The sequence below is a fragment of the Streptomyces sp. NPDC087787 genome (genome assembly GCF_044743035.1).
Taxonomy (GTDB): domain Bacteria; phylum Actinomycetota; class Actinomycetes; order Streptomycetales; family Streptomycetaceae; genus Streptomyces.
The window spans coordinates 734,862-790,973 of sequence record NZ_JBIUVQ010000001.1 but is presented as its reverse complement, the minus strand read 5'-3'; the positions used below and the strand labels follow the sequence as shown (position 1 = coordinate 790,973).

General features: G+C 70.3%; 52 protein-coding genes and 3 pseudogenes (2 of these 55 running past the window's edge). 26 read left to right on the top strand and 29 right to left on the bottom strand.

Translation table 11 applies throughout. The features are described from left to right. The 3 genes in view from cobO to cobI are tightly spaced (each overlapping or abutting the next) and all read left to right on the top strand, a layout consistent with a single transcriptional unit that may run on beyond the window. Window positions 1-554 carry the 3' portion of a cob(I)yrinic acid a,c-diamide adenosyltransferase gene (cobO, locus tag ACIOWN_RS03660; RefSeq protein ID WP_326801924.1) on the top strand. It extends 55 nt beyond the left edge of the window, so the window shows 554 of its 609 coding nt (coding positions 56-609); its start codon lies off the left edge, out of view; its stop codon occupies window positions 552-554. After that, window positions 548-1,933, top strand: a complete 1,386-nt coding sequence (locus tag ACIOWN_RS03655; RefSeq protein WP_401980114.1) for a cobyrinate a,c-diamide synthase — start codon at window positions 548-550, stop codon at window positions 1,931-1,933. The genes cobO and ACIOWN_RS03655 overlap by 7 nt, the downstream gene beginning before the upstream one ends. Beyond that, on the top strand, window positions 1,930-2,679 hold the full coding sequence (gene cobI / locus ACIOWN_RS03650) for a precorrin-2 C(20)-methyltransferase (RefSeq protein ID WP_362354970.1): 750 nt from the start codon (window positions 1,930-1,932) through the stop codon (window positions 2,677-2,679). The genes ACIOWN_RS03655 and cobI overlap by 4 nt, the downstream gene beginning before the upstream one ends. Window positions 2,680-2,705: 26 nt before the next feature. On the opposite strand, the gene ACIOWN_RS03645 is transcribed toward cobI, so the two are convergent. Continuing rightward, window positions 2,706-3,437 (bottom strand): ZIP family metal transporter, encoded by a 732-nt coding sequence (locus ACIOWN_RS03645; RefSeq protein WP_362354967.1) that lies wholly within the window; start codon window positions 3,435-3,437, stop codon window positions 2,706-2,708. Window positions 3,438-3,532: 95 nt separating this feature from the next. On the opposite strand from ACIOWN_RS03645, the gene cobM reads away from it, so the two are divergent. From cobM to cobC, 6 genes are read left to right on the top strand one after another with little or no spacing between them, the layout of a single operon-like run. Continuing rightward, window positions 3,533-4,351 (top strand): precorrin-4 C(11)-methyltransferase, encoded by an 819-nt coding sequence (gene cobM, locus ACIOWN_RS03640; RefSeq protein ID WP_401980110.1) that lies wholly within the window; start codon window positions 3,533-3,535, stop codon window positions 4,349-4,351. Beyond that, entirely contained in the window at window positions 4,348-5,586 is a 1,239-nt protein-coding gene (gene cbiE, locus ACIOWN_RS03635; protein WP_401980107.1) for a precorrin-6y C5,15-methyltransferase (decarboxylating) subunit CbiE, read from the top strand. Before cobM ends, cbiE begins: the two co-directional genes overlap by 4 nt. Continuing rightward, entirely contained in the window at window positions 5,583-7,283 is a 1,701-nt protein-coding gene (cobJ, locus tag ACIOWN_RS03630; RefSeq protein WP_401980105.1) for a precorrin-3B C(17)-methyltransferase, read from the top strand. The genes cbiE and cobJ overlap by 4 nt, the downstream gene beginning before the upstream one ends. Beyond that, a complete protein-coding gene (locus ACIOWN_RS03625; protein WP_401980102.1) occupies window positions 7,280-7,921 on the top strand; it encodes a precorrin-8X methylmutase in 642 nt (213 codons plus the stop codon). The genes cobJ and ACIOWN_RS03625 overlap by 4 nt, the downstream gene beginning before the upstream one ends. Beyond that, window positions 7,918-8,832, top strand: a complete 915-nt coding sequence (locus ACIOWN_RS03620) for a sirohydrochlorin chelatase (RefSeq protein ID WP_362354952.1) — start codon at window positions 7,918-7,920, stop codon at window positions 8,830-8,832. The genes ACIOWN_RS03625 and ACIOWN_RS03620 overlap by 4 nt, the downstream gene beginning before the upstream one ends. Further along, window positions 8,789-9,901, top strand: a complete 1,113-nt coding sequence (gene cobC / locus ACIOWN_RS03615) for an Rv2231c family pyridoxal phosphate-dependent protein CobC (RefSeq protein WP_401980099.1) — start codon at window positions 8,789-8,791, stop codon at window positions 9,899-9,901. The genes ACIOWN_RS03620 and cobC overlap by 44 nt, the downstream gene beginning before the upstream one ends. Window positions 9,902-9,964: 63 nt before the next feature. On the opposite strand, the gene ACIOWN_RS03610 is transcribed toward cobC, so the two are convergent. From ACIOWN_RS03610 to ACIOWN_RS03575, 8 genes and pseudogenes are all read right to left on the bottom strand, one after another. Then, the gene (locus tag ACIOWN_RS03610) at window positions 9,965-10,969 is read right to left on the bottom strand and encodes an SCO1860 family LAETG-anchored protein (RefSeq protein ID WP_401980097.1); all 1,005 of its coding nucleotides are present in this window, start codon (window positions 10,967-10,969) and stop codon (window positions 9,965-9,967) included. Window positions 10,970-11,137: 168 nt separating this feature from the next. Continuing rightward, complete coding sequence (locus tag ACIOWN_RS03605; RefSeq protein WP_362354946.1) at window positions 11,138-11,353, bottom strand: DUF397 domain-containing protein; 216 nt, start codon at window positions 11,351-11,353, stop codon at window positions 11,138-11,140. Further along, window positions 11,350-12,203, bottom strand: a pseudogene (locus ACIOWN_RS03600) (helix-turn-helix domain-containing protein). The gene ACIOWN_RS03605 and the pseudogene ACIOWN_RS03600 overlap by 4 nt, the downstream one beginning before the upstream one ends. A 184-nt stretch (window positions 12,204-12,387) precedes the next feature. Continuing rightward, entirely contained in the window at window positions 12,388-13,143 is a 756-nt protein-coding gene (locus tag ACIOWN_RS03595) for a hypothetical protein (protein ID WP_401980094.1), read from the bottom strand. An 81-nt stretch (window positions 13,144-13,224) separates the two neighbouring features. Beyond that, window positions 13,225-13,524: a hypothetical protein gene (locus ACIOWN_RS03590; protein ID WP_401980092.1), complete on the bottom strand. Its 300-nt coding sequence runs from the start codon at window positions 13,522-13,524 to the stop codon at window positions 13,225-13,227. A gap of 208 nt (window positions 13,525-13,732) precedes the next feature. Then, window positions 13,733-13,981: a hypothetical protein gene (locus ACIOWN_RS03585; protein WP_401980089.1), complete on the bottom strand. Its 249-nt coding sequence runs from the start codon at window positions 13,979-13,981 to the stop codon at window positions 13,733-13,735. A gap of 236 nt (window positions 13,982-14,217) precedes the next feature. Next, a complete protein-coding gene (locus ACIOWN_RS03580; protein ID WP_401980087.1) occupies window positions 14,218-14,523 on the bottom strand; it encodes a hypothetical protein in 306 nt (101 codons plus the stop codon). A 618-nt stretch (window positions 14,524-15,141) separates the two neighbouring features. Continuing rightward, window positions 15,142-15,624 carry a hypothetical protein gene (locus tag ACIOWN_RS03575; protein ID WP_401980085.1) on the bottom strand — a complete coding sequence of 161 codons (483 nt, stop codon included), beginning with the start codon at window positions 15,622-15,624 and terminating at the stop codon, window positions 15,142-15,144. 37 nt (window positions 15,625-15,661) lie between these two features. On the opposite strand from ACIOWN_RS03575, the pseudogene ACIOWN_RS03570 reads away from it, so the two are divergent. After that, window positions 15,662-16,232: pseudogene (locus tag ACIOWN_RS03570) on the top strand (MBL fold metallo-hydrolase); the annotation flags it as partial. A 49-nt stretch (window positions 16,233-16,281) separates the two neighbouring features. On the opposite strand, the gene ACIOWN_RS03565 reads toward ACIOWN_RS03570, so the two are convergent. After that, window positions 16,282-17,379, bottom strand: a complete 1,098-nt coding sequence (locus ACIOWN_RS03565; RefSeq protein ID WP_401980083.1) for an amidohydrolase family protein — start codon at window positions 17,377-17,379, stop codon at window positions 16,282-16,284. Between the two features lie 127 nt (window positions 17,380-17,506). On the opposite strand from ACIOWN_RS03565, the gene ACIOWN_RS03560 reads away from it, so the two are divergent. The 5 genes from ACIOWN_RS03560 to thpD all read left to right on the top strand — a co-directional run bounded on the left by ACIOWN_RS03560 (window position 17,507) and on the right by thpD (window position 22,282). Beyond that, complete coding sequence (locus ACIOWN_RS03560; protein ID WP_362354925.1) at window positions 17,507-18,610, top strand: aminotransferase class V-fold PLP-dependent enzyme; 1,104 nt, start codon at window positions 17,507-17,509, stop codon at window positions 18,608-18,610. Between the two features lie 372 nt (window positions 18,611-18,982). Next, window positions 18,983-19,522: a diaminobutyrate acetyltransferase gene (ectA, locus tag ACIOWN_RS03555; RefSeq protein WP_362354922.1), complete on the top strand. Its 540-nt coding sequence runs from the start codon at window positions 18,983-18,985 to the stop codon at window positions 19,520-19,522. Window positions 19,523-19,638: 116 nt separating this feature from the next. Further along, complete coding sequence (ectB, locus tag ACIOWN_RS03550; protein ID WP_362354919.1) at window positions 19,639-20,910, top strand: diaminobutyrate--2-oxoglutarate transaminase; 1,272 nt, start codon at window positions 19,639-19,641, stop codon at window positions 20,908-20,910. Between the two features lie 54 nt (window positions 20,911-20,964). Next, the gene (locus ACIOWN_RS03545) at window positions 20,965-21,372 is read left to right on the top strand and encodes an ectoine synthase (protein ID WP_362354916.1); all 408 of its coding nucleotides are present in this window, start codon (window positions 20,965-20,967) and stop codon (window positions 21,370-21,372) included. A gap of 7 nt (window positions 21,373-21,379) precedes the next feature. Then, complete coding sequence (thpD, locus tag ACIOWN_RS03540) at window positions 21,380-22,282, top strand: ectoine hydroxylase (protein ID WP_362354913.1); 903 nt, start codon at window positions 21,380-21,382, stop codon at window positions 22,280-22,282. A 73-nt stretch (window positions 22,283-22,355) separates the two neighbouring features. Here the strand turns inward: thpD and ACIOWN_RS03535 are convergent, their stop codons facing one another. Continuing rightward, the gene (locus ACIOWN_RS03535; protein ID WP_362354910.1) at window positions 22,356-23,405 is read right to left on the bottom strand and encodes an aminotransferase class V-fold PLP-dependent enzyme; all 1,050 of its coding nucleotides are present in this window, start codon (window positions 23,403-23,405) and stop codon (window positions 22,356-22,358) included. Between the two features lie 107 nt (window positions 23,406-23,512). Next, window positions 23,513-24,226, bottom strand: coding sequence for a DsbA family oxidoreductase (locus ACIOWN_RS03530; protein ID WP_401980078.1), 714 nt, complete (start codon window positions 24,224-24,226; stop codon window positions 23,513-23,515). Between the two features lie 116 nt (window positions 24,227-24,342). On the opposite strand from ACIOWN_RS03530, the gene ACIOWN_RS03525 reads away from it, so the two are divergent. The 8 genes from ACIOWN_RS03525 to ACIOWN_RS03490 all read left to right on the top strand — a co-directional run bounded on the left by ACIOWN_RS03525 (window position 24,343) and on the right by ACIOWN_RS03490 (window position 32,897). Continuing rightward, a complete protein-coding gene (locus tag ACIOWN_RS03525; protein ID WP_401980075.1) occupies window positions 24,343-26,034 on the top strand; it encodes a recombinase family protein in 1,692 nt (563 codons plus the stop codon). A 629-nt stretch (window positions 26,035-26,663) separates the two neighbouring features. Further along, complete coding sequence (locus tag ACIOWN_RS03520) at window positions 26,664-26,795, top strand: hypothetical protein (protein WP_401980072.1); 132 nt, start codon at window positions 26,664-26,666, stop codon at window positions 26,793-26,795. A 42-nt stretch (window positions 26,796-26,837) separates the two neighbouring features. Continuing rightward, a complete protein-coding gene (locus tag ACIOWN_RS03515; RefSeq protein WP_376606332.1) occupies window positions 26,838-27,098 on the top strand; it encodes a hypothetical protein in 261 nt (86 codons plus the stop codon). Then, complete coding sequence (locus ACIOWN_RS03510) at window positions 27,095-28,732, top strand: phage/plasmid primase, P4 family (protein WP_401980069.1); 1,638 nt, start codon at window positions 27,095-27,097, stop codon at window positions 28,730-28,732. Before ACIOWN_RS03515 ends, ACIOWN_RS03510 begins: the two co-directional genes overlap by 4 nt. Window positions 28,733-29,339: 607 nt before the next feature. Then, the gene (locus ACIOWN_RS03505) at window positions 29,340-29,510 is read left to right on the top strand and encodes a hypothetical protein (protein ID WP_401980066.1); all 171 of its coding nucleotides are present in this window, start codon (window positions 29,340-29,342) and stop codon (window positions 29,508-29,510) included. Further along, window positions 29,503-29,745 carry a hypothetical protein gene (locus tag ACIOWN_RS03500; RefSeq protein ID WP_401980064.1) on the top strand — a complete coding sequence of 81 codons (243 nt, stop codon included), beginning with the start codon at window positions 29,503-29,505 and terminating at the stop codon, window positions 29,743-29,745. Before ACIOWN_RS03505 ends, ACIOWN_RS03500 begins: the two co-directional genes overlap by 8 nt. Before the next feature lie 15 nt (window positions 29,746-29,760). After that, the gene (locus ACIOWN_RS03495) at window positions 29,761-30,660 is read left to right on the top strand and encodes a hypothetical protein (protein ID WP_401980063.1); all 900 of its coding nucleotides are present in this window, start codon (window positions 29,761-29,763) and stop codon (window positions 30,658-30,660) included. 1,586 nt (window positions 30,661-32,246) lie between these two features. After that, the gene (locus ACIOWN_RS03490) at window positions 32,247-32,897 is read left to right on the top strand and encodes a hypothetical protein (RefSeq protein ID WP_401980061.1); all 651 of its coding nucleotides are present in this window, start codon (window positions 32,247-32,249) and stop codon (window positions 32,895-32,897) included. Window positions 32,898-32,982: 85 nt separating this feature from the next. On the opposite strand, the gene ACIOWN_RS03485 is transcribed toward ACIOWN_RS03490, so the two are convergent. The 3 genes from ACIOWN_RS03485 to ACIOWN_RS03475 all read right to left on the bottom strand — a co-directional run bounded on the left by ACIOWN_RS03485 (window position 32,983) and on the right by ACIOWN_RS03475 (window position 36,993). Continuing rightward, window positions 32,983-34,194 (bottom strand): helix-turn-helix transcriptional regulator, encoded by a 1,212-nt coding sequence (locus tag ACIOWN_RS03485; protein WP_401980059.1) that lies wholly within the window; start codon window positions 34,192-34,194, stop codon window positions 32,983-32,985. A gap of 720 nt (window positions 34,195-34,914) precedes the next feature. Further along, window positions 34,915-35,418 (bottom strand): GNAT family N-acetyltransferase, encoded by a 504-nt coding sequence (locus tag ACIOWN_RS03480; protein ID WP_362354904.1) that lies wholly within the window; start codon window positions 35,416-35,418, stop codon window positions 34,915-34,917. 48 nt (window positions 35,419-35,466) lie between these two features. Continuing rightward, window positions 35,467-36,993, bottom strand: a complete 1,527-nt coding sequence (locus ACIOWN_RS03475) for an aldehyde dehydrogenase (NADP(+)) (protein ID WP_362354901.1) — start codon at window positions 36,991-36,993, stop codon at window positions 35,467-35,469. Between the two features lie 167 nt (window positions 36,994-37,160). Between ACIOWN_RS03475 and ACIOWN_RS03470 the strand changes: the two genes are divergently transcribed. Both ACIOWN_RS03470 and ACIOWN_RS03465 read left to right on the top strand, forming a co-directional pair. Then, on the top strand, window positions 37,161-37,934 hold the full coding sequence (locus ACIOWN_RS03470) for an IclR family transcriptional regulator (RefSeq protein WP_362354898.1): 774 nt from the start codon (window positions 37,161-37,163) through the stop codon (window positions 37,932-37,934). Between the two features lie 3 nt (window positions 37,935-37,937). After that, window positions 37,938-38,417: a GNAT family N-acetyltransferase gene (locus ACIOWN_RS03465; protein WP_326801946.1), complete on the top strand. Its 480-nt coding sequence runs from the start codon at window positions 37,938-37,940 to the stop codon at window positions 38,415-38,417. A 227-nt stretch (window positions 38,418-38,644) separates the two neighbouring features. Here ACIOWN_RS03465 and ACIOWN_RS03460 read toward each other — a convergent pair whose 3' ends face one another. The 13 genes and pseudogenes from ACIOWN_RS03460 to ACIOWN_RS03400 all read right to left on the bottom strand — a co-directional run bounded on the left by ACIOWN_RS03460 (window position 38,645) and on the right by ACIOWN_RS03400 (window position 54,074). Beyond that, window positions 38,645-39,442, bottom strand: a complete 798-nt coding sequence (locus tag ACIOWN_RS03460; RefSeq protein ID WP_362355419.1) for an HAD family acid phosphatase — start codon at window positions 39,440-39,442, stop codon at window positions 38,645-38,647. Between the two features lie 153 nt (window positions 39,443-39,595). Beyond that, window positions 39,596-40,747, bottom strand: a complete 1,152-nt coding sequence (locus tag ACIOWN_RS03455; protein WP_362355422.1) for a pectinesterase family protein — start codon at window positions 40,745-40,747, stop codon at window positions 39,596-39,598. 93 nt (window positions 40,748-40,840) lie between these two features. Further along, complete coding sequence (locus ACIOWN_RS03450; protein WP_362355425.1) at window positions 40,841-42,130, bottom strand: polysaccharide lyase family 1 protein; 1,290 nt, start codon at window positions 42,128-42,130, stop codon at window positions 40,841-40,843. A gap of 162 nt (window positions 42,131-42,292) precedes the next feature. Then, on the bottom strand, window positions 42,293-43,633 hold the full coding sequence (locus ACIOWN_RS03445) for a sugar ABC transporter substrate-binding protein (protein WP_362355428.1): 1,341 nt from the start codon (window positions 43,631-43,633) through the stop codon (window positions 42,293-42,295). A gap of 136 nt (window positions 43,634-43,769) precedes the next feature. After that, entirely contained in the window at window positions 43,770-44,630 is an 861-nt protein-coding gene (locus tag ACIOWN_RS03440; protein ID WP_362355431.1) for a PmoA family protein, read from the bottom strand. Beyond that, complete coding sequence (locus ACIOWN_RS03435; RefSeq protein WP_362355434.1) at window positions 44,627-45,856, bottom strand: Gfo/Idh/MocA family oxidoreductase; 1,230 nt, start codon at window positions 45,854-45,856, stop codon at window positions 44,627-44,629. The genes ACIOWN_RS03440 and ACIOWN_RS03435 overlap by 4 nt, the downstream gene beginning before the upstream one ends. Beyond that, the gene (locus tag ACIOWN_RS03430) at window positions 45,853-46,737 is read right to left on the bottom strand and encodes a carbohydrate ABC transporter permease (RefSeq protein WP_401980053.1); all 885 of its coding nucleotides are present in this window, start codon (window positions 46,735-46,737) and stop codon (window positions 45,853-45,855) included. The genes ACIOWN_RS03435 and ACIOWN_RS03430 overlap by 4 nt, the downstream gene beginning before the upstream one ends. Further along, complete coding sequence (locus tag ACIOWN_RS03425; protein WP_362355437.1) at window positions 46,734-47,666, bottom strand: sugar ABC transporter permease; 933 nt, start codon at window positions 47,664-47,666, stop codon at window positions 46,734-46,736. Before ACIOWN_RS03425 ends, ACIOWN_RS03430 begins: the two co-directional genes overlap by 4 nt. Window positions 47,667-47,798: 132 nt before the next feature. Further along, window positions 47,799-49,538 (bottom strand): L-arabinonate dehydratase, encoded by a 1,740-nt coding sequence (gene araD, locus ACIOWN_RS03420; protein WP_362355440.1) that lies wholly within the window; start codon window positions 49,536-49,538, stop codon window positions 47,799-47,801. Next, window positions 49,535-50,443, bottom strand: coding sequence for a dihydrodipicolinate synthase family protein (locus ACIOWN_RS03415; protein ID WP_362355443.1), 909 nt, complete (start codon window positions 50,441-50,443; stop codon window positions 49,535-49,537). Before ACIOWN_RS03415 ends, araD begins: the two co-directional genes overlap by 4 nt. Continuing rightward, window positions 50,440-51,108, bottom strand: coding sequence for a GntR family transcriptional regulator (locus ACIOWN_RS03410; RefSeq protein WP_362355446.1), 669 nt, complete (start codon window positions 51,106-51,108; stop codon window positions 50,440-50,442). The genes ACIOWN_RS03415 and ACIOWN_RS03410 overlap by 4 nt, the downstream gene beginning before the upstream one ends. A gap of 273 nt (window positions 51,109-51,381) precedes the next feature. Continuing rightward, entirely contained in the window at window positions 51,382-51,969 is a 588-nt protein-coding gene (locus ACIOWN_RS03405) for a TIGR03086 family metal-binding protein (RefSeq protein WP_401980049.1), read from the bottom strand. Between the two features lie 480 nt (window positions 51,970-52,449). Then, window positions 52,450-54,074: pseudogene (locus ACIOWN_RS03400) on the bottom strand (IS200/IS605 family accessory protein TnpB-related protein). 287 nt (window positions 54,075-54,361) lie between these two features. Here ACIOWN_RS03400 and ACIOWN_RS03395 point away from each other — a divergent pair. Then, window positions 54,362-55,594 carry an MFS transporter gene (locus ACIOWN_RS03395; protein WP_362355452.1) on the top strand — a complete coding sequence of 411 codons (1,233 nt, stop codon included), beginning with the start codon at window positions 54,362-54,364 and terminating at the stop codon, window positions 55,592-55,594. On the opposite strand, the gene ACIOWN_RS03390 is transcribed toward ACIOWN_RS03395, so the two are convergent. Next, window positions 55,531-56,112 carry the final stretch of a hypothetical protein gene (locus ACIOWN_RS03390; protein WP_362355455.1) on the bottom strand. Its footprint extends 618 nt past the window's final position, so the window shows 582 of its 1,200 coding nt (coding positions 619-1,200); its start codon lies beyond the right edge, outside the window — the gene reads right to left on this strand; its stop codon occupies window positions 55,531-55,533. The genes ACIOWN_RS03395 and ACIOWN_RS03390 overlap by 64 nt on opposite strands.

The following is a 56,112-nucleotide window of genomic DNA, read 5'->3' as shown; positions in this document are numbered from 1 at the left end:
GGCGCAACCGTCCGCTGGTCGTGGTGCACACCGGGATCGGCAAGGGCAAGTCCACCGCCGCCTTCGGGCTTGCGCTGCGCGCCTGGAACCAGGGCTGGCCGATCGGGGTGTTCCAGTTCGTCAAGTCGGCCAAGTGGAAGGTCGGCGAGGAGAACGCGCTGCGGGTGCTGGGGGCTTCGGAGCAGGGCGGCACCGTCGACTGGCACAAGATGGGCGAGGGCTGGTCCTGGGTGCAGCGGGACACGCAGGGTGACAACGCGACCAACGAGCAGAAGGCGCGTGAGGGCTGGGAGCAGGTCAAGCGGGACCTGGCCGCCGAGACGTACCGGCTGTACGTGCTCGACGAGTTCGCGTATCCGATGCACTGGGGCTGGGTCGACACCGCCGAGGTCGTGGAGGTGCTGCGGAACCGGCCCGGGACCCAGCATGTGGTGATCACCGGCCGGAACGCGCCCGGCGAGCTGGTGGACTTCGCCGACCTCGTCACCGACATGTCCAAGGTCAAGCACCCGATGGACGCCGGGCAGAAGGGGCAGAGGGGCATCGAGTGGTGACGTCCCCGTCCGTGCCCCGGCTGGTCGTCGCGGCGCCCTCGTCGGGCAGCGGCAAGACCACCGTCGCCACGGGGTTGATGGCCGCGCTGGCCCGGCGGGGGCTGACGGTGTCCCCGCACAAGGTCGGCCCGGACTACATCGACCCCGGGTATCACGCGCTCGCCACCGGGCGCGTGGGGCGGAACCTGGACGCGTACCTGTGCGGTCCGGAGCTGATCGGCCCGCTGTTCCTGCACGGGGCGCGCGGGTGCGACATCGCCGTCGTCGAGGGTGTGATGGGGCTGTACGACGGGGCCGCCAGGGAGGGCGAACTGGCCTCCACCGCGCAGGTGGCGAAGCTGTTGCGGGCGCCGGTGGTGCTGGTCGTCGACGCGTCGTCGCAGTCCCGGTCGGTGGCGGCGCTGGTGCACGGGTTCGTGACCTGGGATCCCGAGGTGCGGATCGGGGGCGTGATCCTCAACAAGGTGGCCTCCGACCGGCACGAGGCGCTGCTGCGCGAGGCGCTGGACTCGGTCGGGGTGCCCGTGCTGGGGGTTCTGCGCCGGGTCGAGCAGGTGGAGACGCCGTCTCGTCATCTCGGCCTGGTGCCGGTCGCCGAGCGGCGGGCGGCGGCCGTGGACGCGGTGGCGGCGATGGCGGCGCAGGTCCTTGCCGGATGCGATCTGGAGGCGCTGGTCGCGCTGGCGCGCGGCGCGGGGGCTCTGTCGTGCGAGGCCTGGGACGCGGCCGCGGTCCTGCCCTCCCCCGGCGGCGGGGACCACCGGGAGAGGCCTAGGGTCGCCGTCGCCGGCGGATCCGCCTTCACCTTCTCCTACGCGGAGCACGCCGAGCTGCTGCGTGCCGCCGGGGCGGAGGTCGTGCCCTTCGACCCGCTGCGGGACGAGCGGCTGCCCGAGGGGACCCGCGGGCTGGTCGTCGGGGGCGGGTTTCCCGAGGTGTACGCGGCGGAGCTGTCCGCCAACGAGCCGTTGCGCGCGGCGGTCGCGGGGCTGGCGCTCGGCGGTGCTCCCGTCGCCGCCGAGTGCGCCGGGCTGCTGTATCTGTGCCGGGAGCTGGACGGGCGGCCCATGTGCGGGGTGCTGGACGCCTCCGCGCGGATGACCGGGCGCCTCACGCTCGGCTACCGGGACGCGGTGGCCCTGAGCGACAGCGTGCTCGCCGGGGCCGGGGAGCGGATGCGGGGGCACGAGTTCCACCGGACCGCCGTCGAGCCCGGCTCGGGCACGGGAACGGCGGCCCCCGCCTGGGGCGTGCGCGTCCCCGAGCGGCGGGTCGAGGGCTTCGTACAGCGGAACGTGCACGCGAGTTATCTGCACACGCACTGGGCGGCCGCGCCCGGTTTCGCCCGTCGGTTCGTCGAGAGGTGCCGGACGTCATGAGCAGCAGGCTGATCGGAGTCGGGGTGGGCCCCGGCGATCCGGAGCTGGTGACCGTCAAGGGCGTCAACGCCCTGCGCACCGCGGACGTCGTCGTCGTGCCCGTCATGGGCGCTGTCGACGGAACGGACGGCGGGGAGCGCGGGCGTGCGGAGGCGACCGTGCTGCACTACGTGCCCGCGGAGAAGGTCGTCCGGGTGGTGTTCGCGCTGAACGAGCGGTCGGACCGGGCGCGGCGCGAGGCCGCGTGGGACGCGGCCGGGCAGCGGGTCGCCGGGCTGCTCGAAAGCCGTGGCACGGTCGCCTTCGCCACCATCGGCGATCCCAACGTCTACTCGACCTTCACGTATCTGGCGCAGACCGTCGCCGCGCTGGTGCCGGGGACCGTGGTGGAGACGGTGCCCGGGATCACCGCGATGCAGGATCTCGCGGCGCGTTCGGGGGCCGTGCTGACCGAGGGGACGGAGCCGCTGACCCTGGTGCCGGTCACCGCGGGGGCCGCCGTGCTCGAGCAGGCGCTGAACGGGCCCGGGACCGTCGTGGCGTACAAGTTCGGGCGGCAGGCGCGGGAGGTGGCCGAGGCGCTGCGGGAGAGCGGGCGGATCGACGACGCGGTGTGGGGGTCGGCGCTGGGGCTGCCGGAGGAGTCGATCCGGCCGGCGTCGGGGCTCGACGGGGCGCCGCTGCCGTACCTGTCGACGCTCATCGCGCCCGCGCGGCGCGAGGGCGGGCGGGGCGGCAAGCTGTGAGTCGTACCCGCGTGCGGGCGGACCGGTCAGGCCGCCAGGCCGACCACCATCCAGATGAAGGCCACGCCCGCGACCGTGCACAGCAGGGTCGAGCGGGCGGGGTGCTCGTGGTGGGCCTCGGGGAGGATCTCCGCCGCGGCGAGGTAGAGCAGGGCCCCGCCGAAGAGGCCGAGATAGCCGCCGAGGAACCACTCCGGGATGGTGACGAGCGTGGTCGCCGCGGCGCCCGCTATGGGGGCCAGGGCGTCCGCGACGAGCATGGCGACGGCCTTGCGGCGCGCGTTGCCGTACAGGCTGGTGATGGTGAACGTGTTGAAGCCGTCGGCGAAGTCGTGGGCGACGACGGCGAGCGCGACCGCGACGCCCATGCCGTGGTCCACCTGGAAGGCGGCCCCTATGGCCACGCCGTCCATGGCGCTGTGACCGACCATGGCGGCCGCCGCCGTCAGGCCCACCTGGGGAGCGCGGTGGTTGTGCCGCTCGGCGCCGCCGTGCGCGGCCTGCCGCGCGGCCAGCAGGCGTTCCACCAAGTGGGCCACCAGGAACCCGGCCACGAACAGCAGCAGGGCCGCCGGTACGCCGAACACGTCCCGGCCGGCCGCGTGCAGCGCCTCGGGCAGCAGGTCGAGGCCGACCACGCCCAGCATCAGGCCGCCGGCCAGTCCCAGGACCAGATGGCGGCGGTCGGTCACCCGCTGTGCCGTCCAGCCGCCGGCCAGCGTCATCAGGAACGCGCCGAGCGCGACAAGGACCGCCATGTGCCCTTGCTATCCGATCAGGACCCGATCGCGCACATCCGGCCACTGCCACATCCCCCCACATCAGGACATTCCGCATGAGAGGACCCGAACCCATGGCCGTTGCCCCGACCGGCAAGGTGACCTTCGTCGGTGCCGGCCCCGGCGCCGCCGACCTGCTGACGTTCCGGGCGGCCCGCGCGATCGCCGAGGCCGACGTGGTGATCTGGGCGGCCAGCCTGGTGCAGGCCGAGGTGCTCCAGCACGCGCGCGAGGACGCGGAGATCCTGGACTCGGCGGCCCTGTCCCTGGAGGACGTCGTCGCCGTGTACGAGCGGGCGCACGCGGAGGGGCTGAAAGTGGCCCGTGTCCACTCCGGCGACCCGGCGCTGTGGGGCGGCACGCAGGAGCAGCTCGACCGGTGCGCGGACATCGGCATCGGGACGGAGGTCGTGCCCGGTGTCTCGTCCTTCTCGGCCGTGGCCGCGCTGGCGCGGCGCGAGCTGACGATCCCGGAGGTCGCGCAGTCGGTCGTGCTGACCCGGCTCGGTGGCGGGAAAACGCCGATGCCGCCCGGCGAGGAGGTGCGCGAGTTCGCCCGGCACGGCACCACCATGGCGGTGTTCCTGTCGGCGGCCCGCAGCGGCCAGCTCGTGCGGGAGCTGCTGGAGGGCGGCTACCCGACGTCCACGCCGGTCGTGGTGGCCCACCAGGCGACCTGGCCGGAGGAGCTGGTCGTCACATGCACGGTCGGCACGCTGGAGGAGACGGTCAAGGAGCACAAGCTCTGGAAGCACACGCTGTTCCTGGTCGGACCGGCCCTCGCCGCCCACGGCACCCGTTCGCACCTGTACCACCCCGGTCACTTCCACGGCCACCGCAAGGCCGACCCCGAGGCCCGCAGGGCCCTGCGCGCGCGGGGTGCGAGCACGTGATCACGGTCGTCGGCACGGGCACCGGGGCGTACGGCACCCGGGTGCCCGCGGACGCCCGGCTCGTCGTGGGCGCGCGGCGGCACCTGGACGCCGTACGGCTGCCGGAGGGCGCCGAGCGGGTGGTCCTGGGCCCGCTGGCACCGGCGCTCGACACCGTCGCGGAGTACGTCGGCGAGGGGCGCCCGGTGCTCGTTCTGGCCTCCGGGGACCCCGGTCTCTTCGGGATCGTACGGGCGCTCGCCGAGCGGTTCGGGCCCGGACTGCTGGACGTCCGCCCCGGTGTCTCCTCCGTGGCGGCCGCGTTCGCGCGGATCGGGCTGCCCTGGGACGACGCGGTGGTGGTCAGCGCGCACGGGCGGGATCTGCGCACGGCCGTGAACGTGTGCCGGGCGCGTCCGAAGGTCGCCGTGCTGACCGGGCCGGGCGCGGGGCCCGCCGAGCTGGGCGCCGCGCTGGCCGGCACCTGCGGCGAGCGGGTGCTGGTCGTCGCCTCCGCGCTGGGCGATCCGGAGGGCGAACGGGTGGAACGGCTCACGCCGGCCGAGGCCGCCGCCCGCGACTGGGGGACGGCGGTGAACGTGGTGCTGTGCCTGGACGGGGCGCACGCGCCCGGCCCCCTGCGCACGGTCGCGGGGCCGTCGGCCGGCCCGTCCCGATGGGCCCTGGAGGAGAACGAGTTCGCCCACCGCGACTCGATGATCACCAAGTTCGAGGTGCGCGCCCTGGCGCTGGCCCGGCTCGGGCCGCGCCTCGGCGACCTGGTCTGGGACGTGGGCGCGGGCTCCGGTTCGGTCGCCGTGGAGTGCGCCCGGCTGGGCGCCGCCGTCACCGCCGTCGAGCAGACGGCCGACGGAGTGGAGCGGATCCACGCCAACGCGGCGGCGCACGCCGTGGACGTGTCGGTGGTGCACGGAACCGCGCCGGAGGCGCTGGCCTCCCTCGCCGACCCCGACGCGGTGTTCGTCGGCGGTGGCGGGCGCGCGCTGCCCGAGGTCGTGACCGCGTGCGCGCGGCGGGCCCGGCGGACCGTCGTGGTCGCCGTGGCGGCGCTCGACCGGGTGCCGGCCGTGCGCGGGGCGCTGGCCGCCGCCGGGCTCGGGTGCGACGGCGTGCTGCTGCAGTCCTCACGGCTCGCGCCGCTGCCGGGCGACGTGACCCGGCTCGCGGCCACCAACCCTGTTTTCCTGCTGTGGGGCACGCGGCCCCCGGTGCTTCATGAAGGAGTCGCTGAGTGATCGGCCTCATTTCCGCCACGGCGGCGGGCGCGGCTGCGCGGGACCGGCTGGCCGCGGCCTGGCCGGACCGCACCCGGGTGTACGAAGGGCCCGTCGGGGACGCCGTACGGGCCGCCTTCGCCGAGTGCGGGCAGCTGGTGTGCTTCCTGGCGACGGGGGCGGTCGTGCGGCTGATCGCGCCGCTGCTGGGCGAGAAGGCCTCCGATCCGGGAGTGGTGTGCGTCGACGAGGGCGGCCGGTTCGCGGTGTCCCTGGTCGGCGGGCACGCGGGCGGGGCGAACGAACTGGCCCGCGCGGTGGGCGAGGTGCTGGGCGCCGAGCCGGTCGTGACGACCGCGACCGACGCCGTGGGGCTGCCCGGTCTCGACACGCTCGGCCTTCCGGTGGAGGGCGATGTCGCCGGGGTCTCGCGGGCGCTGCTCGACGCGGAGCCGGTCGGACTTGACGCGGAGGTGCGCTGGCCGCTGCCGCCACTGCCGGTCGCCGCCGAGGGCGCGTACACGATCCGGGTCACCGACCGTGCCGCCGCGCCCTCCGAACGGGAGGTGTTCCTGCGGCCGCCGACGCTGGTGGTGGGCGTCGGCGCATCCAGGGGCGCGCCCGTCGAGGAGGTGGTGGGCCTGGTCGAGGGCGTGCTCGCGGAGGCCGGGCTGTCCGCGGCCTCGCTCGCCGAACTGGCCACGGTCGACGCCAAGGCGGAGGAGCCCGGCGTCGTCGGGGCGGCCCGGCGGCTCGGGGTGCCCCTGGTCACGTACTCCGCCGACGAGTTGGCGGCGGTCGACGTGCCCAACCCGTCGCGGGCGCCGCTCGCCGCCGTCGGCACCCCCTCCGTCGCGGAGGCGGCCGCGCTCGTGCGCGGGGGCGAACTCCTCGTGCCCAAGCGGAAGTCGGAGCGCGCCGACGGGACGCCCGCGATGGCCACCTGCGCGGTCGTACGGCGGCCGGGGCGCGGTCGGCTCGCGGTCGTCGGGCTGGGTCCCGGCGCCCGGGACCTGCTCACGCCGCGCGCGCGGACGGAGTTGCGGCGTGCCTCCGTGCTCGTGGGGCTCGACCAGTACGTCGACCAGATCCGCGACCTGCTGCGGCCCGGCACCCGCATCCTCCAGTCGGGGCTCGGCGCGGAGGAGGAGCGGGCCCGCACGGCGGTCGCCGAGGCCCGGCGCGGGCATGCCGTCGCGCTGATCGGCAGCGGCGACGCGGGGGTGTACGCGATGGCCTCGCCCGCGCTGGCCGAGGCGTCCGACGACATCGACGTCGTCGGGGTCCCCGGCGTCACGGCCGCCCTCGCCGCGGGCGCCCTTCTCGGCGCCCCCCTGGGCCATGACCACGTCTCGATCAGCCTCTCCGATCTGCACACCCCCTGGGAGGTCATCGAGCGGCGGGTGCGGGCGGCGGCCGAGGCGGACCTCGTCGTGACGTTCTACAACCCCCGCTCCCGGGGCCGGGACTGGCAGCTGCCGAAGGCGCTCGCGATCCTCGCCGGGCACCGGGAGCCGGCGACGCCGGTCGGTGTCGTACGGAACGCGTCACGGCCGGACGAGTCCAGCCGGGTGACGACGCTGGCCACGCTCGATCCGGAGACGGTCGACATGATGACGGTCGTGACCGTGGGCAACACCGCGACCCGAGAGATCGCGGGGCGCATGGTCACGCCACGCGGCTACCGCTGGCAGGCATCCGGGGAGGAGCCGAAGTGAACCGTGCCGTCCACCCGATCGAGCAGGAGTCGTTCCGGCGGCTGCGTACCCGCCTGGACACCTCGCACCTCGCGCCGCTGACGCGGGCGGTGGTGGAGCGGGTCGTGCACTCCTCCGCCGACCTGGAGTACGCGTCCGACCTCGTCATGGACGAGCGCGAGCTGGTGACGGCGCACGCCGCGCTGCACGCGGGGGCTCCCGTGGTCGCGGATGTGGAGATGGTGGCCGCCGGGATCACCCGGCGCGAGAGCGTCTGCCGGCTCAAGGACGCCAGGTCGGGTCCCGGGATGACCCGCTCCGCGCACGCGATCCGGCTGGCGTACGAGGACGTCGGCCCGGGCGCGCTCTGGGTGATCGGCTGCGCGCCGACCGCCCTGGAGGAGCTGCTGAAGGTGGACGCCTCCCCCGCGCTCGTCATCGGCCTGCCCGTCGGTTTCGTCGGGGCGGCCGAGTCCAAGGCCGCGTTGCGCGAGAGCGGGCTGCCCGCCGTGAGCAACGTGTCCGAGAAGGGCGGTTCGGCGGTCGCCGCGGCCGCGCTCAACGCCCTTCTGTACCACGCCAGTTCGTTTGAATCGTCTGAACCGCTCGAATCGCTTGAATCGCTTGAATCGCTTGAATCGCTCGAGGAGACCCTGTGACCACCCCGCCGCCGCCCGCTCTGCTCATCGCCGGTCACGGCACCCGGGACGACGCCGGAGCCGAGGCGTTCCGCGACTTCGTACGGGAGTTGGGGCGCCGTAACCCCGGACTGCCCGTCGCGGGCGGCTTCATCGAACTGTCCCCGCCGCCGCTTGGCGAGGCCGTCGCCGAGCTGGTGGAGCGGGGCGTGCGCCGGTTCGCCGCCGTGCCGCTGATGCTGGTGTCCGCCGGACACGCCAAGGGCGACATCCCGGCGGCGCTGGCCCGTGAGAAGGAACGGCACCCGGGGATCTCGTACACCTACGGCCGGCCGCTGGGCCCGCACCCCTCACTGCTGAGCGTGCTGGAGCGGCGGCTGGACGAGGCGGTCGATCCGTCCTGGGACCGCTCCGAGGTGACGGTGCTGCTGGTCGGGCGTGGCTCGACCGACCCGGACGCCAACGCCGAGGTGCACAAGGCGGCGCGGCTGCTGTGGGAGGGACGCGGGTACGCGGGCGTGGAGACGGCGTTCGTGTCGCTCGCGGCGCCGGACGTGCCGAGCGGGCTCGACCGGTGCGTGAAGCTGGGCGCGCGGCGGATCGTCGTGCTGCCGTACTTCCTGTTCACCGGCATCCTGCCGGACCGCGTACGGCGGCAGACGGCGGACTGGGCGGCGGCGCACCCGCAGGCCGATGTGCGCTCGGCGGACGTGATCGGGCCGGAGCCGGAGCTGCTGGACCTGGTGATGGAGCGGTACGCGGAGGCGATGAAGGGCGATCTGCGGATGAACTGCGACTCGTGCGTGTACCGGATCGCGCTGCCGGGCTTCGAGGACAAGGTGGGGCTGCCGCAGCAGCCGCATTTCCACCCGGACGACGACGGGCACCATGGCCATCATCATGGAGGGCACGCCCACTCCCATGCCCGCTGAGGATTCGGTGCCGTTCGGGCACGATCTGCGGCACCACGGGGACGCCGAGGTCCGCGACGACGGGGCGGCGCTGGTGGACCTCGCCGTGAACGTGCGGGCCGACACGCCGCCGGGGTGGCTGCGGGAGCGGATCGCCGCCTCACTGACCGGTCTCGCCGCCTACCCGGACGGGCGGGCCGCGCGGGCGGCGATGGCGGCGCGGCACGGGCTGCCGGTGGAGCGGGTGCTGCTGACGGCGGGGGCGGCGGAGGCGTTCGTGCTGCTGGCGCGGGCGCTGAAGGTGCGGCGGCCGGTCGTCGTGCATCCGCAGTTCACCGAGCCGGAGGCGGCGCTGCGGGACGCGGGGCACACGGTGGACCGGGTGCTGCTGCGAGCGGAGGACGGCTTCCGGCTCGATCCGGCGGCCGTCCCCGAGGACGCGGACCTGGTGGTGGTCGGCAACCCGACGAACCCGACGTCGGTGCTGCATCCGGCCGCGTCCGTCGCCGCACTGGCCCGTCCCGGACGGGTGCTGGTGGTCGACGAGGCCTTCATGGACGCGGTGCCGGGCGAGCGGGAGTCGCTGGCGGGGCGGACGGACGTGCCCGGTCTCGTGGTGCTGCGCAGCCTGACCAAGACATGGGGTCTCGCGGGCCTGCGGATCGGCTACGTGCTGTCGTCGCCCGAGGTGATCGCCGAGCTGGAGCGTGCCCAGCCGCTGTGGCCGGTGTCCACTCCGGCGCTCGCGGCGGCGGTCGCGTGCCTGGAACCGCGGGCGCTGGCCGAGGCGGAGGACGCGGCCCGCCGTATCGCCGCCGACCGCGCCCACCTGGTGGCGGCCCTGGACTCCTTCGCGGGGCACGGGGTGCGGGTGGTGCGACCGGCCGAGGGCCCTTTCGTGCTGGTGCGCGTGCCGGGGGCGGCGGACGTACGACGGCGGTTGCGCGGGCTGGGATACGCGGTGCGGCGCGGGGACACGTTCCCCGGTCTCGGCGGGGACTGGCTGCGGCTGGCGGTGCGGGACAGGGGGACGGTGGACGGTTTCGTCCGCGCCCTGGGCTCGGCGCTGGCGCCGCCCCCCGTTCCCTGACCCACCGCGCCGGGAAGTCCCGCCGGTCCTGGACTTCCCGGCCGGCCCGCGAGGCCCCGGCTGTCAGCCGCGACGTCGGCGTGCCACCGCCAGCGCGCCTCCCCCGGCCGCCAGCAGGACGGCGGAGCCCGCCGCCAGGTACGGCGTGAGGGAGCTGCCGCCCGTCTCCGCCAGGTCGACGGTCTTCTTCTCGGAGACGGTCTGCGGCTTCACGTCGGCGGCGTCCTGGGGCTTGACGTCGTCGCTTCCGGGCTTGTCGTCGGTGCCCTGGGGCTTGCTCTCGGTGCCCTGGGGCTTGTCGTCGCCGCCCTGTTCGGCGGGCGGGGCCGCCTCCTTCTCCGGAGCCTTCGGGGACTCGCACGTCGCCCTGGCGAGGGTGACCGTGCCCTCCACCTCGGCCACGTTCAGCTTGAGCGGGTTGACGGAGACCTTGAGCTCCAGGGCCGTCGCGGCGGCCGTGCTCGAGGTCGTCTCCCGCTTCGACAGGTCGAGGCGGACCTCGCCGACGCCGGGGACGCGGACGTCGGTCGTACCGCCGGCGCTCAGCGTCACCTTCTTGCCGAGCACCTTCACGGAGCCCAGGACGTTGCTGTCGGCGACCGGGGACTCGCCGGCCTCGCACGTCGCCCTGGACGTGACCTGGTCGACCTCGATCAGGGACAGCAGGGGCAGGCCGGGGACGTGGACGCGGGCGTGGGCCAGTTCGACGACGCCCTCAGCCTTGTCCGCGGAGACGGTCGCGTCGGTCTTCGCCACGTCCGCGCGGATCACGCTGAAGGGCTTCCCGCCGTCGACACCGTCGAGACGCGCGGTCAGCGCGGTCTGCTGCGCGCTCCGCGGTGCCTCGACCTCGTTGAGGGAGACCGCGAGCGGGACGTTCACCGTCTTGTTGACCAGGGACACGTCCAGCCCGGTGCGCAGGACGGAGGCGCTCGCGTGACCCTCCTGCCCACCGGTCGCGTGCGCGGACCCGGCGCCGATCAGCGTCACCGGCCCGGCGGCCAGCACGGTGGCCGCGGCGACGGAGGCGCAACGACGGGCGGACATGCGGAAGTTGTTGCCGTTCAAGGTGTGGGACCCCCAGAAAGGAATGCTTGGGACCCCGAAAGGATTACGCACTGAGAGTGAATTGACAGCGATCCTGCGTCACTTCACCCCTTCGGGGGGTTTCTGCGCATCCTTTCGATTCCTCCGGCACAGGCGTTCCCTACGGCCACTTCCGCAACAGACCGGCGGTCAGCAGACGGAGCAGCCCCCGGAGTGGGACAGGAAGGCAGCCCAGGCCTCCCGGCCGACACGGACCCGAGAACCCGTCATGTTCTTGGAGTCCCGCACGACGACCTCGCCGACCGTCTCGGCGACCTCAACGCAGTTGCCACCGCCCGAGCCGCTGTAGCTGCTCTTCCGCCACACCAACTGACCATGGTCGCCGGTGTCCTGCCGCTTGTTCATGCCGCTCCTGCAAGTCGTTGGATGAGACGTGCGGACTCCTCGACATTAAGGGCCTGCGACCGCAGCTTGCCATAGCGCAGGCCAAGGGTGCTGACCTTTGCCGAGTCGCTGATCACGACTCCGACTTCCTGCGTCTCGATGTAGCCGAAGTGCCTGTGCTCCAGTGTTTCCAGGAGGACGAAGGCGCCGTTGAGACCCGGGTGATACCCGGCGTTGGACGGGATGACCTGCAACTCGACATGGCGCAGGCCTCCTACATCGAGCAGACGCTGCAACTGCTCCCGCATCACCTCACCGCTGCCGATCGGGTTCGTCAGTGCAGCCTCGCCGATGATGAAGGACAACTGCACGATCGGCGCCTTGGTCAGCACCTTCTGACGGTTCAGGCGCGCTTCGGTGTGCAGTTCGACGGTCTCGTCGTCTAGGGGAGGGTAGTGCGACAGGAAGAGGGCCCGTGTGTACCCTCGGTCTGCATCAACCCCGGCACCAGCAGCGGGTCGTAATCGAACCGGCTCACCGCCTCGGCTTCGATCGACGCGAAGTCCTGGAAGAACTTGGGCAACTTGGCTCGGTCCACGTCCTCCTGGAGCTCCGCAAGCACCCCGTCCGCTCCGAGGACCCGCTCGGCCGCCTCCGTGAAGGCGGCCTTCGCCGGCCGGCGGCCCTGCTCGATGGAGGCCACCTGCTCGATGGAATAGCCGACGGCGTCGGCCAGTTCCTGCCGGGTGAACCCTTTCCTGGTGCGGAAGAGCTTGGCCAGCTTGCCGTACCCGACCCAGATGGCCGGTTTCTCCTCGCCTTCGGCTCGCCGCCTGCGCTGCGAGTTCGCCTGACCCTCCGTACCAACCATGTTGTCCGCGCTCACGCGTCCACGCCCCCTTGCGCTCAGGTCCCTGGCCCGGTTGAACGCCTTACGCCCCGCCCCGGTCACGGAGAGAGCCCCCGTACGGATCCGCTCCCGCCTCGTACACCGGAACCGAGTACGTCACCCGCCGGCCCGGCCTCGGCAGCACAGGGCGTGGCGATCAGCACGCTCAACGCCCCCTGCTCAGATCCCGGCGGACCTCGGCGGGCCGGTGGCTGTAATGCTTGTGGCCGCGTTCCACGGCGATGACGCTGAGCCACGGATTGCCGGCGAGAGGGGTCAGGTCGCCATCGGCGATGCGTGTGCTGCCGGTGACCAGCACTTCGCGCAGGGTCGGGTGCTCGGCGAGTGGGGCGAGTGTGCCGATGTCGCCGCTGTTCTCCAGCTCCAAGCGCTCCAAGTGGGGCAGGGCTGCCGCGAAGGCCACGGAGTCGGTCTTGGCCGACAGCAGTGCGACGCTTCTCAACTGCTTGGCTCCGGCCAGGAGGCCGGATTCCGTCAGCCGGCCGTCGTAGAGGCGTAGTTCGCGCAGTTCAGGGAACAGCCCGGCGCCCTCCGCGCTGGTGACGGCGGTTCGCACCGCCCCAAGGCGCAGGCGCCGCAGTGCGGGCTTGGCGCCGAGTGCCGAGAGTGTCGTTGCTCTCCAGCGCGTCACGGTCAGGTCTTCCAGCGCCCCGAGCCGGCGAAGGCTGCGTGCTGCGACCTTCCAGGGGAGCTCTGCCTCACGCAATCCCGTGAGGCCCGAGAGATCCAACTCCTGCGAGGAGAGCTCAGAGACGCGAAGCCGTTCCAGTTCCGCACACCGTGCTACGGGCGAGAGATCAGAGATTCCGCGAGCACCTACCACAAGGCCGTTGCAAGTACCGTCGATGAAATGCTGGGAGTAGTCGGTCCGCCATTGCCCTTCCGTCAGAAACATTTCCACCCAGCCAGGCTGCTGTCTTACTATTTTCACGAGCCGAGCACACCACTCCCAGAAAACACCAATGGACCCACCTCTTCCTACTCATTCAAGAATGCCGACATGAGCACCCGGCACGCCTTGCTCAGACAGGGAGTTTCTTACGACCCGCACGAGCTGTGCGACATCATCCCACTGCACATGCCCTGCAGGGTAGCAATCGACGATCCACCGCAGGGACGCATCCCCACTTTCCTCGCCGTCATCGGCGATCTCGATCTCCCAGTCATCGTTGGCGATGAATTGCGGGACAGAATTGAAGATGTCGAGGAAATTGCAAATCGACTCAGCGAGCAAATCGCCATCCAGGTCACCCTCAACAATGACGCGGACAAACATGAACACCTCTCACCCGGCACCCCATCTCGCTCGACAGCAACAAGGCGAGCCAGCCGGAACGCAGCAGATTTCACCGTCCTCGGCGAAAGAGTCGATCGCTTGTCCGGCATCCTCCCGCCCCTGTACACATAAGCCCCCGCGCGCCACTTTGAACGCCGCCAGGTAACCTTCAGGAGGTCTCCAGCCGGCTCTCCTCCGAGTCTGGGAGCCAGGCCTATACGTAGGGATTAAATATGTCGATAAGCCCTTCGATGAGGCCTCCCCGATGATTCACCTTCCATTCGCCCTCGAACCCGGAGGTCAAGAGCTCATCCGTGAGGATCTCGCAGATCTCTCGCCTGCACCCTTCGTAAGGGAATTCGGACAAATCGACTTCCGGAGTCCATTTGGCTTTCTCCAGGATGGCCAGGAGCATTGCATAGGATTCACCGTTCCCGAGGAACCAGCCGGGCTTGAGTGCCACCTGAGGCTTCATCGGGATCTCCAGTCCTTTCAGATTCGGCATCAGACAGTGACGGCTGCCGCCTGATGCCCGAGTACAGCCCCTCTTCACTCTCCGGAGAAGAAAATCTGATAGATGGAGGCACTCTTGTCACATTCCGGGAAGTTGATTTTCATGCGCTGCTCGAGTTCCTCACTTCCGAGAATCCTGAACCCGGCACCCTCGATAGCTGCGATAACCCGACGATCTTGTTCGCCCTACGACCCCTCGGTGACCGATTCACCCGTTTCATACCCATCGGCGTGGAGCCGGAAGACGGCCGCATACGGGCCCACCACCGACAGTCTCGCCACGACCCCGAACTCACCGGTGCGAATCTTCCAGGCGAATGCCACATCACAGTTCAGGTCGGTTACGTCCTCAACCTCCCCCAGCCTCTCCAACTCTTCAAGAAGGTCCCGGTACGGGTCTTTCTCCAAGCGTTTGGAGATCACATCGTATCTTGGACGTTGCAGACTTCCGTACGAGCGCCTGGCGAACTCCTTGTAAGCAACAAGGGACACGCTACCTCCTTGGAGTGGAGGCCGGGACTGACGCGGCTTGAGTCGCGTCAGCCCCGGCCTCTTCGTCGTTCATCTAGATATTATCGGCGCCAAGGCCGGGATGGATGTCCATGGATCCGTCCCTTGCTGTCACGATGGAGTTTTTCGACTACACGCCTGTGCTTCCACGCATGGTGGACGAGTTTCCTCGCACTCCTCCAGCCGAAGAACGCAGATGCCCCCTTCCCGCTTCTGGCACGCTGCTTGAACTCCTTGGTGCCTCGGACATGACGAGCCTGGACACCACGGCATCTCCGACTTTCACGTCGGCGGCCCTCACCCAGCTTTTGCCGACGGCCCACAGCAGGTACTCCACTGACCCGTCCGGGCGTTCACGCAGCACCACGTTGGGCGCGAAGCCCTCCTTCAGGGCCATGACGACCAGGTCGCCGCTCTTCACCGCGCCGGGGTACGTCGCCGTCGCGCCGTTCAGTCGGGGCTCCGACGGCGGGCGTCGCTCGGGCCGCGGTGGCGCCCGTACCGCGGCCTCTCACGCCGATCGCCCACGCCCGAGGCGCGGGCGGGGGCGGACGGACACCGGCGGCCGGGGCTGCTGGCCCCTTCGACGACGGCGACGGCTCAGAAGGGGCCGTCGGGCAGCGTGCCCACCGTGTAGGTGTCGTAGATGTCGAGGAGGTCCTGCTCGGCATCCAGCCACACCTCCGGCGGCATCAGGCAGACCAGGGAGGTCAGCCGACCCAGGGCGGCCAGCCCCGGCAGGCGGTCGGCCTCCTCCGTGGGAAGGAGATCCGCGCCCGGCCACTCGGCGGACAGGACGCTCAGGCAGTCGTGCCGGGCGCGGTTCTCGTCCACGGCCGGACGCTCGTCCGTGACATGCCAAAGGCCCGCCGTCGGGACCGTCCGGCACGCGGCGACGAGTTGCCGCCGCAGTGCCGGGTCCGCGCCCTGCCAGGAGGCGGGAAGGGGTAGGCCGACCAGGGCCGCCGTGGCCTTCTCCTCCGCTTCGGTCAGCCGGTCCGGGGCAACGCCCAGTGCAGTCAGTCCGTGGGGGCGCTCACCATGCCAGTGCAGGAGGCAGAGCACCCGCTGACCATGGGTCACAGGCGCATCTCCTTCGGTCCCTTCAAGTAGTGCTTGTCCGGACAGCGATCAGGCGGTGGTCGCGCTGCAGACGTGGGTCCTGCGCAGCGGCGGCCGGACGATCGTGGTGGATCCGGGGCTGGGTGACGGCCGTGAGCGCCCGGGCTCGCCGTTCCACCACTGGCGGAGCGACTTCCTCGACCGGCTGACCCGGCATCCGTCCGGAGGATGTGGACGTCGTGGTCAACACACACCTCCACGCCGATCACGTCGGCTGGAACACCATGGGGCCCGCGGGAGAGTGGGTGCCGACGTTCCCCAACGCCCAGTATCTGCCGCCCGCCGCCGACGACTTCCACTTCGGTCCGTCCAAAGCGTACGGGAACGGGCTGCGCGAGGACGACCAGCTGATCTACGAGGACAGCATCGCTCCCCTCCACCAGGCCGGACAGGCCGTGCTGTGGGACGGCACGCACCGCATCGACGCCCGCCTCACCCTGGAGTCGGCCCCGGGCCACACGCCCGGCTCGTCCGTCCTGCGGCTCGACTCCGGGGGCGAACGGGCGGTCTTCGTCGGCGACCTGATGCACAGCCCGGTACAGATCCTCGCCCCCGCGTGCAGTAGCTGCCAACCAGCCGGCGGACCTTGCCCAGTCCGGAGCCGTGGGCGACGCCGCCTCAGCCGGCCACCCTGCCGTTCAGGACCACCCGCCTCGGCGCCGCCAGCACGCGGACGTCCGCGCGCGGGTCCTCGTCGTAGACCACGAGGTCGGCGGGGGCGCCCTCGGTCAGGCCGGGGCGGCCGAGCCAGGCGCGGGCGGCCCAGGTCGTCGCCGAGAGGGCTTCGAGCGGCGGGATGCCGGCCTTGACCAGTTCGGCGACCTCGGCCGCCGCCAGGCCGTGCGGCAGGGAGCCGCCGGCGTCGGTGCCGACGTAGACCGGGATGCCGGCGTCGTAGGCGTTCCGGACCGTGTCGTAGCGGCGCTCGTGCAGCCGGCGCATATGGGCCGACCAGCGCGGGAACTTGGTCTCGCCGCCGTCGGCGAGGCGGGGGAAGGTGGCGATGTTGACGAGGGTGGGGACGATCGCGACGCCGCGTTCGGCGAACAGCGGGATCAGATCCTCGGTCAGGCCCGTGGCGTGCTCGATGCAGTCGATGCCTGCCTCGACCAGGTCGCGCAGGGAGTCCTCCGCGAAACAGTGGGCCGTCACACGCGCGCCCAGGCGGTGGGCCTCCGCTATCGCCGCCTCGACCGCCTCGCGCGGCCAGCAGGCCGACAGGTCGCCGAGGTCGCGGTCGATCCAGTCGCCGACCAGCTTGACCCAGCCGTCGCCGCGCCGGGCCTCCTGGGCGACGTAGGCGACCAGGTCCTCCGGCTCGATCTCCCACGCGTAGTTGCGGATGTAGCGGCGGGTGCGGGCGATGTGGCGGCCCGCGCGGATGATCTTCGGCAGGTCCTCGCGCTCGTCGATCCAGCGGGTGTCCGAGGGCGAGCCCGCGTCCCGCAGGAGGAGGGTGCCCGCGTCGCGGTCGGTGAGCGCCTGCTTCTCCGAGACGTCGTCGGGCACCGGTCCGTGCTCGTCGAGGCCGACGTGACAGTGCGCGTCGACCAGGCCGGGCAGCACCCAGCCCTCGACGGTCCTCACATCGGAGGCACCGGCGGGACGGTCGTAGGAGATCCGGCCGCCGACCACCCACAGCTCGTCCCGGACCCGGTCGTCGTCCGGGCCGACGAGCACCCGACCCTTCACGTGCAGCACCGCGCGATCGCTCATGCACCGCACCCTAATCAGCCCGCGCCCGCCGCGGACCACCCGGTCCGAGCTCACCGGGTGAAAGGGGGGCAGACCCGCCGACTACCCTCGATGCGTCCGTCCCCGCCCGCACGAAGAGAGCACCGCCGTGACCAATCCGTTCCTCGACCTCGCTCCGCTGAGCGCCGACCGCTTCGCCTCGATCGAGGACCGGGTGGCGCGGCTGCTGGCCACCGAGCAGGATGTCGTGATCATGCAGGGCGAGGCGCTGCTGCCGCTGGAGGGCGCGATCAGGGGCACGGCCGGTCCCGGCACGACCGCGCTGAACGTGATCACCGGGCCGTACGGGCAGACGTTCGGCAACTGGCTGCGCGACTGCGGCGCGACGGTGTACGACCTGTCCGTGCCGTACCACACGGCGGTCACGGCGGACCAGGTCAGGGAGGCTTTCGCCGAGCACCCGGAGATCGACTTCGTGTCGCTGGTGCACGCGGAGGCGGCGACCGGCAACACCAACCCGGTCGCGGAGATCGGCAAGACCGTGGCGGAGCAGGGCGCCCTGTTCTACCTGGACGCCGTGGCCTCGGTCGGCGCGGAGCCGGTCCTGCCGGACGCGTGGGGCGTGGACCTCTGCGTGATCGGAGCGCAGAAGGCGATGGGCGGCCCGGCCGGGGTGTCGGCGGTGTCGGTCAGCGAGCGCGCCTGGGCCCGGATGGCGGCGAACCCGCGCGCCCCGCGCCGCTCCTACCTGTCCCTCCTCGACTGGAAGGAGCGCTGGCTCGACGGCGGCCGCAAGGCACTGCTGCACGCGCCCGCGCAGTTGGAGATGCTGGCCCTCGAGGCCTGTCTCGAGCGCGTCGAGACGGCCGGCCTGGACGCGGTGATGGACCGCCACCGCCGCGCCGCCGCGGCGACCCGCGCCGGTGCGCGGGCCCTCGGCGCGGGCCTGGAGCCGTACGTGCACCAGGCGTCGGAGGCGGCCCCGGTCGCCACCACCCTGCGGACCCCGTCGGACGTCGACGCCTCCGAGCTGGTGGCCCGCGCCCTGGAGACCGGCCCCGCCCTCCCGCTGGCCGCGGGCGGCGGCCAGCTCGCCAAGGAGATGATCCGCGTCAACCACTACGGGCCCGACGCGACCCAGGACGTCGTCGAGGCCGCCCTGACGGCCCTGGCCGCCGCCCTGACGGGCCACGGCGCGACCGTGGACGCCGAGGCCGCCCGGCAGGCGGCCGCGAAGGCCTGGCAGCGGTAGACGCGCGGGCGGCGGGCCCGCATTCTCCGGAATCGGACGGACAGGGCTCACGGAACTCACAGAACTTATTGGCGAGACAATTCAGTAATTCAATTCTGGACAGCTTCCCGTATTCTTCTGCCCCGTTTCCCGGGGCGTAAACGCAGAGATTTCACGAGCTCTCGGCGACACAATTCGAAGGTCGCCGAGAGCGTTATCCGACTGTGACGGACTCCACAGACGTGACCCTTTTGCCCAGTAATTAAGGGGCAAACCCGCCCATACCTGCACCCTCTCGCGCGATCACGCGCTCGCGCGATAACACATGGGCACGGTTCACGTAAGGCTCTGGGGCGATGCATTTTTGAATTCCGCTCGGTAAGTTCATTCCACATGACTGCCGCCCAAGCAGACCTGCATTCCCCCCGCACAGAATTGCCGGAGGCGCCCCGCATCGAGCGTCCGTCCCCCGCCGACGGCGCCGCACTCTGGCGACTGGCGAAGGAATCCGGGACGCTCGATATGAACTCCTCGTACAGCTACCTCCTCTGGTGCCGCGACTTCGCCGCCACCTCCGCGGTGGCGCGCGGAGCCGACGGCGAGCCGGTCGGTTTCGTCACCGGGTACGTGCGGCCCGACCGTCCGCACACCCTGCTCGTGTGGCAGGTGGCCGTGGACGCCGGCCACCGCGGACAGGGCCTGGCCGCCCGGCTGCTGGACGCGCTCACCGCCCGGGTCGCCGCCGAGCGCGGGCTCACCTCCCTGGAGACCACGATCACCCCGGGCAACATCGCCTCCGAGCGGCTCTTCACCTCCTACGCCGCCCGGCACGGCGCCACGGTCGAGCGCGAGGTCCTGTTCGGGACCGAGCAGTTCCCGGACGGGCCGCACGACCCGGAGGTCCTCCACCGGATCGGTCCGCTCTCCTTCTGACCGCGGCACCTCCGGCCTGACCGCGGCCCCTCCGGCCGGCCCCGGTGCCAGCCACCTCTCCGCCCCCTTTCACTCCCGCCTCCCCCTTCACTCCCCCCACCGAGGAGCGATTCGCCGTGACCATCACCCAGCCCGACCTGAGCGTCTTCGAGACCCTGGAGTCCGAGGTGCGCAGCTACTGCCGCGGCTGGCCCACCGTCTTCGACCACGCGCGCGGCAGCCGTATGTACGACGAGGACGGCCACGACTACCTCGACTTCTTCGCGGGCGCGGGCTCGCTCAACTACGGCCACAACAACCCGGTGCTGAAACGGGCGTTGATCGACTACCTGGAGCGCGACGGGGTCACCCACGGACTCGACATGTCGACCACCGCCAAGCGCACGTTCCTCCAGACCTTCCAGAACCTGGTCCTGCGCCCCCGCGACCTGCCGTACAAGGTGATGTTCCCGGGCCCGACCGGCACCAACGCCGTGGAGTCGGCGCTGAAGCTGGCCCGCAAGGTCAAGGGGCGCGAGGCGATCGTGTCCTTCACGAACGCCTTCCACGGCATGTCGCTGGGTTCCCTGGCCGTCACCGGGAACGCCTTCAAGCGGGCCGGCGCCGGCATCCCGCTCGTGCACGGCACTCCCATGCCGTTCGACAACTACTTCGACGGCAAGGTCCCGGACTTCCTGTGGTTCGAGCGGCTGCTGGAGGACCAGGGGTCCGGTCTCAACAAGCCGGCCGCCGTGATCGTCGAGACCGTGCAGGGCGAGGGCGGCATCAACGTCGCCCGGCCCGAGTGGCTGCGCGCGCTCAAGGAGCTGTGCGAGCGGCAGGACATGCTGCTGATCGTCGACGACATCCAGATGGGGTGCGGGCGCACCGGGGCCTTCTTCTCCTTCGAGGAGGCCGGCATCGTGCCCGACATCGTCACCGTCTCCAAGTCCATCAGCGGCTACGGCCTGCCGATGTCGCTGTGCCTGTTCCGGCCGGAGCTGGACGTGTGGGAGCCGGGCGAGCACAACGGGACCTTCCGCGGCAACAACCCGGCGTTCGTCACCGCCACGGCCGCCCTGGAGGCCTACTGGACGGACGGCTCGGCCATGGAGAAGCAGACCCGCGCCCGCGGTGAGCGGCTCGAACAGTGGCTGATCTCGATCACCGAGGAGAACCCCGCGAACGTCAAGGAGTACCGGGGCCGGGGCCTGGTGTGGGGCATGGAGTTCCACGACCGGGAGCGGGCCGGGCGGATCGCCCGGCGCGCCTTCGACCTCGGGCTGCTGGTCGAGACGTCGGGCCCGCAGGGCGAGGTCGTCAAGCTGCTGCCGGCGCTGACCATCACCACCGAGGAGCTGGACGAGGGCATGAGCATCCTCGCCCGCGCGGCCCGCGAGACCGCCTGACACCCGACCGAGCGAAAAGCAACCGAGCAACCGAGCCAGGAGGCACGCACCACCGTGATCGTCCGTTCGTTCAAGGAGATCGAAGGCACCGACCGGCACGTCAAGTCCGAGTCCGGCACCTGGGAGAGCAAGCGCATCGTCCTCGCCAAGGAGAAGGTCGGCTTCTCCGTGCACGAGACGATCCTCTACGCGAACACGGAGACGTCGATGTGGTACGCCAACCACATCGAGGCCGTCGTCTGCACCGAGGGCGAGGCGGAGCTCACCGACCGCGAGACCGGGAAGACGTACACGATCACGCCCGGCACCATGTACCTCCTCAACGGCCACGAGCGGCACACGCTCAAGGTCAAGGAGAAGGACTTCCACTGCATCTGCGTGTTCAACCCGCCCGTCACGGGACGGGAGGACCACGACGAGAACGGCGTGTACCCGCTGCTCACCGAGCCCGAGGAGGTGTGACATCCCCATGACCGCCACCACCACGAACACCGTCACCGATCTCTACCCCACCCGCGGCACCACCGAGGTGACCACTCCCCGCCAGGACCCGGTCGTCTGGGGCTCCCCCGACACGCCCGGACCGATCGACACCGCCGGCCTCCAGGCGTTCGAGCGAGACGGCTTCCTCGCCGTCGACCAGCTGATCACCGAGGACGAGGTGGCCGTCTACCGGCGCGAGCTGGACCGGCTGGTGAGCGATCCGGGGATCCGCGCCGACGACCGCTCCATCGTGGAGCCGAAGTCCAGGGAGATCCGCTCGGTCTTCGAAGTCCACCGGATCAGCGAAGTGTTCGCCGCTCTGGTGCGCGACGAGCGCGTCGTCGGGCGGGCCCGGCAGATCCTCGGCTCGGACGTCTACGTCCACCAGTCGCGGATCAACGTCAAGCCGGGCTTCGGGGCCAGCGGCTTCTACTGGCACTCGGACTTCGAGACCTGGCACGCCGAGGACGGCCTGCCGAACATGCGGACGGTGTCCGTCTCGATCGCGCTGACCGAGAACCTCGACACCAACGGCGGCCTCATGATCATGCCGGGGTCGCACCGGACGTTCCTCGGCTGTGCGGGGGCCACGCCGAAGGACAACTACAAGAAGTCGCTGCAGATGCAGGACGCGGGCACGCCGTCCGACGAGGCACTGACGGCGATGGCCGGGCAGCACGGCATCAAGCTGTTCACCGGCAGGGCGGGCTCCGCGACCTGGTTCGACTGCAACTGCATGCACGGCTCCGGCGACAACATCACGCCGTTCCCGCGCAGCAACGTGTTCATCGTGTTCAACAGCGTGGAGAACACGGCGGTCGAACCGTTCGCGGCGCCGGTACGACGCCCGGAATTCGTCGGGGCACGGGACTTCACGCCCGTGCGATGAGACGACGGACCGGCCGGGGCCTCCTCGTGTGGGACGGGAAGCCCCGGCCCGTGTCCGGATCCCGGCGGCGGCCTCAGCCGGCCAGCGCGTCCAGCAGGCGGTCTACGTCGGCGGGCGTGTTGTAGAGGTGGAAGGCGGCCCGCAGATTGCCCGCGCGCTGCGAGACCTCGATGCCCTTGGCGCTCAACTCGCCCTGGCGCGCGCCGAGTCCCGGCACGGCGACGATCGGGGAACCCGGCGCGGAGACCGGCTCGTGGCCGAGGGAGCGCAGCCCGGCGCGGAACCGGTCGGCGAGCGCGAGATCGTGGGCGCGTACGGCGGGCACACCGAGTTCCTCGACGAGTTCGAGCGAGCGGCGGGCTCCCGTGTAGCTGAGGAGGGCGGGGCTCTCGTCGAACCGCCGTGCGGAGTGCGCGAGTTCCTCGATGGGGCCGTAGCAGCTGTCCCAGGGCCGCTCCCCCGCCACCCAGCCCGCGAACAGCGCGTTCAGGCCGCCGAGGTCGTCGGGGACGACCAGGAAGGCCACGCCCCGCGGGCACAGGAGCCACTTGAAGGCGACGGCGCTGACGTAGTCGTAGGCGTCCGCGTCGAGGTCCAGCCAGCCGGCGGCCTGGGAGGCGTCGACGTAGACGCGCGCGCCGTGCTCGCGCGCGGCCGCGCGGATGGCGGGCAGGTCGGCGACGCGGCCGTCGGCCGACTGTGCGGCGCTCACCGCGACCAGCGCCGTGCCGGGTCGTACCGACTCGGCGATCCGTTCCAGCGGCGCGCTGCGCACCTTCAGGTCCCGGCGGACGTGGAAGGGGTTCACCACGGAGCTGAAGTCGCCGTCCGCGGTGAGGACTTCGGCGCCCTCGGGCAGTGCCGCGGCGATCAGCCCGGTGTAGACGGCGACGGAGGCCCCGACCGCCACGCGGCGCTCCGGCACCTTCATCAGGCGGGCGAAGGAGGCGCGGGCGGCCTCGACGTCGGCGAACATGTCGGTCGGCTGCCCGGAGGCGGCCGCCGTCACGGCGGTGCCCAGGGCCTCCACCGTGCGGGCGGGCAGGAGACCGAGGGACGCGCTGTTGAGATACGTGGTCTTCGGGGCGAACTCGGCGCGGACGAGGGTCTCGAAGGTTTCCATGGGTCCACTGTGCTGCCCGTCACGGCCCCCGTCCATTGCGCGTTTTTGCGCGGGTCCGCGAAGGAATCCTTATGAATCCGCCGTGACCTGCGGTTCGTCCGCGCCGCTCAGCTCCGCGGCACCGCGCATCCGTCCGGACCGCAGGCGTCCCCGTCGGTGTCGTCGCTCTGCAGGAGGGTCAGCGGTGAGCGCTCGCCCCATGCCTGGGTGAGGACCTGGGTGAAGACCTCGGCGGGCTGGGCACCGGAGACGCCGTACTTCCGGTCCAGCACGAAGAACGGGACTCCGGAGGCTCCGAGTTGCGCGGCCTCCCGCTCGTCGGCGCGGACCTCGGCGGCGTAGGCGTCGGGATCGGCGAGCACCTTCCGGGCGGCGTCGGCGTCGAGTCCGGCGGCGACGGCCAGCTCCACCAGCCGTTCGCCGCCCTCGGTGAAGACGGACCGCTCCTCGGCGAAGTTCGCCCGGTACAGGGCGTCCAGCAGTTCGCTCTGCCTGCCGTGCTCCTTGGCGAGGTGCAGCAGGCGGTGCATGTCGAAGGTGCTGCCGTGGTCCCGGCCCCGGGTGCGGTAGTCGAGGCCCTCGGCGGCGGCCTGCCGTCCCAGGTTGTCCTCGCCGTCGTGGGCCTGCGCCTCGGTCATTCCGTACTTCTTGGTGAGCATGGCGACCACCGGCTGCACGTCGTCCTTGGCCCGCCCCGGATCCAGCTCGAACGACCGGTGCACCACCTCGACCCGCTCCCGGTGCGGGAAGGCCGCGAGCGCCTTCTCGAAGCGCGCCTTCCCGACGTAGCACCAGGGACAGGCTTGGACCAACGAAGCCATAACCGCTCTGACCTGCGGTTCTTTACGGACTCGCTCGGAAACCTTGAAGGATTCCGCCGAGCCGGGAGAGCACCACAGCGCCGGGGCGGTCCGACTTCGAGATTGGACCAAGACACATGCACCGCGACGACTACGCCGCGCTTCAATCCCTCGGGTTCGAGGACGACGAACTGAAAGAGCTTGACCTCTGGACCCCGGCCGTTGGTTCCCCCGCCGAACTGGCGGAAATGTACGTTCGCCGCTCCAAGAAAAAGGACACCCTTTCGAGCCTGAAAGAGCAGGTTCGCCGAATGTGCGCCCACGCTGTCAGCGAGGGAAAGAAGATCCGGCGCGTTTGGTTCGAACAGCGCAGCGCATCCAAGGCGTACGTCCGGCGCGAGGAATTCGAGAACGCCACAGCGGCTATCGCTGAAAGCGGACTGTCTAAGACGCTGTACGTGTTCAAGACTTCCCGCCTTTCCCGCCGTGGCATGGGTCAAGTCGGGTTGCTGCTCGACAAGTTCGAGGAACAGGCCGCCCGCATCTACGTCGTGGCCGAGAACATCGACAGCACCCGTAGCCGCATGGTCCTGGCAATCCTCAGCGAACAGGCGCGCGAACAGGCGGCCGACCTCGGGCAGTTCGTGAAACTCGGCATGGACGCGCACAAGGCAGACGGCAAATGGACGGGTGGCGTAACACCCTACGGCCTGCGCGCTGTGAAGGGCGAGGGACGCCTAGAGCGGAACCCCAAGGAATACCCGACTGCCCGCCGAATCGCCGAGTACCTGTTGGACCGAAAGACCCCGGCTTGGATCGCCGCCACGCTCAACGAGGAAGGGTTGAAGCCGCGCCGCGCCCGGAATTGGCAGGCAACCGGAATCATCGCGCTTGCCCACGCTGTGACTTGGGCCGGTCTCGTCGCACAGCGGGAAAGGATGCTCGACAAGAACGGCCGTTGGGCGGGGAAGTATCACCGTGGCGGTACCCCGCTGTTCGACAAGAAGGGAAACCCCGTTTCCTGCGGCGAGGGCGTGATCACGTTCGCGGAACACGTCAAGATCAAGGAAATTCTCGCTAGCCGCGCTCAGAAGAACGGCCCCGTGGGGAACCGTGCACGCGGAAAGCGGGAGACTTCCAATCTCCTCTCGGAAACCATGAAGTGCGGTCGCTGCGGCGTGAAGGAAGTCAGCAGCGGACCGGCCTACCGGTGTTACGCCCGGACCAACGAGGGGGCGCACGTCTGCGAGGGCGTATCCATCGGACGGGAGCGCGCCGAGGACGCCGTTACGCAAGCGTGGTTCGCGCACATCCTGAGCCTGTCGCCCGACTCCGCCACGCTGCACGAAATCGCCCGCGAATGGCTGGCCTACAAGGACCCGGAAAAGGAGGCGCGTAAGGCGCAGGTGACGGCCGCGCTGGAATCGGCGGTAAGCCGAGAGATGAAACTCAACAAGGAGTTTTTCGTCCTCGGCCGCATGACCGAGGAAATGTTCGACAGTATGCGCGTGCAGGTGGCCGAGCAGATTACGACCCTAAAGGCCGAGCTTGCCGAACTGACGCGAGAGGCCGACCTTTCCCCGCTGATGGACCCGGAAGCGCTCGCAGCGCTGTGGAACGGGGCGGGAATCGCCGGACAGCGGGCGCTACTGCGGGCCGCGCTGGGACCCAAGGGAATCGTTCTCCTGCCGTCCAAGGGTCGGGGGTACCGAGTGCCCGCGATTGACCGGCTGGAATTCCACTGGCGGGAAGCGAGCGACCCGGCATGGGGAGCAGCGTTTGAAGCGGGCGTGAAGCACGCCGACAGGACGCGGGAGCGGAAGGCCTAGACGGCCGCGTAAGGGCCGTGCACGGCCTCTGAGGGGACCGGTGGGAGAACTTCCCATCGGTCCCTTTCGCTTGCCCTGGACGGCCGCACAGCGGTTCTGACGGACCGGCCAGCACACGGGGGCTATCCGCGCTTGCCCGACGACGACCCCCAGGGAAGCCACAGACGGTCGCGTGCGCCGTTCCCGCTGTCCCGCTGGCCCATCCCTCGGAGCGCTCCGCGATAAGCCGCCAGAGAGGCCCTACAGCGCGAGAGGCACGGCCGCTGTGTCGAGTGCTGTTTGTGAAGCGAGATTGTTTCGGATCGTGGAAAACCCCAGGATGAAAGTTTCCCCGTCCAAGAATCGACACTCAACACTGTAACCAGATCGCTACGCAGAGTAATCACCCCAATCGCCGGCCTCCATATAACGGATCGGTAACGGCAGTGGCCACATTGTCCGTTCCGCCGCCTATGGCCTTTACCCGCTCAATCTCTGTACTCCGAGGGCAGCGAGCGGGACTAGTCATCGACGCTCGCTGTCCTCTCCGGGGTGTCTTTTAACTGACTCCCCTAGAAGAACTTGTAGGCACCCGCCGAGGGTGCCTTTTCTTCGGCCCAAATTCCGATGCAACGGAAAGGAGATCCGCCATGCGCATCAAGTGCGAGTGCGGACAGCCGCTCAAGACCTACTGCGGTAAGGGACAGCGCCCCAAGTGGTGCAGCCGTTCATGCCGTGACCGCGCGTACTACCAGCGCAAGACCTACGGCACGACCCGCTAACAGACATAGGAACGTTCCTATGTCCCCCGGAAAGGAAATGGCATGAGCCACCAGATACCCGACGCACCCGCACGACTAGTCAGCCCAGCGCATAAGGGCGATCCCTGGACCTTCCGCGTCACGTGCCCGTACTGCTCGCGCGTCCACATTCACGGTGCCGGTCCTTCCGCCGCTGACGCGCACACCTTCTACGGTCACCGCATAGCGCACTGCACCAACGTTTGGCGTAATGGGCGACTGATCTTCGACGCCAACGCCAACCCTGGCCGTTCCTACAACCTGATTCCGGCGGTGCAGCGATGATGCGCGACCTTGGCGAGTTTTTCCTCAGCGACGACGGCACGATCTACGAAAAGACGGCGGCCGAACTCAGCGAGCCGGAAGCAACGGCACCCGCGCCCGAGCCCTCCGAGGGATACCGGGAAAGCGACCTCTCGGAAATCCACCTCGGCGAGCGCATCGCGCGTGAATACCTCGATGGTGAGTTCATCGCATGGGGCCGTAACGCGTGGTCCCGTTGGGATGGTCGCCGTTGGGCGCGCTGCTCTGACTCCGCCGTATTCGACGCCGTCCGCCGCGCTGTACTCCGCCTGTACGTCGGTGAGATCACAGCAGTAAACGAGCGGCACACCAAGGCAACGGCCGCCGCTGCCAAACTCTCCGAAACCAAGGAGGAGGAGGGTAAGGCAGCGCTAGCGGCCGCCAATGCCATGCGGGACAAGCGCGTAAAGGAACTCAACTCCCTCCGCTTTGCTGGCAAGGTGGCGAGTCTTCAGCGAGTGGCGCGCGGCGTGCTGGAACGCGAACAGTCCGATTTCGACGGACACCCCGACCTGTTGAACGTAGGTAACGGCGTGGTCAATCTCCGCACCGGTGAACTCGGCCCGCATGATCCGGCGCTGCTGTTCACCAAGGTAACCGAGGTCGATTACAAGCCCGGTTACATCCACCCCGATTGGGAAGCTGCACTAACCGCGCTACCCGTGCAGGTCGCCGACTGGATGCAGATTCGCTTTGGCCAGGCAGCAACCGGCCACGCGACACAAGATGACGTAGTGCCCTTCCTGCGCGGCGGCGGAGCCAATGGCAAATCCACCATGCTGGACGGTGTTACCCGCGCGCTGGGAGATTTCAGCGTGATGGTGCCGGACAAGGTGCTACTCGCTTCGCCGAGCGATCACCCCACGGAAATGATGACGCTGTTTGGTGCGCGCTTCGCCTATATCGAAGAGTTGCCCGAGGGTGATTACCTGAATGCTCAGCGGCTCAAAAAGGCAGCGGGCACGGACAACATGACGGCCCGTTACATCGGCCAGGACAACGTCACATGGGATGCCACGCATTCGCTGTTCGTGACCACGAACTACGAAGTTCAGGTGGACGCCGTCGACTACGGAACATGGCGACGCCTTGCGCTGGTCGTGTTCCCGTACACGTTCGACGGCAGCGACCCGGAACACCCCAAGGACCCGACGCTACGAAAGCGGATTCTGGAGGGTGCCAGCGGCCAGCATGAGGCGGTGTTGTCCTGGCTCGTTGACGGGGCGATTGCTTGGTACGACAGCGGGGAGGTAATCCCGCCTGCGCCGGACAGCGTGGCCGCCGACACCACCAAGTGGCGGTACGACGCCAACCATGCCGCGCGGTTCCTGGACGAGCGATACGAGCTTGACCCGGATTCGGCCGTGCGGTCCGCCGATATCTACGCCGATTTCGTCGAGTGGGCTACTCAGCGCGGAATCCGCAAGTGGGGCGAAAAGCTGTTTTGGACCCGCGCCCGGCAGCACGAATGGTTCTTGACCGGCGAGATTGAAAAGCCGGACAGCAGCGTGCGAACTAGCGGGTGGGACGTGTGCAGCCCAGTGGGTATGCAGACTGAGCACCAAGTAAAGAGCCGAGAAAGGCTCGTTACGGGGCTCCGCCCGACAGCGGGATAGGCGGAATCGTCATGCGTCCCGCTTGTCCCGGGGTGTTGAGGTCGCTCTAAGGATTTTTTCTCAATCCCTATAGGAACGACCGAGGTACCCCGGGACACGCGGGACGCTCCGCCTGCCCCTCTCCGCTGTCCCCGCGCAATCGCAAATAGGCCCTAATCGCCGGCTCGGGCATCGCCCCTGGTCATCGCGCTGCGCTGCGTTCCCGCGACCGTTCCCGTTCTGCAAACTGGCAGCGTAAAGCTTCCGTCAAGCCTAAACGGCAACTCGGGCATAAGCCCCACGAGTCTTTACCCGCTCAATCTCTGTACCGTGAGGCGGTTTCCGTCTCAGTGGGATTCGGTTAGCCGAGCAACCCCGGCGGTTTGGGATTTCATCCCTCTGCCGGGGCCTCGCATTGCACCGCATCCCCTCCCCTGCGGCTGCATCCGCAGAACCCCTGATCTTCGGTAAGTGCTCAGCGACGTGCGCGCAAAGCGACGTGCCGCTTACCGGTAACCCCCTTGCTTGCTGTGGTCTATGCAGAGACCCGGCAGGTAAGGGGGTTTTTGCATCCCATGACCTAGGAACGTTCCTAGGTCCCCCGCCCCACTGAAAAGGAAACCACCCGATGGCTATCACCCCCGAGGACATCGCGCACGCGGCAGCTATTTCGGGCTTGCCGACTGATCTGGTCGCGCTGCTCGCCGGAGACACGCGCGAAGTGCTGACGGATAACGCAAAGCGTGTTGCTGCCGCGCAGGGATTTGCGAAGCAGCCGAAGGGACAGCGCAATGTCTGAGATCACCGCCGCTGACCGCGAGCACGCCGCCAAGGTTTCCGGCCTATCTGTCGAACAGGTCGCGCTACTTACCGGGGATACCCGCGATGCGCTGACCGGTAACGCGTGCCGAGTCGCTGTCCAGCTACAAAAGAAGCAGTCTGCACGGCCCGTCGAAAAGCCTGCCGAGGACGACGGCGCAGCCATTGACCCCGCAAAGCTAGCGGCGGCAATCGCCAAGCGCGTCCGATTCTGAGATAGGAAATCACCCATGAATGACGAACTAGCGGAGCGCAGGGCAGCAACGCGGAGCTATGACCGTTGGGGCGTGCCGCGCGCGTTCATCTCTATTCTGGACAGCACCGGCGGCGTCACTTACGAGAGTTCGCGCAAGGTTGCGAACCTCCCGCTATCGCTCGCGCCTGCCGCTGTAAAGAAGGCCGTGAGCGCAGCGAACAAGGCGCAGGACAAGCTAGAGGCGGCGGACGATAAGGCGGCCGAGCTATTCGCCGAGTATCAGGCTGTACCGGCGCAGGCTCAGCGCGAGATTAACGCCGCTGTCGAGCGGGGCGAGGTATCGCCTAGCCTTTCTGCGCTGGTCGACGAAAGGCAGGAAAAGCTCGCCGGTCCTCTCCGCGACGCTATCGGCCTACGTAACGCGCTTAGCGCTGCTGCGGGGAAGGCGGGAAACGCGGCCGATAAGGCACGCGAGCGCTACCGCGACGACTGGCGGGACGCCGTTGCCGCGCACGTGGCGGCCGAGATGCCGAAGGTACGGAAGGGCCTAGAGGATGCTGCAAGCGCTACTGCGGCAGCATTGAATGCGGCGAATGCTATTGCTGCCCTACAGCAGGAATGCGCAATTGTTGACGCACAGTGGCTCAGCGAACGCGAGGCCGCCAGTGAAATCCGCATCTCTCCTTATCAGACGCAGATTGATTACGCCCGCGCCACCCCGGATGTTTACGAGCAGGACCGTAAGACGGTAATGCAGGCCCGCGAAAACCGGCTCGGCAGCGTACTCGGCAACCCGGTTAATGTGGTCGCCGAGATTGAAAAGCGTGTTGGCTGGCTCGGTTCCTACAGCGACGGCGGACACTTCCCCGACTCGCTATTTGTCCCGCTGTCGTCGCATGAGCCGGTTACGCGCAACTGGGACGACGACGAATAGGCGGGCTCACTTTCCGACACCCCCCTCATTGTCAGCGGGCACCGGTGCTTTCATGCGGGGCGGGTGCTTCGCGTAGCCCCGGTGCCCGCCCGTATGGGAGTCTTCTATGCCAGTTGCTAATCCGTGTCGTCGCGCTGGTTGTCTGCGTAAGCGTAAGGACCGCCGACCGGGGCGGGACGGTATGTTCAGGCGTCGCCCATATTGCGCTGTCACTTGTCAGTTCTGGCACGAGACAACGCAGAGGATTGCAGCCGGTCACGCGGTCGACGGACGAGACATCAGCGCTGATGTGAACGAGCTAATGCGACTGTCCGAAGCATTGGATAAGTCATCGCATTTGAGTAAGGAAAACATGTCTTCGCTTGTCGCGCTGTTTTCCTTCTACGTCCGTCCGCCAATGCCTGACAGCTTCGCGGAAAAATACCTGCGCAGCGTGGCCGGGGCCGAGGGCCGAGGGGTAGTGGGGTAGGACCCGCAAAGCAATTCCCCCGACTCGGCAGGGGATAGCAGCCGCTCCCCGCTGCGCATGCGAAAAACCTTCCGGGTGCCATTTTGAGCCGCACTCGGCACCCTGTGAGGAAATTATGAAGCCATCCGAACGGCTCATTGCGCGACTATCCGAAGCGTTTGAGCTAGAAACCGACCAACTAACCGCCCTTGAACTCGCCGGGGCGCACCTAGATACTGCCGCTGAACTTGACGCCGTTGTTTCTGCCGAGGGGGTTATGAAGGATTCCCCGCGTTCCGGTTGGGTACTTCACCCTGCTATCGCTGAGGCACGTCACCAGCGGGCGCAGGCATGGGCGATTATCAAGGCGGTGTTGCCCGACGACGTTTCCAGCGTTGACGCCGCTTCGCTGGGGCAGGCTGACAGCGGGAATGCGCACCGTTCCGCCGCGTCTGTGCGATCCAAGAAGGCCGCTGATACGCGCTGGGGACGTGCGCGTGCTGGTCTGGACGCTGTGGGATGAGGCGGCTACGCAGGCCGCGAGGCGGAGCCCACGAGATAGCGCCGGTTTGCCGCTGTCCCGAGACATTCGATCCCGAGCGTTGCCCGGCGGACGAGCACGAGGAAATGCGTGTGCCCCATACCTATACCGACATGTTCAGTGCTGTGGGATACGGCGTTCGGTGCGGCTCGCTGCGGAGCGGGAAAGCCGAATGCGAATGTGCGCCCGGTTGGGGTTGTCCGGGCACGAGCGACCCGGCATGGATTGCATGGGAGCGTGACCGGTGATCCTGCTCGCATTCCTCTCGCTGTCGCTGGTGATTACACACCTTGCCGTTCCTCGCATTGCTCGCGCCTATGTGCGTCGCGCGATGCGCTGAGGACCTAGGAACGTTCCCAGGTCGCTGCCTTGCTTTCAAAGGTGCCATTTTCGCCGGCTGACCCCCTTTGGCCGCCATCTGCGCTGATCAGACGGGGTTTAGAAAGCAAGGCGCGCACTCCGAGTACCTAGGAACGTTCCTACGTACTAACACAGACTCCGGACGCTGATCACGTCCGGTTGTGGGGCGGGTTCCTCGGTTTTTCGTTTCCTTTCCCCGAGTCGAGCCCGCCCCACTATTCATGAAAGGAAAAGACAATGAGACTTCCCCTGTACGCACGAATCGCGGCCACCTCCGGCCGTCCGGTCGTCCTGCTCGCCGCGCTGGCTATGTCCGCCCCCGGCGAATACCGTCTCGCCATGCTGGCCGGTTGGACTCCGTCCGTGGCCGCCCTAATGCCGCTCGTGCTGTCCGCCTATGCCGCTGTGGCCGCCGTAATGGCCGCCACATGTCCGGATAGCCGGTCGGCAAAGGTTGGTGCCGGAATGGCGCTGGCGCTCGCTCTGACAGCGCAGGTGACCGCGCACCTAATCATGGCCGGTTACATGTCCGTTGGGCCGGTCCTAGTGGCCGCTGTGTCCGCCGTTCCGCCCCTTGTGGCCGGTCACTTGATGCACCTAGCCACGGTCGGCCGTACGCCGTCTGACGCCGTGCCGGACAGCGCTACGGCCAATGAGTCGGCCATGGTCGCTAACGCCCCGCAGACGGCCGAGGAAACGGCCATGCCGGAAAGCGCCCCGGTCATGTCCGGCCAGCGTCCGCCGCTTACTCCGCCGAGTCCGGAAGTGATCCGTACCGCTGTGGCCAAGCTGTCCGCCGATGGCCGCAAGGTGACCGGCCCGATGCTGGCCGAGCATTTCCGGGTGTCCGACCGAACCGGCCGTAGGTATCTCGCAATGGCCGAGTGACGACCTAGGAACGTTCCTAGGTGCTAACGAACTTGGGCCCCATGGCTGGAGGATTACCCCTCCCGCTGTGGGGCCCTTTCTGCGTTTAGGCCGCTGCGCTGTCGAGTACCGCCCGAACCTCCGGCACGTCTGCGTATTCGGCGAGCCGAGCCAGGATCACCCGCACCCGTTCGGCCGTCCGTTCGCTGGAGATATCCGCCGACAGCGCGATGACCCGATCCGCCACGGCCGCCGATTCCTCGGGTTCGTTCGCGTCGGCATAGGCAACGGCAAGCCACGACAGATACAGCGCAAGTTCCCGCGTATGCGTTGCGTCATACCGGCCGAGTACATCGCGGAGCAACGGCACGGCGCGGAGCGGTCGGCGTAGCTCAGTGAATACTCGCGCTTCCATGACTTGCAACTCCCCGGCATCCACCCAATACAGGTAGGCCGGTGACTCGATTCCCTCGCTGTTCGCGCTTAGTGCCTCGCTGGCTTCCCCGAGTGCCCGCATTGCAGCCTGCGCGTTCTCCGAACCGCCCGCTTTCGTGTGTGCCCATGCCACCCGATCGAAGAACAGCGCACGTGCTTTCGGCGGAGCGTCCGGCCCGGCCCCGTCCAGTGCAGCGCGGGCAAGGGCTACGCCTTCAACTTCCCTTCCAATGTTGGACAGTTGGTAGGCGAGTGACCCGGCGAGATTTCCGGCAAGGGTTCCGTCCTCGGCCTGCGTTGCCGCACTGAGCCCTAGCCGGTAAATCCGTTCCGCCTCGCTGTGCTGTCCGGCGTCGCTGGCAATCCATCCTGCGATCTGCGCCAGTTCGCCAATCTGCACAAGAAGCTGACGCCCCGTCAGATCCGAATAGCTGTGCTCGCGGAACATTCGAACAGACTTTCTAAGTTCCCTCAGTGCCGGTCGCATGAGATCGCCACCGGCTAGGAAGTCATCGGCGAGCCGTAGGCCGTGCACCCGCTGTTGCAAGTCGTCCACTTGCCCCATACCGATACGGCCGCCTGTACGGGCCGTCAGAGGCTCTAGCGGGTCCTCGGCGGGGAGGAAGTCCGCGAGGGTCGGCAACGGCGGTTCTGCGACCGTCTGTGACGCGCACAGCGTCTCTACGGAAACCCCGAGGGTCGCAGCGATGATCGGTAGCCATTCGCGCGGCGTACGACGGCCGGTTTCCCACCGGCTGACTTCCTGCCGTCCGACCGGCTCACCGGCGATTCCGGCCGCCCGGCAAACCTCCCGTGCTAACCGTGCCTGACTCCAGCCGAGCCGTTCCCGCTGTTGCCTGATGTTCGCGCCGATATTCCCCATGGATTAAGTCTGGCCTACATCGGCGGATTTCTGGCCTACAGCGGGCCGACAAGTGGCCGCTAGCGCGTGATCATGTCCGGCCGGACGCTGGACGGCATGACTGAGCCGAGGACGTACCAGAGTGATCCGGTCGAACTCCCGTTGCGGCCATCTGAGTTGGAGCCTGCGCCGGTTGAAGGCTGCGCCGGTTGCCGGGAGTTGGCGGCCGTTCGGGACCGTGCGCGGACGGGTAGCGACTGGACGACGGTTGCAGACTGCAACGTCCTTATGCGGCGGCATCCCGAGGGCCACGGGTGACGACGGCCCCGGAGAGGCCACAGACGGCCCGCAGACGGCCGAGCAGACGGCAGACGGCCCAACCCTCGGAGAGCGCGCCACCGGCGTCGTACTGCGGACTGTGCGCCGGGTGGGGTGTCGTCTGGTGTGACGGCTGCTGTGGGTTCGATGGCTGCACGCTGTGCGGCTGGACCTACAAGCGGCCGTGCCCGCTGTGTGTCGGCGGGGATGCGGAACCGATCCGGTGGTGAACTCTGCTGGCACGGGCCGGATTTCGTGCGTCTATGCAGGTCAGAGCATGTGCGGTAACGTATGGCTCTGTTGGTTCAAGGACAGGCGATGTCCGACCAGATCTCGACGCGCATGTTCTCGGCTCTCTCCCGCTCGTACGGAAGCGGAGGTGGACGACCTCCGCCGGGTCCGTGAACGTTCAAGCAGCGGTTTTCATTCCCCGGTCACCGTGTAGCGCAGCCCCAGATGATGCCCGCCCTCGCCGGCGGGCCGCAGCGGATCCGGGGTCCAGCCCCGCCGGGCGTAGAAGCGCCGCGCCCGTTCGTTGCCGGTGTGCACCTCAAGGACGGCCGTCCACCTGCCCTCGGTGCGCCAGTGCTCGACGCAGGCCGCGTGCAGCGCCGTGCCGATGCCCGAGCCCCAGTGGCCGGGGTCGACGTGGAACTGCGACAGCGCGACCGTGTCCGCGGGGCCGTCGGGCGGGGTGCGGAAGGAGGCGACGGCGACGACGCGGCCCTGTTCGGCGGCGCACAGCACCTGGCCGTCGGGGCGCGCGATGGCCTCGCGCCACCGGGCGGTCCAGTCGGCGTCGGCGTCCGGGACGCCGCCCGGGTAGTACGTGGCCCGCGCACGCAGCATCAGGCCGGCGACGGCCTCCGCCTCGGCGGGCACGGCCGTACGGATCACCAGGCGTCCGCTCGCACTCTCGTCGATCATGCGAGGGAGGACGCGGAGGCCCGGTGATCCGGTTCCGTGCGGTGCGGGTCAGCGCTCCAGGCGGCCGTTGAAGCGGCGGGGCAGCCCGAGCGGGTTGTCGTCGCGCAGCTCGGGCGGCAGCAGCGCCTCCGGGGCGTTCTGGTACGCCACCGGACGCATCCACCGCTCGATCGCCGTACCGCCCACGGAGGTGGAGGTCGAGGTCGTCGCCGGGTAGGGGCCGCCGTGGTGCTGGGCGGGGGCCACCGCGACACCGGTCGGCCAGCCGTTGACGAGCACGCGTCCGGCGAGCGGGGTCAGCCGGGCGAGCAGTTCGGCACCGCGCCCCTGGCCGGCCGCCTCCTCGGCGGACAGGTGCACGGTCGCGGTGAGGTTGCCGGGCAGCCGCGACAGGACGGCCTCGGCCTCAGCCTCGGCCTCGTAGCGGGCCACCACGGTGACCGGTCCGAAGCACTCCTCCAGGAGCAGGTCGTACTGCCCCTCCTCGGTGAGCCGCGCGGCCGGGACGGTCAGGAAGCCCGCGCTGACCGAGTGCTCGCCGCCCGCGCCCGCGGTGACCGGCGACTCGACTCCCGGCAGTGCGGAGCGCTCGGCGACGCCGGTGAGGAAGTTGTCGCGCATCCGGTGGTCGAGCAGGACGCCCGGGTCGGTGTCGCTGACGGCGTCGGTGAGGGACTTCACCAGGCCGTCGCCCGCGGCTCCGGACGGCACGAGGACCAGTCCGGGCTTCACGCAGAACTGCCCGACCCCCAGCGTCATCGAGCCGGCCAGTCCGGCGCCGATGGCCTCGGCCCGCTCGGCGGCCGCCGCCTCCGTGACGAGGACCGGGTTGAGCGAGCCCAGCTCGCCGTGGAACGGGATCGGCGCCGGCCGCGCGGCCGCCGCGTCGAACAGGGCCCGGCCGCCGCGCACGGAACCGGTGAAGCCGGCGGCCGCGACCAGCGGGTGCCGGACGAGTTCGACGCCCGCCTCGAAGCCGTGGACGAGGCCGATCACGGTCTCGGGGACGCCGTGGTGCGCGGCCGCCCCGCGCAGCACCCTGGCGACCAGTTCGGACAGGGCCGGGTGGTCGGGGTGGGCCTTGACGACGACGGGGCAGCCCGCGGCGAGCGCGCTCGCGGTGTCGCCGCCGGCGACCGAGAAGGCGAAGGGGAAGTTGGAGGCTGAGTAGACGGCGACGACCCCGAGCGGCACCTTGTGGCGGCGCAGGTCCGGGATCGGCGGGGTCGCGTCGGCGTCGGGGTGGTTGATGATCACGTCGAGGAAGGCGCCCTCCTCGACGATGTCCGCGAAGGCCCTCAACTGGTAGCAGGTGCGGGCCAGTTCGCCGGTGAGCCGGACCGGTCCGAGCGCGGTCTCGGCGTCGGCGGCCTCGACGAGCCGGTCCCGGGCCCCTTCCAGGCGGTCGGCGGCGGAGCGCAGGAAGGCCGCGCGGACGGCACGGTCGGCGAGCGCCGCGCGCGCGTCGTGCGCGGCCCGCACGACGGCGTCCACCTCCTGCGCCGTGGCCTCCACCGCGACCTGTTCCCGCTGCTTCCCGTTACGGGGGTCGACACTCCAGACTGGTGCTGCCACCGCGGATCCCTCCACATGTCTTGCCGCAGTATCCGGCCGGTCCCTACGGTCGACCGGATTCGGGGTCACCACCAGCGCGTTCGATATGCTGAACGCTGTCTCTGATGGTGAATACACTGCCGGAGACTATATCTCCAGCTTCTCGTCGAACGAAGGGGTCCAGGGCGATGTCGGCAGGCGACGCAGGCGGCGGTGCGCAGGTCAAGTCCGCAGTGCGGACCGTGGAGTTGCTCGAGTTCTTCGCCGGCCGGCCCGGTATGCACTCGCTGGCCGCGGTCCAGGAGGCCGTCGGCTATCCCAAGTCCAGCCTGTACATGCTGCTGCGCACGCTCGTCGAGCTGGGCTGGGTCGAGACCGACGCCACCGGCACGCGCTACGGCATCGGCGTGCGGGCGCTGCTCGTCGGCACGTCCTACATCGACGGCGACGAGGTGGTCGCGGCGGCCCGTCCCACGCTGGACCGGCTGTCCGACGACACCACCGAGACGATCCACCTCGCCCGCCTGGACGGCACGAACGTCGTCTACCTGGCCACCCGCCAGTCGCAGCACTACCTGCGCCCCTTCACCCGGGTCGGCCGCCGCCTGCCCGCCCACTCCACCTCGCTGGGCAAGGCGCTGCTGAGCACATACACCGACGAGCAGGTGCGCAAGATGCTGCCCGAGACGCTGCCCGCGCTGACCGAGCACACCATCACCGACCGCGAGCGGCTCATCGGGGAACTGCGTCGGATCCGCGAGCAGGGGTACGCAGTCGACCGCGAGGAGAACACCCTGGGTCTGCGCTGCTTCGGGGTGGCGATCCCGTACCGGACCCCGGCCCGGGACGCGGTGAGCTGCTCGGTCCCGGTGGCGCGCCTGACGCCGGCGCACGAGCAGATGGTGAAGGATGCTCTCTTCGACGCCCGTGACCGACTGACGCTCGCCACCCGGAGGCTGTGACACATGGAGGTCGTGCTCCGCGAGGTCCACGACAGCGATCTGCCGGTGTTCTTCCGGCAGATGAACGACCCGGAGGCACTGCGGATGGCCGCCTTCACTCCGAAGGACCCGGCCGACCACGAGGCCTTCGCGGCGCACTGGCGCGGGATGCGCGCCTCGTCCGTCGTGCTGCGCACCGTCCTGCTGGACGGTGACGTGGTCGGCAGCGCCGCCGTCTACGGCGAGCCGGGTGAGCGCGAGGTCACGTACTGGGTGGACCGCGCCTACTGGGGCCGGGGCGTCGCCACGGCCGCGCTGCGGGCCCTGCTGGCCGAGGTTCCCGAACGCCCGCTGTACGCGCGGGCGGCGGCGGACAACGCCGGTTCGCTGCGGGTGCTCGCCAAGTGCGGGTTCCGGGAGTCGGCGCGGGCCCGGGGGTTCGCCGAGGCGCGCGGCGAGGAGATCGACGAGGTGGTGCTGACGCTGCGGGCCGACGCCGGATGACGGCGGGCGCGCACAGGGCGTGCCCCGCCCGGCCTCGTGGAGCGGGCGGGGCACGGGCCTTGACTAGTGCTGTGACCGGAAAGGTTTGCCGGAAAGCTCGCGGCGTCCGGTGCGGTGCATCGCAAGGCGGAGCATCGCCCGTGTACTGGATGTACTCGGGTGATGCGACAACGCGGCGAGGTGCCGTGCCGGGCGTCGCGAGCCGGTGAACCTTTCCGGTCGCAGCACTAGCCGACGAAGTACGTCGGGTTCGGCAGCTTGAAGGTGTGGTCGGCGTGGCCGCCGTCGAGGTCGGAGTACTGGTCGCCGAGGTTGGCGACGATGTCGTACCCGAGGTCCTCGATGTGCTTGCGGGTGCCGGACTTGTACTGGACGGTCGTGCAGGTCCAGGAGCCCGGGGTGGCGCAGTCCTTCAGGTAGGACGGGGGGTTGGCCGCGTCCTTGAGGAACATGTGCGCGGCGTCGAGGTTGACGTCGGCGCCCACCTTCTTCAGGTTCTCCACGGCGGCGGAGCGCTGCGCCTCGCTGAGCCCGGAGTTGTAGAAGACGGTGACGCCCTTCTTCGCGGCGTACCGCACGAGTTCGGGGCTGCCGAAGACGGCCGGACGGTCGGCCCGGTTGACGTAGGCCGCCCAGGTGGCGCTGTTGTAGCCGTAGCTGTTCTTCTTCTCGTAGTCCAGGCTGAGCAGCAGCGTGTCGTCGATGTCGAAGACGACGGCCGGCTTCTTCTGGCCCTTGTGGCCCGCCTTGTCCGCCGCCTTGTCGATCCACTTCCTGGCCTCGGCGTCGACGGCCGCGAGGTCCTTGGCGTACGGGCTGTCCGGGGACGCCTGGTAGACACCGTTGCTGTCGAGCTTGGTGCCGTAGTAGGTGTCGATGTCCTGGGTGAGGAGCCCGATGTTGTAGGGCTCGTGGGCCGAGTTGGCGGTGGACTGACCTGCCGTGGCCGCACCGGCGCCGTAGATCACGGCACCGGTGAGGGCGCAGGTGGCGGCGAGGGCCGCGATACGCAGTGGCTTGTGCATGAGTCGTTTTCTACGCGCGTCACCCTCGGATGCGCGAGACCGTGCGGGGTACCTTTTGCCCTATCGATATCTGACGGGACGGACAATTCGCCTGCGCAACCCGCCGTTCATCTCGCCCGGTCACCCACCGTCAGCACCGTCGTCGCGGCACCGTCAGCGCCCCCGCCACGGCGTCCAGTCGCCGAGGTACGCCTCCCGGGTCGCCTCCCGGGCCTCGACCCGGGTGAGCTGGGGGCGGTTGGCCGGTACGGTGATCCGCGCGCCGGGCCCGGAGTTGCGGTACTCGGCGAAACGCTGGTCCTGCCAGGGGTACATGTCCGACATATTGGCGTATGGCGCTACCGTGTCGACACCTGCGCCGAGCCATGTGTCACGGACGGTCAGCATCGGCCGGGCGGTCGTGTCCGAGCTGGGCACCCAGGGGCGGGCGAGCTTGTAGCCGCCGTCCGGGGCCCGGCTGGTGACCCGGCCGTGCGTGACCAGGTAGCCGCGCGGGTTGGCGACCGCGGTGGAGGGCGCGAAGACGAAGCCGTACGGCGGCGCCGCCAGGTCGGTGCGGTCCAGCGCGCGGAAGTGGCAGTGCTCGAACACCGCGGTCGCCCGGCCGAAAACGAAGTCGACGTCGCCCTCGACACGGCAATGGGCGTAGTACTGGCGGGCGAAGGCGGTCAGGGACCTGGTGTCGGCGTACAGGGTGTCCTGGTGGCCGAGGAAGCGGCAGTGCCAGAACGCCGAGCGGTCGCCCTGCGCCTTGACGGCGACGGCCTGGGTGCCGGTGACGCCGGGGTGGTCCGCGCGCAGCCAGTCGTTGGCGAACGTGATCCGGTGGGCGGTGAAGCCGTCCGCCTGGACGGTCGTGGTGGCCGATCCGCTGGTGCCGTAGGTGCCGCCGTCGGGCCTGGGGGTGCCGGCCGCGTTGTCGTACACGATCACCACGTCGCGGGCGTCGCCCGTGGCGCCGATCCAGGTCATGTCGGTTCGGGCGGTGTCCACGGAGACGGTCTCCCGGTAGGTGCCCGGCGCGAGGACCAGGGTCCAGCCGCCGCCGGCGGCCGCGTCCACCGCGGCCTGCACCCGGGAAAAGTCGCCGCGGCCGTGCGGGTCGACGTAGAGGGTGCGCGGGGTGCGGCGGCCGGCCGGTGAGCCGTGGCGGCCGAACGGGTGCGGCCGGGCGGCGGCCCGCGCGGGCACGGCTGCCGGACCGAGCGCGGCGCCGGCGGCGGCACCGGCGAGCAGCAGTCCCCTTCTCGACAGCCCCTTTCCGGGCAGGGACGGCGGGGACGGACGGAGGTGGGGCGAGGGCATACGGGTGCTCCTTCGCGGGGCGGGGTGGGCGGGGCGGCGGTGGCGGGCCGGGGCGGGGCGGAGGGTGCGCCCCGGCCCGCCGGGAGGTGAGCGTCAGCGCAGACGGCCGGCGCCCGCCTGGTGGCCGACGATCCCGGGCAGCGCCTTCGGGTTGTCGATCCGGGTGCGCAGGGCCGGGGTCCAGTCCCCGCCCCGTTGGAGGATCTCGTCGGGCACCTGGGCGTTGTGCACGGCGATCAGGTCGGTGAGCCTGCCGTTGACGTAGTTGTGGGACTCGGTGACCGGCGACTCCTTCCACTTCTTCAGGATCCGTCCCGCCCCGACGCCCCGAGCCAGCGTGAACGCGTTGTGCTCGGCGACGAGTTGGGACTCCATGCCGATGCCGAGGCTGTAGCCGTAGCCGGCCTCGGCCACGTAGTGGTTGTTGTAGGAGTCGACCTGCCCGAAGCGGACGCGCGGGGCCCGCTCGACCAGGTTCCTGAACAGGTTGTGGTGCAGGGTCACCCTGAGGTGGCCCCGGTCGACCGCGGCGGTGGACGCGCTGTCGCTGTTGCCGATGAGGATGGTCTTGTCGTGGTCCTCGAAGACGTTCCAGGAGACCGTCACGTAGTCGGCGCCCTTGACGATGTCCAGCTCGCCGTCGTGCTGCTCGAAGATCCGGCCGTAGTAGTACGGCAGGGTGCTGTTGGGGTGCTCGCCGTCGGTGAACGTGTTGTGGTCCATCCACACATGGGTGGAGCCGGTGATCACCGCGCTGTCGTACTCGGAGTTCCAGTTGCCGTCGGCGGTGTCGGTGGGGTCCCACTGCGGGAAGCAGTCCAGCGGGCTCTCCAGGGTGAGGTTGCGGACGATGACGTTGTCCACGTTCTTGATCTGGAGGCTGGCGCCCTTGAAGCCGGCGTGCTTGCCGACGCCGACGATGGTGGTGTTGGCGGGGATGTTCGCCTTGATGTACTTGTCCTGGAGGGCGGCGGAGGCACGGCGCAGGCCCTCGGGGCTGTCGTCGGGCTCACCGTCCAGGTTCCGGTCCCGCCCCCAGGCCTGCGGCGAGTAGGTCTCCAGGTAGGTGCCGAAGTCGTAGCCGGGCACCTCGAAGGCGGAGCAGCTCGGGCCGTCGGCGTCGACCATGCCCTTGACCTTGATGACCTTGGGCGCGCTGCCGCCGGCGGCGAGCGCGGCCTTGAAGTCGTCCCAGGTGGTGACGGTGTAGGTGTGGGCGGCGTCGGCCGCGGCGCCGCCGGTGGTGCCGGTGCCGTACGAGGCCCAGCCGTCCTTGGCCGCGAGCACCTGGCGGGCGGGGTCGGCGGCTTCGGGGGCCGCGGCGGCGGACGTGGTGCCGGTGACGGCGAGTACCAGCGCCGCGCAGCTCACCGTCGTCGCCATGACGCGCGCATGACACTTTGAAGTACGCACTCTACGATCCTCTTTCAACGGGGAGTGGGACGAGAAGGGGCGCGGGGTACCGCGCGCCCGGCCGCGGACGGTCCGAGGCCCGGATGCGACCTCGGGTTCCCGGACCGTCCGCCTTCGTTTCACCGGCCGGCGTCAGCCCTTGTTCTGCTTCCACTCGGCCTGCGCCTTGTCGAGCTGGTCGGCCAGCGTGTCCAGGAACTGCTTGGCGCTCATCTTGCCGAGCAGCACTTTCTGGAAGTTCGGCTCGTTGTCGGCCTTGGAGATGGTGTTCCAGTCGGGCAGGTAGTACGGGAGCTGCACGATCTTCGTGTCGGCCCCGTTCAGTGCCTCGGCCGCCAGCTTCGTCGGCTCGGCCTGCTGGATCCAGTTGTCCTTGGCGGCGTCGACGTTGGTCGGCACCTGCCCGGCGGACTCGTTGAACTTGGAGTTCTCCGCGGCCGAGGCGGCGAACTCGATGAACTTCCAGGCGGCCGCCTTGTTCTTGCTCGCCTTGAACAGGCCCAGGCCGTCGACCGGGTTGGACACCTGCACCCGGGTGCCGTCGTCCAGCGTGGGGTTCGGGACGCCGCGGAACTTGTCCTTGCCGAGGGCCTTCAGATGGTCCTGGTACGAGCCCAGGTTGTGGCTCAGCATGCCGATGGTGCCGCTGTCCCACTGGGCGACCATCTTGGTGAAGTCGTTGTTGACGTCGGCGGACGGGGTGTCCTTCTTGTACAGCGCGACGTACTTCTCCAGCGCGGTCACGTTCTTGGGGTCGTTGACGGTGGTCTTGTCGCCGTCCCAGAACGAGGTGATGCCGGACTGCCCGTACACCGCGTCCAGGGCCGGCGCGATGGACCCCTCGCCGCCGCGGATGGTGAAGCCGAACGCGTTCTTGCCCTTGTTCGTGAGCTTGTCCGCGGCCTCGTAGAACTTGCCCCAGGTGGTCGGCGCGTCCAGGCCCGCCTTCTCGAACAGGTCGGTGCGGTACCACAGCGTGCCGTTGTTCACCGAGGTCGGCACGTGGTACAGGGTGTCGCCGCCGCCCGCCGCCCTGCTGACGCCGAGCACGTTCTCGCTGAGCTTGCCGTTCAGCTCGCTCTTGGCCAGCCGGCCGTCCAGCGGCTCGAGGGCACCCTGGGCGGCGATCTCGGCGAGCACCGCGGTGCCCACGCCGCCGACGTCCGGCAGACCGCCGCCCTGGATGGCGGTGTCGAACTTGGACTGGGCGCTCGCGGCCGGGATGCCGACGTAGTTGACCTTGATGTCCGGGTACTTCTCCTCGAAGTCCGCGATGATCCGCTTCCAGACGTCGGTGCGCACGCCGCCGTTGTTGTCCCAGAAGGTGATCTCGCCCTTGCCGGAGCCCTCGGAACCCTTGCTCTTCGCGGAGCCGCTGCCGTCGTCACCGCACGCGGTGGCGGTCAGCGCGAGCGCGGAACCCACGACGACGGCGACGGCGGCGCGCCTGCTTCTACGGATGTTGATCTTCATTGATCAGCTCTCTTCTTCTGGATCCGACTCGGAGGTGGAGCGCGGTGCTTGGGGCTTGAGACGTGGGAGGACTCGTCGGTAAGCGCTTGCAGAAGGGGTGTGCCACGGCGGCTCCCGGCTGATGACCACGGGTGGGCTACGGCTCGTCGGGCATCGGTGACGACAGGGCCGCCTCGCGGGCCAGCTCCCCGGCCTCGTCCCGGCCGAGCCGTCCGTCGGCGACGACGGTGACGACCCGGCGCAGGACCGTCCCGCCCGGCTCGATCGCGAGCCGTTGCTCCGCCGCCAGCGACGAGCCGACTCCCGGGTACTCCGCGGCCCGCACGAACCAGGGGTCCTCGCGGGTGGCGCCGGTGGCACCGGCGAACACCAGCGTCCAGGTGCTGCCGACGAGGGCCAGCCAGTCGGCGCGGGTGCCGTGGGCCGCCGCCTCGCCGTCCCCGTCGGCGGTGAGCACGAGCGGGGGCTGCTCCTCCTTGCGGGCCCGCCAGAAGAAGCCGCCGTACGCCGCGCCGGGGCGCCCGTTGGTGGCGGGGCTGCCGATCGACAGCGCCCGCTGGGTGACGTTGGTGAGGGCGAAGGTGAAGTCCAGGGCCCAGGCGGTGGCGGTGAGTCCGGTGGCCGCGACGGTCCGGCGCTCGCGCAGCAGTTCGCGGCCCGCGGCCACCCAGCGCAGCTCCTCCGTGAACCGGTCGGCCTCGCGCAGCGGGAAGCCGGTGTGCCGCTGGGCGCCGTGGTTGTCCAGTTCGGTCGGGCCCCGGTCGCGCACGAAGGTGCGCCCGCCCCAGAAGTTGTGCCCCTCGACGTCGGGAACGGCGACACCGACGCCGAGGTGGTGGAGGTGATCGGCCGGGCCGAGTTCGGTGACCGCCGTGCCGGCCAGCGTGGTGACGGGGTGCAGATACGGGCGCGGGGAGAGCCGGCCGGGCAGCTCGGGACGGGTGACGCAGCGCGCGACCGGGCGGCCCGCCACGCGCAGGACCGGGGAGTCCGTCATCCCACGGTCACCTCCTTCGGCAACGCCCAGTCGACGTCCAGTTCGGAGTACAGGCGCAGGGTGTCGGCGACGGCGGCGACGAGTCCGTCGACGCCGGGCACGACCCGGCGGTCCTCGCCGGCCGGGCGCCGCCAGGAACGGTCCGGCAGCGCGGCGGGGTCGGGTGCGGTGCGGATCGCCTCGACGACACGCATGAAGGCGCCCGTCGAGGCGGGCGGGGCCAGCAGTCGCGCCCCGGTGGTCAGGTGGTCGACCAGGTTCTCCAGCAGGTCGGTGCGGCCGTACTCGAACTCCTCCGGGCCGTGGCCGGCCCGTTGCAGCAGCACCCGGTCCTGCTTGTACCAGAAGGTGATCCGGCCGCTGCTGCCGTGCACCATGACGTACGGGTCGCCGGGTCGCTCGGCGCACAGGGTGGCCGCGACGGCGGCCCGGCCGTGCGGGGTGGTGACGCGGACGCAGGAGGTGTCGTCGGCCTCGATGGCGTTGGCCCGCCACAGCTCGGTCTCGATGCCGGTGACGTCCTCGGCGCGGGTGGCGCCGAGCAGGGCGAGCGAGGTGGAGACGGCGTGGGCGAGGGGGTTGGTGAGCACCCCGTCGACCACGTCGACGCCGTTCAGACGGCGTCTGCCCGCCCAGGGCGCCCGCCGGTAGTAGGCCTCGTCGCGCGCCCAGGCGCCTGCCGCGCCGACCCCGTCGACCGTCCCGATCATGCCGTCGGCGACCAGCTCCCGGATCGCGGGCATCGCGTGCGAGCCCAGCGCCTGGAAGCCGATCTGGCAGGCGACCCCGGCCTCGGCGACCCCGTCGGCCATGCGGCGGAACTCCGCGTACGAGGGGGCGGGCGGCTTCTCCAGCAGCAGGTGGACGCCCCGCCCTGCGGCGGTGAGCGCCAGGTCGGTGTGGGTCGGGATGGGCGTGCAGATCACCGCGATCCGCGCGCCGGTGGCGTCCAGCAGGGCGCCGAAGTCGGCGGACTGCGCCGGCGTGCCGAGCCCGTCGGGGATCTCGTCCCCGGTCAGCGGGGTCAGCTCGCAGATGCCCACGAGCCGTACGAGGCCCCTCTCCTGGAGCCGGCGGATGTTGTCCAGGTGCCAGCGGCCGTGACCGCGGGCACCGGCGAGCACGACCGGCAGGGGCGGGGTGGCGGCCGTCGGTGAGCCGGTCGCCGTCGGATCGGGGGCCGCCGTGGGCGTGGTGGTCGCCGTGGGCGGCGTGGTGGCCGTCATCCCTTCACCGCCCCCGCGCTGAAGCCGGTGATCAGCCACTTCTGGATGAAGGCGAACACGATCACCACGGGTACGGCGGCGACGATGCCGCCGGCGGCCAGCGCGCCCAGGTCGACGCTGTCCGCGCTCATCAGGGTGTTGAGGCCGACCGGGATGGTCTGCTTGCTCTGGTCGGAGAGGAACATCAGGGCGAACAGGAAGTGGTTCCAGGCGTGCACGAAGGCGAAGGAGCCGACGGCGATCAGCCCGGGCCGCAGCAGCGGCAGGACGACGATCCGGAAGGCGGAGAAGCGGTTGCAGCCGTCCACCCAGGCGGCCTCCTCCAGGGACGGGGGCACGTTCTTGATGAAGCCGCTGATCAGGATCATCGACAGCGGCAGCTGGAAGACGGTCTCGGCGATGATGACGCTGCCCAGCGAGTTGATCATCGACAGCTTGGCGAAGATCTGGAAGAGCGGGACGAGCAGCAGCGCGCCGGGCACGAACTGGGAGCAGAGCAGGGCCAGCATGAAGCCGCGCTTGAGCCGGAAGTCGAACCGGGCGAGCGCGTAGCCGCCGGCCAGGGCGACGACCGTGGTGAGGACCAGGGTCGCGACGCCGACGAGCACGCTGTTCTGGAAGTAGAGGCCGAAGCTCCGCTCGGTCCACACCTTCTCGAAGTGGTCGAAGGTCATCGGCCAGGGCACGAGCGAGGTGGAGCCGGCCGGGCGCAGCGCGAACAGCAGGATCCAGTAGAAGGGGATCAGCGTGAAGAGCAGGTACACGGACAGCGGCAGATAGATGTGCCACCGCGGCACCTCGTCCCAGGCGCGGCGCGTGCCGCGGGGCCGGGCCGGTCCGGGCACCGCGCGCTCGGGCGCGGGCGCGATCTCGGTGATCACTTCTCACCTCCGAACTTGCTCAGCCGCAGATAGACGATCGAGCAGAAGAGCAGGATGACGAACGCCACCGTGGTCAGGGCGGACGCGTAGCCGAAGTTGTGGGCGTCGACGCTGGTGTTGGCGATGTAGAGCGGCAGGGTGGTGGTCTCGCCGGCCGGTCCACCGCCGGTCAGGGTGTAGAGCAGGTCGACGTTGTTGAACTCCCACACCGCGCGCAGCAGCGTGGACAGGACGATGGCGTCCTTCAGATGGGGCAGGGTGATGTGCCAGAACTGCTTGAGCCGGCTCGCCCCGTCGACCTCGGCGGCCTCGTACAGGTCCTTCGAGACGGACTGGAGGTCGGCGAGGATGAGGATGGCGAAGAAGGGCACCCCGCGCCACAGGTCGGCGACCACCGCCGCCGGGAACACCGTGGAGGTGTCCGACAGCCAACTGGTGCCGTAGGAGCCGATGCCCATGTCGGCGAGGTAACGGGTGATGCCGGTCTGGGAGTTGTAGAGCAGCACCCAGATCGCGGAGGTGAGCACGCCGGAGACGGCCCACGGGGAGAACACCATGGCCCGGCCGAGCCCGCGGCCCACGAAGGTCTGGTTGACGATCAGGGCGAGGGCGAGTCCGAAGAGCAGTTGCAGCCCGACCTCGACGACCACCCACTTGGCGCTGAAGATCAGCGTGTCCCAGAACTGGGGGTCCTGGGTGAAGGCGTGGACGAAGTTGTCGAAGCCCGCGTATCCGTTCCGCCACGGCTTGGTGGGGTTGTAGTTCTGCAGGCTGTAGTAGAAGACGCTGAGCACCGGGTAGGCGATGAAGCCCAGCATGAGCAGGGCGGCCGGGGCGATCAGCAGGTACGGGAGCCTGCGCGGCGTGGCGGAGGCACCGCGCCGCCGGGGTGGCGCGGGCGGTTTCGCCACGGCTGCGGCTTGGGCCACGACTGTTCTCCGTTCGCAGTGGGGCAGTACAGCGGTCCGTAGGAAGCGCTTGCTATCTACACGTGGGTGAAGCGCTTCCGCGGAGTGGGCAGGGGGGCGGGGCGGTTGTCTCCCGGTTCCGGGCGGGGCCGGCTACCCGGCGTACGGGTCCGGCACCTTTCCGGGCCGGGCCAGGAACTCGAAGTCGCAGCCGGTGTCGGCCTGGGTGATCTGTTCGGAGTACAGGGCGCCGTAGCCCCGCTCGTACCGCGCGGGCGGCGGCGCCCACTCGGCCCTGCGGCGCTCCAACTCCTCGTCGTCCACGTGGAGTCGGAGAGTGCGGGCCTTGACGTCGAGAGTGATCCGGTCGCCCGTGCGCACCAGCGCCAGCGGTCCGCCGACGTGGCTCTCGGGGGCGACGTGCAGTACGCAGGCGCCGTAACTCGTGCCGCTCATGCGGGCGTCGGAGATCCGGACCATGTCCCGCACGCCCTGCTTGAGCAGGTGGTCGGGGATGGGCAGCATGCCGTACTCGGGCATTCCGGGTCCGCCCTTGGGTCCGGAGCCGCGCAGCACGAGCACGCTGTCGGCGGTGATGCCGAGCGACGGGTCGTTGATGGTGCGCTGCATGGTCCGGTAGTCGTCGAAGACGACGGCGGGCCCGGTGTGTTCGAGCAGGTGCGGTTCGGCGGCGATGTGCTTGATGACGGCGCCGTCCGGGCAGAGGTTGCCGCGCAGCACCGCCACGCCGCCCTCGTTCGCGACCGGGTTGTCGCGAGGCCGGATCACGTCGTCGTCGTGCACCCGCGCGCCGGCGATCTGCTCGCGCAGGGTGTCGTACGCCACCGTCGGCCGGTCCAGGTGGAGCAGGTCCGGGATGCGCGAGAGGAAGCCGGGCAGGCCGCCGGCGAAGTGGAAGTCCTCCATGAGGTACTTCCGTCCGCCGGGACGGACGTTGGCGAGGACCGGCACGGTGCGGGCGATGCGGTCGAAGTCGTCGAGGGTGAGCCGGACGCCCGCGCGGCCCGCCATGGCGATCAGATGGATCACGGCGTTGGTGGAGCCGCCGAGCCCGAGGACGGTGGTGACCGCGTCCTCGAACGCCTCGCGGGTCAGGATCTCGCTCAGCTTCCGGTCCTTGCGGACCAGTTCGACGATCGCGAGGCCCGCTTTTGCCGCCATCCGGTCGTGCCCGGAGTCCACCGCCGGGATGCTGGAGGCGCCGGGGACGGTCACGCCGAGGGCCTCGGCCGCGGCGGTCAGCGTGGAGGCCGTGCCCATGGTCATGCAGTGACCGGGCGAACGGGCCAGGCCGCTCTCCAGCTCGGCCATCTCGCAGTCGCCGATCAGTCCGGCCCGCTTGTCGTCCCAGTACTTCCACATGTCGGTGCCGGAGCCGAGGACCTCGCTGCGCCAGTGGCCGGGCAGCATGGGCCCGGCGGGCACGAAGACGGTGGGCAGGTCGACGCTCGCGGCGCCCATCAGGAGGGCGGGGGTGGACTTGTCGCAGCCGCCCATCAGGACGGCGCCGTCGACCGGGTAGGAGCGCAGCAGCTCCTCGGTCTCCATGGCGAGCATGTTGCGGTAGAGCATCGGGGTCGGCTTCTGGAAGGTCTCGCTGAGCGTGGAGACCGGGAACTCCAGCGGGAAGCCGCCCGCCTGCCACACCCCGCGCTTGACCGCCTGGGCGCGGTCGCGCAGGTGGACGTGGCAGGGGTTGATGTCGGACCAGGTGTTGAGGATCGCGACGACCGGCTTGCCCAGGTGCTCCTCGGGCAGGTAGCCGAGCTGGCGGGTGCGGGCGCGGTGGCTGAAGGAGCGCAGGCCGTCGGTGCCGTACCACTGGTGGCTGCGCAGGCCCTCCGGGCGCCTGTCGCCCGGCCGGGCGGTCATATGGACCACCCGGCGGCGATGGCGGCGACCTCGGCGCGTTCGCTCTCCGGCAGCGGCTTGCTCGGCGGGCGCACGTCCCGGCGGCACAGGCCGAGCGCGGCGAGGGCCTCCTTGACGACGGTGACGTTGTTCGCGGACCCGTTGGCCGCGCGCAGCTCCTCGAAGCGGCGGATCCGCTCCCAGACCCTCATGGCGGCCGGGTAGTCGCCGCCCCTGAGCGCCCGGAGCATGCTGACGGAGACGGCCGGGGCGACGTTGACCAGGCCGGAGGTGAAGCCGGTGGCGCCGGCGGAGAAGTAGGAGGGCGCGTAGGGCTCGGCGAGTCCCGCGACCCACACGAACCTGTCCAGGCCCGCGTCCCGGGCGAAGGCGCCGAAGCGGGTGGCGTCCGGGACGGCGTACTTGACGCCGATGACGTTCGGGCAGGCGTCGGCGAGTTCGGCCAGGCGGGCGCCGGGCAGCTGGGCGTTGCGGATGTAGGGGACGACGCCCAGCTCGGGCACGGCCTCGGCGATGGCGCGGTGGTAGTCGACCCAGCCGCCCTGGGAGACGTAGGGGTGCACGGGCTGGTGGACCATGACCATCTGCGCGCCCAGCTCGTGGGCCTGCCGGGCGGTGGCGATCGCGGTGGGCACGTCGTGGCCGACGCCGACGAGGATGCTCGCCCGGTCCCCGGCCTCCTCGACGGTCATCTCGGTGACCTGCCGACGCTCCTCGGGGGTGAGGGCGTAGAACTCGCCGGTGTTGCCGTTGGGCGTGAGGGTGGTGATGCCGCCGTCGAGCAGGCGGCGCAGCAGGGTCCGGTAGGTGGCGCCGTCGACGCCGCCGTCCTCGGTGAACGGGGTCACCGGGATCGCCACCACGTCGGCCAGTGCCGCCCGCTGGGTCTCGAACGCCGTTGTCATGCCTGACCGTCCTCTCCCTGGGCCTTCGACTCCGCTGAGGGGAAGGCCCGTTGCACGAACGACGCGATGTGGGCGTGGAGGGCGCGGGCAGCGCCGTCGGCGTCGCCCTCCAGGGCGAGCCGCAGGATGTCCCGGTGCTCGGTGGCCTCCCGGTCCCAGGAGGGATCGGCGGACCAGGCGACGGCGGAGACGAGGGCGGCCTGGTCGCGGACCTCGTCGAGCATCCGGCCGAGCAGCGGGTTGCCGCAGGGCAGGTAGAGGGCGCGGTGGAACTCGCGGTTGGCCAGGGAGCGTTCGGCGGTGTCCGCGGCCTCGTCGGCCCGCTTCAGCGCGTCGCGGGCGGCGTCCAGGGAGGCACCGCGGCGCACCGAACGCCTCAGCGCCTCCGGTTCGAGGAGCAGCCGCACGTCGTAGACCTCGAGTGCCATGTCCGCGTCCACCTCGCGCACCGTGACGCCCTTGTACTGGTTCATCACGACCAGTCCGGTGCCGGCCAGGGTCTTCAGCGCCTCGCGCACCGGGGTCTTGGACACCCCGAACTGAGCGGCGAGTTCGGTTTCGACCAGGGCCTGACCGGGCGTCAGCCGACCGGTCAGGATGCGGTGCTTGATCCCTTCCAGCACGACCTGCGTGCGGGAGGGGATCGGCGTGGGCACAGAGGTCATGCGCGCCTCTCGGATCTCGTCGATCACATCACGGCTCGGATCGCGAGTTTCCGAACTCGCGTATCGCGTCTCATATATGACGTACGAAGTACGACGCGATGAAGGTAAGAGGGGCAAGCGGTTTCGTCAATGCCTCCGGCACAGGAAAATCCCGCCGCACACCGGCCACGGACCGCCGAGGACCGTGTCCGGCACCGGGCGGCGCGAAGAAACCCCGCGACCGCCGGGTGCGGTCGCGGGGCGCGTGGACGAGGTGCACTGCGATTCGGCGGTTCAGGGCTTCCAGCCGGGATCACGGCCGCTCAGGCCCACCGCACGGTCGAGCAGTGGAGCGTCCTCGGGGACGGGGACGACGGGTCCGAACGGGCCGTTGCCCCGGTTCGGGTCGTCGGCCGCCGCGCGCAGGAAGCCGTACGACACCTGGAGCGCGGCGGGGTCGGGGTCGTAGTCCTGGCCGGTGGCCCGGGCCAGGTCCCAGCCGTGGATCACCAGTTCGTCGGCGGCCACCGCCCCGGCGACCGCGCCCGGCAGGTCCACGCCGCCGGCGCGGGTCATGCCGGTCCAGGCGGCCGGGTCGCGCCAGACCTCGGCGAGCTCGTCGAGGGCCTTGGGCAGTTCCTCGCGCCGGCCCGGGCCGATGTCGGGTGCGGCGGCGTCCGGGCTGGTGTCGGTCGTGACGCCCAGGTCCTTGCGGCCGGCGTCGCGGAAGGCCACGGCCAGGCCGAGCAGGTGCCCCAGCAGGTTGCGCACCGCGCAGTCCGGGCACGGTGTCACCGCGCCGAGCTGCTCCTCGCGCACCGCCTCGGCCAGCCTCGCCACGACTCGGGCCTGCGGCCCGAGATCGATGATCGTGTCGTTCATCGTTCCTCCAGTCCTGCGTCTCACGTACAGGAGGTGGACCGCCGCCGCCCCCGAAACTCATCGCCGCACGGACGGAGGCCCGGCGGCCGGGCGGCCGGGCGGGGCGCGCGCTCGCACACCCGGCTCCCCCACCGACGCGGACCATCCGCGACGGCCGTCCCTGGCACATGACCGCCGTTGCCGAGCCACGCCCCGGCGGCACGACCGCACACTCCCGCCCGACCGGGACTCAGCACCAGCGCGACACCACGACGCCCGGCGGCCGGGGCACAGGCTCGGACGCCCCGCCCCCATCGCGGCGAACCCAGCGCCGCGCACCGTCCCGGAACGGGACCGCCGGTACCCGGCCGTGCCCCGGCAGCACGCCCCCACGGCTCCAACGGAGTTCGGCCCGGCCGGAACCCGGCACCCACGCCCGGGCTCCCGGCCCCCACCGACGCGAGCCGCCCGCCCATCACCCCGTGACATGACCGACCGTTCCTATGGACTGAGCGGGAGTGAGTCCTGGTGCCAGGACTCGTGCTCAGCCGTGTGCTCCGAACGGTTGTGGGCACACTGGTTCCCCGTTTTCGCTCCGCGTCCGGCGCCGGCGGATCGTGTCCGTGGTCCGGGAATGCGGGGGCGGGGTCCCTCACGCCCCGGGGTGCCCGGTCGGGCCTGGACGGTCCGATGCCCCACACGATCGCTCCGGTCGTGTGGGGGCGGTGCCGTCCGACGCCTGATCGCACATCCCAGGGCGCGTCGTCGCCACTGCGGCAGCGTCGTGCCGCGTGGGCTTCCTGTTCTTGCTGGTGAGGGGTTTCTGCCAGTGCTGGGCGCCCCAGCGGCTGGTGTAGGCCGGGTCGACCGCGACAACAGCGACACCGAGCTCGGCGGCCATCGACACCAGCCGGGCGCGCAGGCGGGCGGTGGGCATGCCGGAGATCAGCTTCCGGAACCGCTTCCGTCTGCCGTGCTTCTCCCGCGTCTTCTCCGCAGCGAAGTCCAGGTCCTCGATCGCGAGGACCAGACCGTGCCGCGCCGTCCAGTGCAGCAGGCGGGTCAGGGCGTGGCGGACCTGCGCGTCACGGTGGTCCGCACTGCCGGTGAGGGTGTAGTCGAACCGGCGTGGCGAGCCGACGGGGTTGCCGTGTGCGTCCAGGCGCCAGGCGGCCAGGTGGTCGGCGTTCATGTCCACCCCGACCAAGTCCACCCGCACGCGCCGCCGAAAGCGGCACCGTCGTCACGGGCGGGTTCTGCCAGGAGGCGGTCACATACCAGCGGTTGCGGCCGGTGTCGTAGTGGATGCGGTAGGCCACGGCACGGTTCGCCGCGACACGGTCGGCCCACTGCTCGCCCCGGTGCCGGAAGACGACCCGGCAGGCGAGTACGTACCGGCCGTGCGGCGCGTTGGCCAGGTCGGCCAGCGCCGCCGGAAGCCTGATGCTCACCTCACCGCCGGGTGCGATGCGGATCGTCTCGTTGCCGTACCGCTTCCCGGACTCGCCGTCGGCCTGCAGGAACCACCGCTCGGCCTCCCACCGCGACCGCCACTGCGCCTCGGTCAGCCCTGCGGCCCTCAGGTGGTGCCGGGTACGGAGCAGCTTCTTGCCGCCGCGCACCACCCGCACCCGCCCGGCCCCCCAGTCGGCCCGCACCCGCTCCAGCCGGTCCTCCAACAGGTGCAGGCGCCGGGACTTGGCGAACCACTCCCGCCGGGAGCGGTAACCGCCCGGCGCCCCCTTGGCACCCCTGGCCCCGACAGGCTGCGCAAGCCGGTGCGCGATCGTCTCGACGCCCGCCCGCAAACTCTGCATGTGGGCGAGCTGCCCGCGCCGGGCCAAAGCCCACTGATCATGCGTGGCCTTGGTGATACTGCCCGCCCACCGCGACGACGACTCCCCTGTCAACGCCCGCTTCCGCCACGCCCACTGCTCACCGTCGTGCTCCAGCCCCGCCGCGCAGCGTGTCTTCAGGTCACGGAAGGCCAGCGAGCCGAGCAGAGCGCCGACCCGGCGCAGCACCGCCTCGTCCTGCCCGCTCAGACCCTTGAGACCGGCACGGATCGCCACCCCGGACGGGCCGGACACCACGAACGACGCCGCCACCTCACGCAACCCGCCCATGACCCCACCCCCGCCCGATACCGGCCAACCCCTCACCGCACCCAACGACCACCCCCGACCGAAGGTCACGCATTCGAAACCAGAACTCCCGTCGCCCTGCCACGCACTGCCTTCCCACACCGCGCACCGCAACCGCAAAGCGCACTCACGCACACCAGAACGCACCCAACAGCTGTCAAACGGCAGCAGTTCAAACCCCCACCCGCGGATCGCCGGCCGGGCGGGCCCGGGTTCTACGGCATCTGCCGGATCCCTGGGGTGGGGCCTTAGGGCGACGATCGGGCCGTATGACGACTGAATGGACCCTGGTGCGGGTGGTGCGCGACCGTGCGGCGGGGGTGTGCCTGGCCGCCGTGGTGGTGTCCGGTTTCGGCACCTCGGCGCTGTGGCTGGCCTCGGGCGTGTGGGTCAAGGACCTCACCGGCTCGGACGGGCTGGCCGCGCTGTGCCTGCTGGCGATGTGGGCGCCGGCCCTGGCCGGCCCGGCGCTCGGCACGCTCGCCGACCGCACCCGCAGGCGGCCGGTGCTGATCGGCACGAACCTGCTGCTGGCGGCGCTGCTGCCGATCCTCCTCACCGTCGACACCCCCGGCCGCGTCTGGGTGCTGTACGGGGTGCTGTTCCTCTACGGCGCCACGGGCGTCGTGGAGGACGCGGCGCAGTCGGCGCTCGTCGCCACCGCCGTCGACGCGAAGCTGCTCGGCGACTTCAACGGGCTGCGGATGACCGCCAACGAGGGCATGAAGCTGCTGGCCCCACTGGCGGGCGCCGGCCTGTACGCGGCGTACGGCGGCCACTGCGTGGCCCTGCTGGACGCGGCCACGTTCCTGCTCGCCGCCGGGCTGTACGCCATGCTGCGGGTCCGCGAGGACGAGCCCCGCCGGCCCGGGGGCTCCTGGCGCGCGCAGAGCGCCGAGGGCGCCCGCCATCTGTGGTCCCACCCGCGGCTGCGGCCCCTGGTGCTGGCCGGCGGCGCCACGATGCTGCTCACCGGTGTGACCGGCGCGCTGACCTACGCCGTCGTCGACCGCCTCGGCCACGCGCCCGCGTACGCCGGGGTGCTGTACGCCGTCCAGGGCGCCGGTTCGGTGGCGGTCGGTCTCGCCTCGGGCACCGCTCTGCGCCGCCTGGGCAGCCGTCGCTTCGCGGCCTTCGGCATCGCCCTCACCGCGGCCGGCGTGGCCCTGCGCGCGATCCCGTCCGACCCGGTGGCCCTGGTCAGCAGCGTGGTGAGCGGTGCCGGGCTGCCGTGCGTCCTGATCGCCGCGTTCACCGCCGTACAGCGGGAGACACCGGCGGAACTGCTCGGCCGGACGTCCGCCACCGCGAACACGCTGCTCTTCGCCCCCAACGTCGTCGGCCTGGCCGCGGGTGCCGCCCTGGTCGGCGCCGTCCACCTGCCGGTGCTCCTGGCCCTCCTCGCCCTCGGCCTGTCGGCCACGTCACTGATGCTGTTTCACAGGCCCCGCAACGCCGACCGCACCGCCTCCAGGTCGCCGTCCGAGGCCAACCCCGCGTGATACAGCCGAAGTTCGCCTGCCCCCAGGTCCCGCGCGCGGCCCGCGTCCTCGGCGAGGGTGCCCGGGCTGCCGCCCATGCCGGAGACGATCGTGAAGTTGGCGGCCAGGACGGCGTCCGGGCGACCCTGTCCGGCGAACGGGGCCAGCAGGCCGGAACCGCCCGTGCAGGGCACCACCACGCCGTCCGCCACGGACAGGATGTGGGCGGGGTCGACACCGGCGTTGGCGCCGCAGTGGTAGGACACCGGATCGGCGTGCAGAAGGACCTGGAAGCCGTCGGGCGCCGCCGCGCGGACCGCCGCGACCGCCGCCTCCTGGAGGGTGCGCGCGGTCCGGTCGCGCCATGCGCGGGTGGCGTCCGCCCTGCTCTCGCCGAGCAGCTCCACCACACCGGCCCAGCCTCCCCCGGTCCCGCCTCCGCTCGGCCGGGCGGCGCCCCCGCCGGAGGGTGCCCCCCGCCACACCGGTTCCAGGGCGGAGCGTACGGCGTGCGCCAACTCGTCCGGATCCAGGCCCTG

What these genes read in the sequence shown, in the direction of transcription:
- ACIOWN_RS03565 (WP_401980083.1), bottom strand. Translation starts at nt 17,379, where the DNA reads ATGAGCGATCGCGCGGTGCTGCACGTGAAGGGTCGGGTGCTCGTCGGC.
- ACIOWN_RS03460 (WP_362355419.1), bottom strand. Translation starts at nt 39,442, where the DNA reads ATGCACAAGCCACTGCGTATCGCGGCCCTCGCCGCCACCTGCGCCCTC.
- ACIOWN_RS03485 (WP_401980059.1), bottom strand. Translation starts at nt 34,194, where the DNA reads ATGGGGAATATCGGCGCGAACATCAGGCAACAGCGGGAACGGCTCGGC.
- ectA (WP_362354922.1), top strand. Translation starts at nt 18,983, where the DNA reads ATGACTGCCGCCCAAGCAGACCTGCATTCCCCCCGCACAGAATTGCCG.
- ACIOWN_RS03490 (WP_401980061.1), top strand. Translation starts at nt 32,247, where the DNA reads ATGAGACTTCCCCTGTACGCACGAATCGCGGCCACCTCCGGCCGTCCG.
- ACIOWN_RS03440 (WP_362355431.1), bottom strand. Translation starts at nt 44,630, where the DNA reads ATGACGGACTCCCCGGTCCTGCGCGTGGCGGGCCGCCCGGTCGCGCGC.
- ACIOWN_RS03445 (WP_362355428.1), bottom strand. Translation starts at nt 43,633, where the DNA reads ATGAAGATCAACATCCGTAGAAGCAGGCGCGCCGCCGTCGCCGTCGTC.
- ACIOWN_RS03470 (WP_362354898.1), top strand. Translation starts at nt 37,161, where the DNA reads ATGTCGGCAGGCGACGCAGGCGGCGGTGCGCAGGTCAAGTCCGCAGTG.
- ACIOWN_RS03645 (WP_362354967.1), bottom strand. Translation starts at nt 3,437, where the DNA reads ATGGCGGTCCTTGTCGCGCTCGGCGCGTTCCTGATGACGCTGGCCGGC.
- ACIOWN_RS03410 (WP_362355446.1), bottom strand. Translation starts at nt 51,108, where the DNA reads ATGACCTCTGTGCCCACGCCGATCCCCTCCCGCACGCAGGTCGTGCTG.
- ACIOWN_RS03480 (WP_362354904.1), bottom strand. Translation starts at nt 35,418, where the DNA reads ATGATCGACGAGAGTGCGAGCGGACGCCTGGTGATCCGTACGGCCGTG.
- ACIOWN_RS03530 (WP_401980078.1), bottom strand. Translation starts at nt 24,226, where the DNA reads ATGGCTTCGTTGGTCCAAGCCTGTCCCTGGTGCTACGTCGGGAAGGCG.
- cobC (WP_401980099.1), top strand. Translation starts at nt 8,789, where the DNA reads ATGGCCATCATCATGGAGGGCACGCCCACTCCCATGCCCGCTGAGGAT.
- ACIOWN_RS03405 (WP_401980049.1), bottom strand. Translation starts at nt 51,969, where the DNA reads ATGAACGACACGATCATCGATCTCGGGCCGCAGGCCCGAGTCGTGGCG.
- ACIOWN_RS03415 (WP_362355443.1), bottom strand. Translation starts at nt 50,443, where the DNA reads ATGACAACGGCGTTCGAGACCCAGCGGGCGGCACTGGCCGACGTGGTG.
- cobI (WP_362354970.1), top strand. Translation starts at nt 1,930, where the DNA reads ATGAGCAGCAGGCTGATCGGAGTCGGGGTGGGCCCCGGCGATCCGGAG.
- ACIOWN_RS03605 (WP_362354946.1), bottom strand. Translation starts at nt 11,353, where the DNA reads ATGAACAAGCGGCAGGACACCGGCGACCATGGTCAGTTGGTGTGGCGG.
- cobM (WP_401980110.1), top strand. Translation starts at nt 3,533, where the DNA reads ATGGCCGTTGCCCCGACCGGCAAGGTGACCTTCGTCGGTGCCGGCCCC.
- ACIOWN_RS03495 (WP_401980063.1), top strand. Translation starts at nt 29,761, where the DNA reads ATGAATGACGAACTAGCGGAGCGCAGGGCAGCAACGCGGAGCTATGAC.
- ACIOWN_RS03455 (WP_362355422.1), bottom strand. Translation starts at nt 40,747, where the DNA reads ATGCCCTCGCCCCACCTCCGTCCGTCCCCGCCGTCCCTGCCCGGAAAG.
- ACIOWN_RS03500 (WP_401980064.1), top strand. Translation starts at nt 29,503, where the DNA reads ATGTCTGAGATCACCGCCGCTGACCGCGAGCACGCCGCCAAGGTTTCC.
- ACIOWN_RS03525 (WP_401980075.1), top strand. Translation starts at nt 24,343, where the DNA reads ATGCACCGCGACGACTACGCCGCGCTTCAATCCCTCGGGTTCGAGGAC.
- ACIOWN_RS03520 (WP_401980072.1), top strand. Translation starts at nt 26,664, where the DNA reads ATGCGCATCAAGTGCGAGTGCGGACAGCCGCTCAAGACCTACTGCGGT.
- ACIOWN_RS03465 (WP_326801946.1), top strand. Translation starts at nt 37,938, where the DNA reads ATGGAGGTCGTGCTCCGCGAGGTCCACGACAGCGATCTGCCGGTGTTC.
- ACIOWN_RS03535 (WP_362354910.1), bottom strand. Translation starts at nt 23,405, where the DNA reads ATGGAAACCTTCGAGACCCTCGTCCGCGCCGAGTTCGCCCCGAAGACC.
- ACIOWN_RS03435 (WP_362355434.1), bottom strand. Translation starts at nt 45,856, where the DNA reads ATGACGGCCACCACGCCGCCCACGGCGACCACCACGCCCACGGCGGCC.
- araD (WP_362355440.1), bottom strand. Translation starts at nt 49,538, where the DNA reads ATGACCGCCCGGCCGGGCGACAGGCGCCCGGAGGGCCTGCGCAGCCAC.
- ACIOWN_RS03510 (WP_401980069.1), top strand. Translation starts at nt 27,095, where the DNA reads ATGATGCGCGACCTTGGCGAGTTTTTCCTCAGCGACGACGGCACGATC.
- ACIOWN_RS03515 (WP_376606332.1), top strand. Translation starts at nt 26,838, where the DNA reads ATGAGCCACCAGATACCCGACGCACCCGCACGACTAGTCAGCCCAGCG.
- ACIOWN_RS03450 (WP_362355425.1), bottom strand. Translation starts at nt 42,130, where the DNA reads ATGGCGACGACGGTGAGCTGCGCGGCGCTGGTACTCGCCGTCACCGGC.
- ACIOWN_RS03395 (WP_362355452.1), top strand. Translation starts at nt 54,362, where the DNA reads ATGACGACTGAATGGACCCTGGTGCGGGTGGTGCGCGACCGTGCGGCG.
- ACIOWN_RS03505 (WP_401980066.1), top strand. Translation starts at nt 29,340, where the DNA reads ATGGCTATCACCCCCGAGGACATCGCGCACGCGGCAGCTATTTCGGGC.
- thpD (WP_362354913.1), top strand. Translation starts at nt 21,380, where the DNA reads ATGACCGCCACCACCACGAACACCGTCACCGATCTCTACCCCACCCGC.